The following is a 57,671-nucleotide window of genomic DNA, read 5'->3' on the forward strand; positions in this document are numbered from 1 at the left end:
TGACCGCGTTCTTGAACCCGGCGTCAACCGCCCCTTCGTCACGGACGGGTGTCCGCGGCGACCTGGTCCACCAGCGCGATCCCGATGTGTCGTCGCGCGGCTCGCGGCGACCGCGATCACCGCGATGAGCAGGCAGGGGATGTCGGTGGCGATGCCCGCTTGCGCCCCGGCTCTTGTTGCCTGGACTCGCCCGGTCGTCGTCTTCGGCGCGTTGTCCGAGGCATGCAGGGTCTGGCTGTCCATCACGATCGCGGACGGGCCTCACGGCGGCCGCGGCTCTCGCGCACCTGCTGGTGCAGCAGGTCGTGGCCGGCACACCTGGTCAGTGCGGTCGTCGCGCCACGGCCGGACCAACTCTCATGCCTCATCCGACAGATCGCTCGGGTACGGCTGCCGCCTGACCACGTCTCCAGCACACGGCAAAAGCGGTCAACCACGGTCCCTCAAACCGGACAAACGGCAACGACGACTCGCAGAGCACCCCACTGAGAGCACTCTGCCTCGTCACTTGGGGATCGGTGAGGGAAGGGAAGGTGGGGGCCCGGCACGGGCGGCTTCCCGCATCGAGGCTCGGGCGCTCTGCTGTCCAGTTGGCTGCCAGCGTGTGCGGCTTGGGGTAGTTGGGGCTTCCCCCCCCGCGCACATAGCGCGGTAGTTGGTCCTGACGGCAGCCGAGTTGCAGTGCAGCCGCCGCTTGGTTGTCGTCGGGTGGGAGTGGTGTGGCGTCGCGCGGGTCTACGAGGCGGTGCCGCAGTGGAGGGGCCGCCAGGTAGTCGGTCCGGGCGCTCCACAACTGTGCGCATGGCCGTGCAGGGGTGTTCGCTGTGGTTCGCACGGCAGGTCAGGCGGGGGCGCGGGTCCCCTGGTGGACAGTGGCGTTCGCTGGGTGTACTGGGCCAAGACCAGGGCAACAGGCGCGGCTCGTTTGGTACTGGTCGATGGCTTCAGTCGTGCGCTGTCCGATGCCGCGTACGGGCGGAATGGGGCTGCGGCCTACGGTGCCGGGCCACTTGGCGGGCGGCGCCGGGAAGTTGGACTTCCGGTCAGTGTGTCCGTAGGCCTGTCCGGAGTGGTTGAGGAGGGCGATGTACTCGCCCAGCTTCTCCAGGGCGGAGCCGACCTGGAGGAGGGCGCGTTCCTGGGCCGGGTTGATGTCCGCGGCGAACTTCTCGGCGGACTCGGCGAACGGGTTCGGGCGGGTGTGCTTCCCGGCGCTCGGGTCGTACCCGGACGCGAGGGAGGTGTGCATCTCCCCCTTCGTCACCTTGGTCTGGGCGCCCTGCCCGAAGACGGTGCCCTTGACGGCCATGACCTTCTTGCGGACCTCTTCGTACTTCTCGACGCCGCCCTTGGCCTCCGTGAGCATGGACTTCTCCGCGGTGCGCAGCGAGGAGGGGTCGATCTTGAAGTCGCCGGAGGGCGTGTAGTTGTTCGAGGAAAGCGACCTGAGGCCTCGTCGGGGCGGGTCCGCCGTCACCGGTGATGATCGTTTTCGGTCGTCGCTGGCCGCCCTCGTACGTCCCGCGGGCGGCCCACCGCCCTGGCGCCAGGAACTCTCCGGCCGTCCCGGCCGGGCCCGGCGGAACGACTGTTTTCGAGTTCGCTCGGGAGCGGTTGACGAGATCCCGCCGATCTTCATGATCGGTCGGGATCTCTGTCGTTTCCGGGGGCTGTTCGAGGGGGTTCGGCGTGGGAGATGGGTTCTGCGGCAGGCGCGGTCGGTGCGACTGGGGCTGTGGTGGGTTATGTGCTCATACGGGGCTGTCGCCACCACGACGTCCCACCCACCGCTGAGCTCGCACAACCGCAGACGATCACCATCAGCCCCGGCACCCTGGGGCACCCAGCCCTGCAGAGCAAAGTCATCGACCGCGCAGAAGGGAACCTGATCACACCGGGGCGGACGTCGGGCTGGTATGCCTTCGGGCAGTTCCGCGGCCGCCTGCCCGGCTCCTCTCGCAGGCCCCTCTTCGGTTGGTCAGGCGACTGCCATCGCGTCCAAGCCGTACGGAACTATGAGCGTCGGCCCTCGATGTGGTGCGCCCAGCCCTGGTCGAGGAACCGGAAACCGGCGGCCACGGACGATTCCGGGTCCGCCTCACGCGTAGCCATGAGCTGGATCTGCAGCGCGAAGCGTACGTAGAAGCGGATCTCGTCACTCGGCTCGTCGAGTCCGAACTCCTCGGTGAGCGTGGCGACCAGCGCGTCCTCGTGGCGTAGCCACATCTTCTCCGCGTAGTCGATCAGGGACGGCGTGCCGTTCATCAGCGCAAGGATCTGGCTCTGCGGCTCGGTCGTCAGCGCGGCGATCTCGGCGAGGTAATGAGCCTTCAGCGCATCGGAGACCGAGGTCCCCGGCGCGCGGTCCCGCACCGCGGCGATGAGCCGCTCGTGCCGTTCGTCCTCGTCACTGAAGACGAGCGCTTCCTTGTGCGGGAAGTGCGTGAAGACCGTCTTGGGTGTCACATCCGCCTTGTCCGCGATCTCGCGCACCGTCACGGCATCGAAGCCGCGGTCGAGGAAGAGTGCCGTCGCCGCGTCCAGGATCGCCGCCCTCGTAGCGGCCTTCTTGCGCTCACGACGCCCCACGGGCACTGAATCCACCATGTCCCCACTCTACCCTCGGGCACTCTCTCCATCGGTTGTAAAACTATATTCGATGTAGTTAGAGTTCGAGTGAAGCGAAAGTGCCCGGCAGTGGGCGCTCCGACGGCAGACCTTTGCGCCGCCGCTCCTCGCCCCCGAGGCCGGAGCGTCCGCCTGCCGCCTGTTGTCTGCCGCCTGCCACCAGTCGCCTGCCGCCCGCCGCCCGCCGGCACGAACGCCGCGCGTCAGCGCCCGGCCCTGCACCAGAAAGACGACGCCGATGACCAAAGACACGACCGTGCGCTCCACCGCACGCCGCACGAAGCCACCGACGAACGCGCAGGAGCACAGCGACGCGGGCGGACCCCAGCCTCAGCGCCGCGTGGCGGGAGCGCTGCTGATCGCCGGACCGGTGATCTTCCTGCTGGGGGAGTTCATCTCCGCCGCGGCGTGGACCGATCCCGCCTACAGCTACACCCACCACTTCATCAGCGACCTGGGCGTCCACGGGCCGTCGACCCTGTTCGGCCAGTACATGTACTCGCCGCTGGCCTGGGTGATGAACGCCGGATTCCTTCTCTTCGGGATCGCCATCCTGGCCGGAGTGGCCACTTTGCGGGACCTGGCACACGGGCGCCGGTGGGCCGTGCTCGTCCCCGCCGCGCTGCTGGCTGTCGGCGGCGTGCTGCTCGCGCTGTATCCCGGATCGGGCGAGGCCCTTGAAGACGGCACCGGCCAGTACCACAGCATGGGCGCCTTCGCCGGGTTCACCGGCGGCAACGTGCTGGCCATCGTCCTCGGAGGCCGCTGGCAGCGCATCGGCGTCCCCGCCCGCATGGGCCGAGCGTTGATCACCGTCGGCGTGATCGGTCTGATCTCGATGCTGCTCTACCTCGCCATGATCATGACTTCCGGCGACAACGCCATCGGGATCATCGGCCTCATCGAACGCGGCGCCGTCCACCCGTTCCTCATCGGCCTCGCGTGCGCCGGAGCAGCGATCTGCAAGCGCGACAACATCTGCGCCGAACCGCCGTCCATCACCGCAGGCACGGCGAGCTGACCTCGCCCCCGGCGAACACCACCGACGCACAGCACCAGCCGTGAACTCCGCACCCCAAGGACCACGACCATGAACAGCACCCTCACCACCCCCGCGAGCCTGAACCATCCCGCCCCCGCCGCAGCCGCGTGGGTGCGCACCTGGGGCGCGGCCCCGCAGGCCCCGGACAACTCCGTCAGCTCCCTCGAACCCTTCGAGAACGCGACCCTGCGGCAAGTCGTCCGCATCAGCGGCGGCGGACACCACGTGCGTATCCGCATCAGCAACGAGTACGCCACCGCGCCACTGACCGTCGGCGCCGCCAGCGTCGCCCTCGCGGACGCCGACGGCGCGATCCAGGACAGCAGCATTCGCGCGATCACGTTCGGCCGCCAGTCGACCGTCACCGTACCGGCGGGCGCACCAGCCCTCAGCGACCCCGTCGACCTGTCCGTCCCCGCACTGTCACGGCTGGCCATCGGCCTCTACCTGCCCGGCCGCGTGGACACCGCCACGTGCCACGGCACCTTCCACACGTTCGGCCGGCTCATACCCGGCGACGCGACCACGCGCGCCGCGCTGCCCACGGAAGCCGCTCCGCTGCCGGCGCAAGCCCTGATCACCGCGGTGGAAGTACAGCCCGACACCCCTACCCGGGCCATCGCCGTGCTCGGCGACTCCCGCGTCGACGGCATCGGATCCACCCCCGGCGCCGACCGGCGCTGGACCGACCGGCTCGCCGAACGCCTGCACGCGCACGACAGCCCAACCCGCTGCGTGGTCAACCAGGGAATCGGCGGCAACCGCCTGCTCACCGACGGCATCGGCACCGCCGCCCTCGCACGCTTCGACCGCGACATCCTCGCCACCCCCGGCCTGGGGCATGTGGTGATCGCCGTGGGCAACGACCTCGTCTTCTCCTTCGCCCCGCGCAACGAGGAGACCGCAGCCTTCCTCGCGATGTTCCCCGGCGAGCCCGTCGGCGTGGACGACATCATCGCCGCCCACCTCCAGGCCGCCGCTCGCGCCCGCGCCCACGGCGCGAAGGTCTACGCCGCGACCATCGCACCCTACGGCGGCTCGGACCTGTACACCCCCGAGGGCGACAAGGCGCGCGAACAGATCAACGACTGGATCCGCACGAGCGGAGCCTTCGACGCGGTCCTCGACTTCGACGCCGTCTGGCGCGACCCCGCCGACCCCAGTCGCATCCACGACGACCTGCACATGGGAGACCACCTCCACGGCAACGACGCCGGCTACGCCGCCCTCGCGGAATCCATCGACCTCTCCCTGTTCGACTGACCCCCCGTTTCGTTTCGAGCCGTTGCCCCTGTCCCCGGACGTGCAGCCGGCTGTAAGCCGTCAGCCCGTCCTGTCGCAGAAGGAGCCCGGGAGCGGAGTACCAGCGGACCGGCCCGGGACCGGGCTTGGGTGGTGGGTCGGCGGGGCCAAATGAGGGCTTGGGGGCGGGTGTTAGGGTGCGCGGATGTCGGAATTGGGATCTGTCGCCTGGCCGCCTGAGCCGATCAAGACCGCGAGGCTTGTGCTGCGGGGGCCGGAGGCTCGGGACCGGGCGGCGTTCGTCGAGCTGCTGGCGTCGCCGGAGGCGCATGTCTACCTCGGTGGCGCGCGCCCGCGCGATGAGCTTGAGCGGGAGTTGCCGGCGGTGCCCGAGCGGTGGCCCGGGAGCTTCGTCGTCGAGCTGGACGGGGCGATGATCGGGCAGATCCTGCTCCGAAGGGCGACGGAGCACCGTCGCCCGGCTGCCGTGGGCAAGGTGGACCTCGGCTATCTGTTCCTGCCGCGGGCCTGGGGGCTCGGGTACGCCGCCGAGGCGTGTGCGGCGGCGCTCGACTGGCTCGACGGGGTCCTGCCCGGCGAACCCGTGGTGCTCACCACCCAGTCCGCCAACGTCAGCTCGATGCGCCTCGCCGCCAAGCTCGGATTCACCGAAGTGGAACGGTTCCAGGCCTGGGACGCCGAGCAGTGGCTCGGCCTGCGTCCCCCGCCCACGCCGCCCGCTTGAGCCGCGGGCCCTCGGCCGCGCCGCCCGTTTTAGCCACAGGCCCCCGCCCCCGCCGCCCGCTTGAGCCGCGGGCCCTCGGCCCCGCCGCCCGTTTGAGCCGCAGGCCGTCGGGCCCGCCACGCCCGCGGGCCGGCGCAGTTCGCCAGGTCGGTCGGCCTTCCCGAAGCCCCGCACCCCCGCACCCCCGCGCCCTCCAGCCCGTACCCCTCGCCCCTACGCCCGTACGCGCTCCCGCCCGCATCCCCGCGCCCTCACGCCCGTACGCACCCCCGTACCCCCGCCCGTACGCCCCCTCCCGCACTCCCGTACGCACCCCCGCCCGTACAAGGGCCTACTCCGAAGTCCTGGCCACCCTCCGCCCCGCGCCGTCCCCCTCAGGCCCGGCGGCCGTCGCGGCCGCGCCCGCAGCCCCGGTCCCACCCCCGCCCCCATCCCCGTCCCCGTCGGTGTTGATCTTGGCGATGATGGCGTCGCGCTCCGGGGTGGCTTCCGGCCGGATGAAGCCGATGAGGATGAAGAGGACCAGGGAGGTGGCGACGGGGGTCACGATCTGGACCTGGAGGGAGAGGCCGTCGATGCCGTAGTTGGTGAGCCAGAAGCCGAAGAGGCCGATGGCCCAGCTCACGAGGGCGGCGGTGGGGCCGGATTTACGGAAGGGGCGCAGGAGGCCGAGCATGAAGGGGATGGCGATGGGGCCCATGAGGCCGGCCACCCACTTGATGACGACGGTGATGATGTCCTTGAAGGCGGGGGAGTTGACCTGGGTCGCGATGGCCATGGACAGGGCCAGGAACGACACCGTGGTCACGCGCGCCGCGATCAGACCGCTCCGCGACGTCCACTGCCGGGCGCGGCGGGAGATGACGGGCGCGATGTCGCGGGTGAAGACGGCCGCGATGGCGTTGGCGTCGGAGGAGCACATCGCCATCGTGTGGGAGAAGAAGCCGACGACCACGAGGCCGAGCAGTCCGTGCGGCAGCAGTTGCTCGGTGAGCAGCGCGTAGGAGTCCGAGGCGTCCGGCTTCTTGGCGTGGACGAGGAGCGGCGCGACCCACATCGGGAAGAAGAGCACCACCGGCCACACGAGCCACAGCACCGACGACAGCCAGGCGGAGCGCCTGGCCGCGTGGGCGCTGGAAGTGGCCATGTAGCGCTGCGCCTGGTTCCACATGCCGCCGTTGTACTCGAAGGTCTTGATGAAGAGGTACGCGAGGAGGAACGTCACCGTGTACGGGCCCGCCGTCGGGTGGGTGTGGCCGGCCGGGAGCCTGTCCCATACGGTCCACAGCCCGCTGAACCCGCCGATCTTCGTCAGCACGGTGACGAGCATCGCGACCCCGGCCAGCAACTGGATGATGAACTGCCCCAGTTCCGTCAGCGCGTCCGCCCACAGGCCGCCGACCGTGCAGTAGACGGCCGTGATGACGCCGGTGATGAGGATTCCCTGGTTGAGGGAGGCCCCGGTGAAGACGGACAGCAGCGTCGCGATGGCGGCCCACTTGGCGCCCACGTCCACGATCTTCAGCAGCACGCCCGACCAGGCGAGCGCCTGCTGGGTGGGCAGGTTGTAGCGGTTCTTGAGGTATTCGAGCGGCGAGGCGACGCGCAGCCGCGAGCGCAGCCGGTTGAGGCGGGGCGCGAAGAGGTTGGCGCCGATGGCGATGCCGACGGCGATCGGGAGCGACCAGGTGACGAAGGACGTGATGCCGTACGTATAGGAGATGCCGGCGTAGCCGGTGAACATCACGGCGCTGTAGCCGGACATGTGGTGCGAGATGCCGGACAGCCACCACGGCATCTTGCCGCCGGCGGTGAAGAAGTCGCTGACGTCGCCCACGCGCTTGTGGGACCAGACGCCGATCGCGACCATCACACCGAAGTAGCCGATGAGCACGGCCCAGTCGAGACTGTTCATGCCCCCTCCAGGGGTCCGCCTTGTGAACGGGAACGCGCTTCGTCAGTACGTCCGTTACGTCCGTAGAGGCGGCGCCCCCGTGTGGGACCGGGGACTTCCGGGATTGAACCGCCTGTCCTGGCGGCCGGTCAAGGGTGCTCACGGTCAGGAATGTGAACGCAGATCAGCAAGCAGAACGATTTTGCTCGCTCTTGACCTTCTGGGGCGTTGTCCCGAACGTGACCCCGGCCACACGATGGGCGGGCACTTCGTCAGTGGGCATCCGTCAACCGGCCGACCGCGCGGCGGCGTTACGACCGTCGCACGCAACGAACTCGCGCAACGAACCTCGTGAAAGGGGTCTCGCGCAACGAATCTCGTGAAGGGGGACTCGGGAAGGGGAAGTGGAACTCGTGAAGTGAAAGGGGCTGCCGATCGGCAGGTGTCAGCGCATCAGTTCGCCGGCGTTGACCAGCAGCGACTGGCCGGTGATCGCGCGCGCCCGGTCCGAGGCCAGGAACGCCGCGGCCTCCGCCACGTCCCCGTCCGTCGCCAGCTCCGGCAGCGCCATACGGCTGGCCAGCCGCCGCAGCACCTCGGCCTCCGGGACGCCCTCGGTGAGCGCCGCGTGCCGTACGTACGCGCGTACCGGCGGGCCCCACATCCAGCCGGGCTGCACGGTGTTCACCCGAATACGGTGCGGCCCCAGCTCGCGGGCGAGCGAGTACATGGCCGAGACGAGCGCGCCCTTCGAGGCGGCGTACGCGGCCTGCCGCACCTCGCTGGGGGCCGCGACCGACGACTGGGTGCCGATGAGTACGACCGAGCCGCCGTGCTCCTTGAGCGCGGGCAGGCAGGCGCGGGTCATGCGCAGCGCGCCGAGCAGGTTCACGTCGAGCACGCGCTGCCAGGCGTCGAAGTCGGCGTCCTCCAGGCCGCCGAAGTGGCTGTCGAGGGCCGCGACATGGACGACGGCGTCTATGGAGCCGAACCGCTCCACGGCCAGCGCCGCGAGCGCCGCGCACTGCTCCTCGTCCGCCACGTCCGTCGCCCGCCAGGCGCTGCGCGCGCCGTCCGGGTCCACCTCGTCCGCGCATTTGGCCAGTTGGGACTCCGTGCGCGCGCCGAGCGTGACGGTGGCCCCGTCGCGCACGCAGGCCGCCGCCACCTGGTGGCCGAGGCCGGCGCCGACGCCGCAGATCACGACGGACTTCCCGCTCAGCGGCATGACTGCCTCCCGACTCGTCGGCTCACGACGTGCGATGTGACGGGTAGTCAGGCTAGCGGGGCCGAGCCGGGAATGGCAGGGGGCGAAGCGCCCTCCAGTCAGCCGCGCCCATCCACAACTGACGGCCCATCAGCTATAGCTGAGCCATGACAGATGACACCAGTGACGCCCAGGAAGCCGACGGCACCAACACCAGCACCAGCACCAGCGGGGAGCTCTACGGACAGCTCGCCTCCACCGGCCCGTACGGCGTACGCCCCGGCCACGCCCTGATCACCATGGTCGAGCCCCACCCGGGCCACGAGCACGCCTACAACCGCTGGTACGAGGACGACCACTACATCGCCGGGGCGATGGCGATGCCCTGGATCTACGCGGGCCGCCGCTGGGTCGCCACCCGCGATCTCCAGCTCCTGCGCTACCCGAGCCAATCGGCCGTCGCCAGTCCCGTCACCGCCGGCTGCTACCTCTCCACCTACTGGATCACCGAGGGCCGCTACGCCGACCACATGCGGTGGACCGTCGGCATCAACAAACGGCTGAATCGCGACGGCCGGGTGTACCAGGACCGTACGCACGTCTTCACGGCCTTCCAGGACCACGAGGCGACCGTGTACCGGGACGGCGCCGAGGGGCCGCGGGACTTCCACGCGCTCGACCACCCGTACGCCGGGCTCGTCATGGAGGTCGTCGATGCGGCCGAGGCCGGGCAGCGGGCCGGGCTCCTGCGCTGGCTGACCGCCGACCATCTGCCGAAGCGGCTGGCCGGGTCCCCGGCCGCGATGGCGACCGTCTTCCGGCCGACGCCGCTGCCCGGCGACCGGATGTCGTACGTGAAGCAGGTCGAGGGCGTCGACACCCGGCTCACCGTGCTGTGGTTCCTGGAGCGCGACCCGCGCGAGTGCTGGGCCGGGCACTTCGACGGGCTGGGCGCCGAGGTGGCCGCGGCCGGGCTCGGCGCGCGGGTGGAACTCGTCGCGCCCTTCATACCCACGGTCCCCGGCACGGACCGGTACGTGGACCGGCTCCGGTAGCGACGGCGGGTTCGGACAGCCAGGAGGGGCGGCGCCCCCGCGCGGCCGTGCCCCGCCGGGTGGTGCGATGCGGGCACGGCCGAGCCCCCTCGGCCGGGACGGCGGACCAGTCGAGAGGGCTCTCTGCGGTGGTGCGGATCGCTGCCGCGCGATGTTCGATCGTGCGGCCTTGATGGTGCGGATTACTGATATGCGAGTTGCTGTTGCGCGTTATCGCGGAATCGTGCTGCCGCGGTGGTGCTGGAGGACGGAACCCGTACTCAGAGGTCGTACGCGCCTTCGTCGACGGTGCCGAGGAAGGCGGACCAGGCCTCGGAGGTGAAGGTGAGAACGGGGCCCTGCGGGTCCTTGGAGTCGCGGACGTCGATGGACCGGGGCAGGGGGGTCGCCACCTCCACGCAGTTTCCGTTCACACCGGAGTAGGACGACTTCCGCCACATGGGCTGGGCGTTGTGCGACTGCTTCATGTTCACTCCGCGAAATTGCAGTTCAATGAGAAGCTGTCGCTTCTCGACGTGCAGATGACGCTACGCCGCAACATCGCTGGAGTGCAGAGGAGTTCACCCGACCGGATGGCATATGTCAGCCGGGTCTTCCATGCCCCGGAGGCAAGGGTGTACCGTACGGCCCTTCGCCCGCCGGGCCCCTCCGGAGCCCCTCAGAGCGCGTATTCCTTGATCACGTCCTGGATGAATTTCCGCGTCTCGTCCGCGTTCAGCGCCTGCGCCCGCAGGTGCTCGTACATCACGCCGTATTTCTGTACGTCCGAGTGCTTCTCCAGATAGAGGTCGCTCGTCACGCCCTCGATATAGACGGTGGTCGAGTCCGAGGGATCGTCGAATTCGAGGACGGAGAACGTGCCCGTCATGCCGGGGTGCGAGCCGACGGAGTACGGGAGGATCTGGAGCGTCACATGCGGCATGTGGCTCAATTCGATGAGCCGCTCCAACTGCTCGCGCATCGTCTGCCGGTCGCCGACGACGCGCCGCAGCGCCGACTCGTCCAGGACGGCCCAGAAGCGCAGCGGCTTCTCCTTCGCGTGCAGCCGGTCCTGGCGGCGCAGCCGCACGCCGACCCGGTTCTCGACGTCGTCCATCGATGCTTCGGGCCACATGCCGCGGATCACCGACTCCGCGTACTGCGGGGTCTGGAGCAGGCCGGGCACGATGAGCGACTCGTAGTTGCGCACCGAGATCGCGTCCGCCTCCAGGCCGATGTAGACGCTGTACGTGGGGGAGAGCGTGCCGAACGCGTGCCACCAGCCCTGCTGCCGGGACTCCTTGGCCATTTGCATCAGCGACTCGACCAGATGCTGGTCCTGGACCTCGTAGACCCCGCAGAGGTCCCGCACATCGCGCTGGCTGATGCTGCGGCGGCCGTTCTCCAGGCGGCTGATCTTCGACTGGGAGACCAGCAGACGGTCGGCGACCTCCTCCGCCGTCATGCCCTTCTCCTCGCGCAGCCTGCGCAGCTCCTGGCCCAACCGGCGTCGGCGGACGGTGGGATTGACACTGGACGCCACGGGGACGCACCTCCGGCTCCGTACTGCTGATATCTCCTGCTGCTGTTATCTCCTGCTCGGCAGCCTGCCACCATTCCCGGCCGCCGCGCTGGGAAATGGCCACACGGAGTGCGGATGCGGTATCCGCGCGTACGCATCCGTGCAGACGCGCGCGGGGTGGCGGGCGGCCGTCGTCCGGGGCGGCCGGCCCACCACCCCGCGCGCTGGATGAGGCTCCCGAACCGGGTCCCGGGGGACTGCGGTGCGGTCGGTGGAACGGATACTGCTGGATGCTGTCGGTCGTATCGGGTGCGGTCGTGTCAGACGCGGTCGTGTCAGACGCGGTCCTGTCAGATGTGGTCGTGACGGTGCTGTCTGTCGGGCTGTCAGTGCTGTCAGGTGCTGTCGGTACGGCTGTTATGGCTGTTACGGCTGGTGCGACTGATGCGGCCACTGTGGGCCTCTGCGGACCCAGCGGGACCTCAGGGACCTCAGCGGGCCCCGACGCGGGCCATGGCCCCGCGGTGCGCCGTCTGGAGGCCGACCCCGGCGGGTTCCGCCGCGGCCCGGCCGGCCGGCTGGCGCCCGGAGGCGCCGGGTGCGCCGCCGCCCGCGCCGCTCGTGGCCGGTGCGCGCCGCGGCTGGGCGGCGACCCCGTTCTGCACATCCATGACGGCGTGCGCCACGAGCCCGCCCATCGGGTCGTGCCGGATGAGGTCCCGGAGCCGGGAGCGCGACGAACGCCCCTCGTTCCCGGGGTAGAGGTGCTTGCCGAGACCGACCGCGTGGGCCAGCGCGGCGAGCGCCGCGGTCCGCGGGTCCGGCGGCACGCCGGTGCGGATCGCGCTGTCCAGCCGGGCCCTGATTTCCCGGCTTATGGCCGTCTCCGTCGCCTGATAGCGCGTCGTCGGCAGCACCCCGCACATCTGGCCCGCGACGGCATGGACCATGCCGCACCGCTCCAGATGCGTGAGATACGTCTGGCGGAGCCCCAGCCTGGGCCCGCCGATCCAGTGGACCGCGCGCACCGGGCTGCCGCGTCGGCGCAGCAGTTCGAGCGCGGAGTCCAAAGTCGGATCTCCTGTCGGCCGCGGCATCACCACGGCGATACGATCCCCGTCTGGGGCTATCCGTCCTGCCAGAGCCAGCTCTACTAGCTGGGCCCCGGCGAGGCCGAGGTCGAGCGACTGCGGCTGCGCCGTGGTACCCGTGGCCGGGTCCAAGGCGAGCAGCAGAAGCTCCTCCGGAATTGTTCTGCGGCTCCTGCCCATCCATGCCTCCCCGCGTGGATGAATGACAGGGTGACCCCTCTCACATTCATCTGTCGAGAGCGCGTGGTTGCTTCGGGAGGGAACCGGTAGGTATGTCGTTCTCGTCTAGCAGGGGGGCGACGCCCTCCGGCGGTGCGGCTGCACGAAGCTGCGGCGGCGACACAGGACACTGGTAGACATTCAACACGGTTGGCCCGCGGGACGTGGACGCGATCGGGCGTCGGGCGTCCCGCGAGGCATATCGCGAGGTACTTCGAGGAGGCATCGGTGGCGGGCGAGTCCCCCGACAGGTCGGAGCAGCGGAAGTCGTCGGGGGAGACCGATCCGGGCGCACGCGACCCGAGGGTCGCGGTGTTCCGGGCGTCGGACTCCGAGTCGGGTTCCGGGGCGGATTCCGGGATGGATTCCGGGACGGGGGCGAAAGCGGGGTCCACGGCTGACGCCGGGCCCGCGGCGGCCCAGGGGCCGGCCGGGGCGGGCGCGGACGAGGAGCACGGCACGGCTCCCGAGGAGCCGGGCGGGGCGCGCCCGGCGGCCGGGCGGGACGACGCGGCTGGAACCGGGCCCGCGTCCGAGGAGGCCGAGGGCGTTACGGGTGCAAAGCCCGCGGCGGCGGACGGTCCGTCGGGCCCGTCCCCGGATGCGGGCGCGTCCTCGGGTACGGGCGCGTTCTCGGGTACGGGCGCGTCCTCGGGCTCGTCGTCCGGCTCGGCCTCGGGCGGTTCCGCCGGGGCGGCATCCGGCGACGAGGCGGGCACAGCGGCTGACGCTGCGCCAGGCCGGGGCGAGGGCGCTCCGCCCCGTGACGCGCGGCTGCGCGCCGCCGTCGCGGCCTGGGTCGCCAGCGCGGGCGCCGAGGGCGAGGACCCCGAGCACCCCGAGCACCCCGAGCGGGCCGAGGGGCAGAAGGAAGAGGCCGGCAAGGGAGCGGCGGGCAAGGAAGAGGAAGGTTCCGCCGCCGACAAGGCCGAGAAGAAGGCCGAGAAGCAGGCTGAGCAGCAGACCGAGGGCTTCGACCGGCCGACGGCCGTGTTCAACACCCTGCGGTCCGACGAACCGGGCCGGCCGGACAAGCCGAAGGGCGACTCAGAAGGCTCTGAAGACCCCGAAGGCCCCAAGGGCGCCAAGGGCTCCGAGGAGACCGCGCCCAAGGACCGGCCGACGGCGACGCTGAGGCGGCCCCTCGACCGTACGACGACCACCCTCAAGACACTGGGCCCCGTGGGCGGCGCCAAGACCGACGCCCCCGAAGGCGGCGCCGGTACCAAAGACAATAAGGACAAGGGCAAGGGGAAGGACCAGGACAGCGCCGCGCCGGCCGCGTCCGGAACCGCGCCCACGCCCGCGGCCGAGTCCGACTCCGAGCGCACGAGCCAGTTCGTACCGCTGAGGTCCGCGGACGCGCCGCCCGTGAAGCCCGCGCAGGCCAAGCCCGTACCGCCCGTGCCCGCGTCCGTACCGCCGCAGCCCGCCGCGGCCCAGGCCGCCCCCGCCCAGCCGCAGGCCGGAGCCGGTCAGGCCGGTGCCGCCCAGGCCGGGGCGGGGCAGACGATGCCGCCGTCCGAGCGGACGACGCAGCAGCCGCTGCCGCCCGGCGAGGCCCCGGGCGGCGGTCAGCAGATGCCGCTGGACCTGCTGGCGCAGCTCACGAACACGCCGCCGCCGCCGGAGACGCCGGTGCGCACCGTGGTGCGGCGGTTCAAGATCTGGACGCCGCTGGTCATCCTGCTGCTCATCGTCTTCTGCGTGGTCCAGGAGGTGCGCCCGCTGCCGGACCCGACGCTGAGCCTCGGGGCGAAGAAGGCGTATACGTTCGGCGGCGAGAAGTTCCAGATGCCGTGGCCCGACCAGGGGCAGGCCGCCGCGAAGGTGGTGGGCGTGGGCGACATCGGCACGTTCGGCCCGCAGAAGCCGGTGCCGACGGCGAGCGTCGCCAAGGCCATGACGGCGCATCTGATCCTCCGGGACCACCCCCTCAAGAAGGGGGCGAAGGGCCCGAAGATCACGATCGACGCGCAGGCGGAGAAGGAGGGCAAGTCCCAGGACGAGTCCGTGGAGCCGGTGAAGCAGGGCGAGCAGTACACCGAGTACCAGATGCTCCAGATGCTGCTGATCCCCTCGGCCAACAACGTCGCCCGGAAGCTGGCCCGCTGGGACGCGCAGTCGGAGGAGGCGTTCGTCAAGAAGATGAACGACGAGGCCAAGCGCCTCGGCATGACGAACACGACGTACACCGACCCGAGCGGTTTCAACTCCTCGACCAAGAGCACCGCGGTCGACCAGACGAAGCTGGCCGAGGAGGCCATGAAGGCCCCGATCTTCCGTGAGATCGTCGGCACGCCCAACGTCCAGAACGACCCCCAGTTGCCGCGCAAGCTCTACAACAACAACCAGTTGCTGATGGACTACGGCACGCTGGGCATCAAGACCGGCTCCAGCTCCCCGGCCGGCGGCGCGCTGATGTGGGCGGCCAAGCGGACGATCGACGGCAAGGAGCGGCTGATCGTCGGGGCCACGATGGACCAGCACGCGCCGGGCAAGCTCCAGAACAGCCTGGACCTCGTGCTGGCCAGGACCAAGCCGATGATCAAGGCGGTGCAGGACGCGCTGACCTCGACCGTCATGGTCAAGAAGGGCGATGTCGTCGGCACCGTTGACGACGGCCTCGGCGGCAAGACGCCCGTCGTGGCGACCAAGGACCTGAAGGGTGTCGGCTGGCCCGGCCTCGACGCCAAGCTCGCGCTGGACAACGGCGGCAAGGCCGTGCCGCACTCGGCGAAGGCCGGGACGGTCGTCGGCGAGCTGACGGTCGGTACGGGCCCCAGCGAGCAGAAGGTGCCGGTGGCCCTCCAGAAGGACCTGGCGGAGCCGTCGTTCGGCGCGAAGCTGACGCGGTTCTCCTGAGCGGACGGTCCGGCCGGGCCCGCGGCTCCGCCGGGCGGGGGCGGGCCGCGCCGGTCGGATCGCGCGGGTCCGGGCACGCGGCGCGGCGGCGGCCCTGCTCCTGGGAGCGGGGCCGCGGTCCTGTACGGTCGCGACGGCTGTACGGTGCCACCCGCCGTACCGCCTACTACCGCTGCGAACCGGGACAGCGTGAAGATGGGGGAGACCTCCGGGGAGACGGGAAGTGCAGCAGTGACCACCGTGGGGCCGAGGCGGCCGGACAGCGCCGGCGATCCGCACGACGACCCGCACGACGACGCGCAGGGCCGGCCGGACCCGGCCGAGCGGCCGGGCAGCGCGGAGCGGCCGGGCAGCGCGGAGCGGCCAGAGCGGCTGGAACGGGCGGACCAGCGACAGCAACCTGACCAGGCGGACCGGTCAGAGCAGCCACGCCAGCCTGACCAGGCGGACCGGTCGGACCAGCCGGACGGCGCCCCGTCGGCCCCGTCCGCGGCCGCGGCGGGTGGCCGCTGGGCCGCCGTGGGGCGGTTCGTGGTACGTCCCGTCCCCGCTTCCCTGATCGCCGCCGGGCTGCTGCACCTGCTGTGGGTGTGGCTCTTCGCGAACAGCGGCGGCGACCTGGCCGCGCAGGACGCGTGGGCGGAGTTCGTCGGGCGGTATCCGGCGTCCGCGTACAACCTCGCCTGGTACGGGGGCATGCACCCCGTCTCGTACAGCGTGATCTCGCCGTACTTGATGCACATGCTCGGCGTGCGCACCACGATCATGATCGCGGGCACGGTCTCGGCCGGGCTGATGGCGCTGCTGCTGGTGCGCAGCCGCGCGGTGCGCCGGCCGCTGTGGCCCGCCCTGTACGGGACGTTCGCGCTGATCTGCAACGCGATCTCGGGCCGGGTCACATACGGGCTCGGCGTGATGTTCGGGCTGGCGGCGGTCGCGGTGATCTTCGCGTGGCCGACGCGGTGGCGCTCCGAGCAGTGGGAGCACAAGTGGGCGCGGGCCGCGCTCGCGGGCCTGCTGGCGGCGCTGGCCACGGCGTCGAGCCCGGTGGCCGGGCTGTACGTCGGGATCGTGGCGGCGGCGCTGTGGCTCGGCAAGCGCCGGCCGGCGGCGTACGCGCTGGGGCTGCCCCCGGTGGCGGTGGTCGCGCTGTCCGCGTGGCTGTTCCCGTTCTCCGGGCAGCAGCCGATGTCGTTCGGGTCGGCGGTCCTGCCGCTGCTGACCGGCGTCTTCGGGTTCGTCTTCGTGCCGAGGCAGTGGCGCACGGTGCGCATGACGTCGGCGCTGTACGTCCTCGGGGTGCTGCTGGTCTGGCTGATCCCCTCGCAGATCGGCACCAACATCTCCCGGCTCGGGATGATCTTCAGCGGGGTGCTGCTGGTCGCGGTGTGGACCGGGACCGAGCGGCCGCCCGCTCGCGAGCTGGTGCGCACGGGCCGGGGCCGCAAGTGGACGGCGATGATCCTGGCGCTGGTGACGGTGACGTCCTGGCAGCTCTCCAACTCGATCAGCGACGCGATCCACACGACGCCCGCCGCGTCCTGGGCGCGTGCGCTGGCGCCGCTGGTGGACCGGTTGCAGAAGGTCGACGCCGCGCGCGGCCGGGTCGAGGTCGTGCCCGCCCGCAGCCACCGGGAGGCGTCCGCGCTCGCCCCGTACGTGAATCTGGCGCGCGGCTGGAACCGGCAGGCGGACCGCAAGCGCAACCCCCTCTTCTACGAGGAGGACATGCTGAACTCGGCCAGCTACCGCGAGTGGCTGCGCCGCTGGGCGGTGCACTACGTGGTGCTGCCGACCGGCGAGCCGGACAACGCGGCCGAGGACGAGGCGAAGCTCGTCGCCGAGGGCCAGCCGTATCTGCGCCAGGTGTGGTCGAACCCCGACTGGAGGCTGTACGAGGTGAAGGAGCCGACGCCGCTCGCCGATCCGCCGGCGGTCGTGCGGCGCGCCGACGCGGGCGAGCTGACGATCACGGTGCGGGCCGCGGGGCCGGTGCGCATCCGCATCCCGTACTCGCCGTGGCTGGGCCTCGTCGACGAGGACGGCAAGGCCGTCGAGCCGCCGGAGGAGGGCAAGGATCACGAGCCGCCCGTCAACGTCAACGGCTGTCTGACGAAACAGGTTCAGATCCCCACGGACAAGCGGGAGCCGAAGGACGCGTGGACGGTGCTGCACGCGCCGCACGCCGGTACGTACCGCATCGCCGCCCCGTACAAGTTCCCGCGCGGGACGATGTGCCCGGAGAACATGCCGCTTCCGTAGCCGGTGGCCCGTAGCCGCCCGGCGCGGCCCGCCCCGGCTCCGGCAGCGGTGGCCGCCCGGCGCGGCCCGCCCCTGCTCGCGCAACCCTGCCCCCGTCGCCCCGTCGCCCCGTCGCCCCCGTCGTCGCCGGGTCATCCGCAGACGCGCGGCGGCCAGGGCGCGCCGCGCACCCGCTCCCGCACCTGGTCGACCTCGCGGAGCAGGGCGTCCAGGTCCTGCCCCGGGTCGCTGAGGAATTTCAGGACCGCCCGCTGGAAGGCGGTGCGCAGCGGCGGCGGCATGGAGTCGGAGGCGTCCAGGCAGCGGGCGCCGGGGGTGTGCAGCGCCGCGGCGGCGCGCCGGGAGACCGCGTCGGGGTAGCGCGCGGAGCGCGGCGGCGCCTTGTCGACGAAGAACGGCGGCAGGGCGCCCTCGGGCGGGTCGGCCGTCCACGCCGTACGGGCCCGGTCGGACGCGAGGTAGCGCATCAGCCGCTCGGCCTGCGCGGTGGCGTGGAACATCGCGGCGAAGTCGGCGGAGACCTCGTGCGCGGTGGAGCGGCGGTCCGCGCCCGGCAGGACCCGGGCGGAGTCGGCGAAGTCCGCCTTCAGGCCGGGCGGGTAGGAGCCGCGGGCGAAGGTGCCCTGGTGCTCCATGGCGCACTGCGGGGAGGGCCCGGCCATGCGGGCCCCCGCGCCGGCGAAGCCGCGGTTCAGCGCGGATTTCGCGGGCCCGGCGCCGAAGATGCCGCCGAACGCCTTCCACGCGCCGGCGACCTCGGGCGAGGTCCACGGCAGCTCGCCGGCCGCCCACTTCTCGTACACGCCCCGGCCGCGCCGCTGGAGCAGGAGGTCCTCGATCCAGTCGGTGCCGGGCCAGCCGGACGCCGCGCCGTCGCCCATGCCCGCGCACCACTGACGGCCGTCGCGGGCGAGGGCGGCCAGTTCGCCGGGCCGGTGGCGCGCGGGGTCGTACCAGACGACGCTCTTGAGGTCGGCCTTCACCGGGAACGCGTAGGTGTGGCCGTCGAACGCCGGGGTCCACAGCGGGTCGAAGGCGTCCCACTGCGCGCGGCCCAGCACGCCGTCGAGGCTTTTCAGGGCCTTCTTGCGGACGGCGTAGTCGGCGACCTCGCCGGCGCTCGGCAGGATCGCGATGTCGGGCGAGGTGCCCGCGCCGACCTCGGAGAGCAGCACCTCGCGCAGGGCCGTGGTGCCCTGGTAGTCGACGTTGATGCCGGTCGCGGCGGTGAAGTCGGCCAGTACCCGCCGGAACGCCTCGCCCTCGGCGCCGGTCCAGGTGGCGAGGACGGTGACGCCGCCCGCGGCGCGGGAGCGCGCGTCGCCCGCGCCGACGGCGCACACGATCAGCAGCCACAGGGCGAGTACGGCGGCGGTGACCGTACGGGGCCGGGGCGCGGCGGTCATCGGGGCTGGAACCGGTACTCGTCGATGCGGGGCTGGAGCCCGGCGAGTACCAGCGCCGCCAGCACCGTGCCGCCCAGCGGGATCAGGCCGACGACGCCCGCGCGCCAGTGGGTGTCCTGCATGGTGTCGCGCACCTCCGGGAGGACTTGAGGGGTCGCGGGGCCCGATGCCCCGGCGGCCAGGAGCGTGCGGGCCGACTCCAGCCGATCCTGGATCTGGCCGGTGAACACCGCCAGCGGCAGCAGGAGGGCCAGGAGCGCCGTCGCGGCGGCGAGGAACGGGTTGACCAGCCGCCGGAAGCGCCTGCGCACGAAGCGCTGGGTGTCCACGAGCAGCCGGCCGAGGGCGGCGAAGAGCGCGCCGGCCACGATCCAGGCCAGCCACAGCACCCAGCCGAAGGACACCTGCCGGTCCAGCACGCCCGACTGCCGCCGCTGGAGCTGGTCGAGGCGGTCGAGGATGCCGCTGTCGCCGCCGGACCGCAGCATGGCGCCCGCGTAGCCGAGGTAGGCGTCGCGCAGCGTCGGATTGCCGCGGTTGACGTACGCCTGCTGGACGAGGTCGGCGTAGGAGGAGACCAGGCCGGTGGCGGTGCGCAGGTTCTGGCGGCCGGAGTCGCCGGCGACGGTGCCCTTGACGGCCTGGGCGAGGTTCTGGTTGGCGGTGGACAGCGCGCTGCGGTAGTCCTCGCCGGGGCCCTCGATGTCGGCGGTGCCGTGGCCGAGGCCCTGCCGGGCGCTGTCGTAGGACTGGGCGAGGGCGTCCCGTACCGAGGCGATCTGCACGATGGCGGGGGCGGTGGCGCCGGTCACGGCGCCGGCGTTGCGGCTGACGCCGTAGTAGGCGGCGAGCAGCGCGGCGAAGGCGAACGCGGTCAGCGCCAGCAGGGCGGTCAGCCGGCGGACGAGGAAGGCGCGGGTGCCGCTCACGCGGGCGGCCCGGCGCGCAGCGGGCTGTTGCACTCCTCGCAGTACGCCGCGTCGCCGGGGTTGACGCGCCCGCACGCGGCGCAGACGAGGTCCGGCGGCGGGTCCGCGGGCCGCTCCTGGGCCGGCTCGTCCTCGCCGCCGGGCGGGCGGCGGCTCTCGTCGTTGATGACGAGGATGGAGCTGAGGTCGATGGCCTGGAAGTCGTCGCGCAGCTCCACGACGCCGGCGGGCGCGTCGACGATCCGTACGAGCCGGGCCAGCCGCGCCAGCACCCGCCCGTCGCCGGTGGTGTGGGCGAGCCCGGCCGCCCGGCCCCACAGCCGCCGGGCCTTCTCGCGGTCGCCCCGGTCGTACGCCGCGCACCCCTCGGCGACCGCGTCGGCCAGCTCGGCCTGGGCGTCGTAGTGCGCGAGGCTGGGGTCGGCGGAGAGGAAGGGCGGCGGGTCCTTCGTCCAGCGGACCAGGACGGAGGCGGGTTCGGGCGCCGGGGGCGCGGCCTCTCCGGTGGGCTCCAGCTCGACGGCGGCGAGCTCCACGTCCTGGTCCACCGGGTCGCCGTCCGGGTCCGCGGTCAGGCACACGTGGTACTCGCGGACCTCGTCGCCCCAGGCGGCGGCGGAGTACGACCAGGTCCGCCCGTCCCCGACCCCGTCTCCGTACCCGCCCTGCCCGGTGAGGTCGGCGCGGGTGGGGTGGACCTGCCGGACGAACCGCAGCTCGCTGCCGGCCCGGTGCCGGACGACGAGCCGCACCTGGGCGAGGGACTTGGCCATCGCGCTGCTCACCAGCGCCCGGAACTCCGCCTCCAGGTCGGAGTCGTCGCGCACCGCGTCGGCCCGGCCGTGCAGCCCGGCGGCGATCCGCCGCAGCTCGGCCTGGTCCCAGTCCTCGCCGATGCCGCGCGCGTCGCAGATGAAGCGGCCGGCGCAGTCGGCCAGCACCTCGTCCAGCCGGCCGGGCGGGTCGTGCTCGTTCTTGCCGTCGGTCAGCAGCAGGGTGTGCCGGATCGGGACGCGGTGCGCGGCGTGCAGCTCGCCCGCGCGCGCCAGCCAGGTGGCCATCGCGGTGCCGCCGGTGGCGTCGAGCCGGTACGCGGCCCGGACCGCCCGCTCCTTGGAGTCGGGCCCGGCGACGGCGAGTTCACCGCCGGAGGGGAACGCGACGCGGGCCTGCTCGGTGCCCTCGACGATGGCGAAGCGGGTGCCGTCGCGGAGCAGGCGGACGGCCGCGGCGGTGGCCCGCCGGGCGGCGGCGATCTTCGTCGGGGGCCAGCTCATGGACGACGAGCAGTCGATGACGATGACCTCGCTGGCCTCGGTGTGCGCCGCCGCCGGGCCCAGCCCCCGGGCGGCGACCGTCACGATGGCGTGCATCTCGCCGCGGCCCGCCGCGGCCGGCAGGTACTTGTTCTGGTGCACCCGCACCGTGATCTCGCTCATCTGGTCCCCGTGTCGTGCGGTCAGGCCCTCGTCAGCGGGCGGATGGAGTTGGCACGGTCCACGAGGGCCCCGTGCTCGTCGGCGGTACGGGCCTGCCGCTGGGCGATGCGCCGCAGCGAGGCTTCGAGCAGGGCGCGCAGCGCCGCCTCCGGGTCCGGGCGGGCCTGCGCCGTCCGGCGGCGGCCGCGCCGGGGGCGCCGGCGGGGGCGCGGCGGCGCGAAGCGCGGGGCGGCGAACAGCGGCGCGGCGAAGCCCCGGGCGGCGGCCCGCACCTCGTCGGCGGAGTGCGTACGGGCCCAGTCCAGCGCGGTCTGGAGCACCTCCGCGTTGAGCCGGTCGCGGGCCTCCCCGGAGGGCTGCCCGTCGTCGAGGTCGAGGCGCGGCAGCCGGCGCACCGCGTCCTGGAAGTCCTCGACGGACGGCAGCCGGTACGGGGCCGGGCCCAGCCGCCCGGCACGGATGCGTACCGCCGCGAGCTGCGCGGCGTCGTAGTGGCGCGAGACCATCGGCACCCCGTCCAGGACCCGCACGGCCGCGTCCCGGTCGCCGGCCGCCAGCCGCAGCCGCGCCAGCCCGAACGCGGCGCTGCCCTGCGACCGGTTGCGCTGCCACACGGCCTGGTAGAACCACTCGGCCGAGGCCAGGTTCCCCAGCCGCTCCGAGCAGTAGCCGAGCGCGAGCTTCGGCGCGTACTCGCCCGGCAGTACCCGGTAGACGCGTCCGAACTGCCGCGCCGCGACCTCCACTTGGCCGCGCGCCAGCAGCAGCAGCGCGCGGTGCCAGCTCAGCCGCCAGTCGTAGGGGGCGTCGCCGGCGCCGATGACGCGGCGCGCCTTCGCCAGCCGCCGGGCCGCCAGGGGCAGCCGGCCGAGCGCCAGGTGCGCCCGGCACTGTCGGAACTGGATCTCGGGGGACTCCGGCTCGTACCGGGAGGCGTCGAGCTGCTCGATGAGGCGGCGCGGCCCCGCGTCCGTCGGGGTGATCAGCAGCGGGGTGCCGGGGTCCTTCGGGTCGGGGAACGGCACGGGCAGACCGGGCACCACCCGGTCGGGGTCCGGCAGCCCGTGTCCGAGCGGCCGCGGCGCGAGGGCGGCGGGGCCGCCGCCGGCGGGCGCGGCGTCGAGCCAGTGCTCCAGCGGCGGGATGCGGCCCAGCGAGGCGTCGAGGAGCGCGGCGGTGGGGGCGAACAGCGTGGACGGCTCGGGGTGCTCCTCCTCCAGCCGCAGCGAACGCGTCTCCCGCAGGATGCCGCGCAACTGCTCCGCCATCTCGCGGGCGGAGGCGAAGCGCTGCCGCGGGTCGGGGGCGGTGGCGCGGGCGATGGCGTGCTCGTAGGAGGTGGCGGCGAGGCCGGGCGGCTGCTGCTCGGGCCGCTCCGCCCGCAGCGAGAGGTCTTTGAGGGTGCGGCCGACGCTGTAGATGTCGGAGCGCGCGCCGAGCCCCGCGAAGCCGTGCCGCTCGACCTCGGGCGGCGCGTAATGGGGGGTGATGACGGGGCGGCCGCCCTCCTTCGGTTCGCCGAGCCGGTACATCGCCCCCAGATCGATGATCTTGATCTTCCCCTCGTGGTGCATCACGTTGCCCGGCTTCATGTCGCAGTACACGAGCCGCTCGCCGTGCAGATACTCCAGGGCGTCCAGGATCAGGCAGCCGTACGTGAGGATGTGCTCGTACAGCCGGGGCCCGTCGTACGGCGGCTCGGCGTGCGCGATGAACTCCTTGATCTGGGCGAGCGTCGTGCCGCCCACGAACTCCATGACGATGTAGCCCGTCACCTGGCGGCTGTTGCGGGCCGGGTGCGTCACGTAGTTGATGATGCGGACGATGTTGGGGTGGTCGAGCGTGCGCAGATGGCGCCGCTCCTCCAGCGCCATCTCCAGCGACGCCCGGTCCTCCGTGTTGATCAGACCCTTGATCGCCACGGGCCGGTCGTCGAGCTTGGTGTCCTCGGCGAGATACACCCAGCCCATCCCGCCGAACGCGATACAGCCCACCACGCGGTACTGGTCGCCCAGCAGATCGCCGGGGCCGAGCTGCGGGGCGAAGTCGAAGGGATGGCGGCAGTTGCGGCAGAACCCCGAGGTCAGCGCGGGCTGCCCGGCGTACGGCGCGCCGACCACGTGGCCGCAGCCCTCGTTCGCGCAGACCTGGCCCCGCGAGGGCGGCCGGGGATCGTCGAGGACGAGGCTGTCGCGGGAGAGCAGATCGACGTACGGCAGCTCCAGCAGCCCCCCGCCCGCCTCCCGCACCGCGAAGAGCCGCGCCGTACGCTGCCGGGCCCGCGCGGCCGTACGGGTGGTCGCCGTCTCGATGAGGTCGGCGGTGGCGCCGCCCCCGGGGCCGGTCCCGGGGACGGCGGGAGGGGACGGCTGCGACGGGGCGAGAGGGGTGTGAGGGACGGTGGGGGGCTGCAGGGGCTGCCGCCCGCAGTCGGAGCAGAACCCGTTGGGCTTGATACGGCCGGGGCAGGGGGGCCGGTCGCAAGGGGGGCCGGCGGGGGAGGGGGCGGCGGGCGTCATGAGGTGCCTTCTCGGGGCGTGTCGGGGGGCTGGGCAGGGGCCTCCGCCTCCGCTTCCGCCTCCGGCGGCCGGCCGTGTTCGCCGTACGCGTCGTACTCGCCGTGCTCGCCGTACGCGTCGTACTCGCCGTACTCGCCGTGCTCGGCGCGGCTGACGGCTCGCGCGAAGGCGTATACGGCCTCCTCGGCGGCGCCCAGGCCGAACGGCCTGGCGTCGAGGGCCTGCCGGGCCGCGCGCCGCAGCCGCACCATGTCCTCCCGCTCGGCGGGCCCCAGCGCCCCCAGCTTCGCGACGGCGGCGCTGAGCAGCCCCTCCAGGTCGCCGCGCGCGAGCTCCAGCTCCGTCGCGGCCCGTACCCGCTCCGCCGCCGCCCGCCGCTCCGCCTCGGCCCGCGCCAGCACGGCGGTCACCGCGCGCTCGAAGGCGGCGAGCTTCGGCAGCACGCGGTAGCTGCGCAGCTCGGGGTCGGCGCGCAGCAGACTCCGGGTGAGGTGCAGATCGCCCGCGTGGCTCCGGGCCTCCTCACCGGCCGACCGCACCCGCTCGACCTGCTCGCCCAACCGCGTCAGCCAGGCGTCCACGCGCTCCGGGTCGGGCCGGAACAGCTCCTCGGCGAGGGCCAGTCCGGGGGCGCGGGGGTCGTGGAAGACGAGCAGTAGTTTCCCGCCGCGGGAGGCGAGGAGGTCGAGGGTGCGCAGCAGCCCGTCCGGGTCCGGCGCCCGGTCGACGCCGACGGCCACGATGGTGAGGGGGACCGTGCCCGTACGGATGAGGTCGGCGGGCGACGCGCCGTCGTGCGTCCTCAGCTCCATGCGGTCCGCGACCAGCCGGGCGAGTTCGGGCGCGGTCCAGTCCTGCGCGACGATGGCCAGGTCCACGCTGCCGACCGGCGGCACGGTGCCCCGCGGATGCCGGGTCACGCGCGGCAGCGAATGCCCCCCGGACAGCTCGCGGCCGGCGAGGGTCACGGCGCGGCGGAGCGTCTCGTACTTCTCCGGCTCCTCGTCGGTGATGACTAGGGACTCGACGTCCTTGAAGAAGCCGTCACCGCCGACGCCGCCGGTGCGGGCGCCGTGGCCGGTGGCGTCGAAGCCGTTTTGTACGGGCGCGTGGTCGCCGTCGCGTACGGGCGCGCGCCCACCGTCCCGTACGGGCGCGTGGCCGCCGTTCCGTACGGGCGCGGCCCCGCCGCCCGGCAGCCCGAGGCTGCCGCGCCGGAGCCAGCGGGTGAGGCGGCGGGCGAGCCGCACGTCCTGCGCGCCGTTGGCCAGTTCGGAGACCAGCCGCCGGTCGATGCTCTGCCTGCCGTGCACCCACTGGGCGACGACGGGGAGGTGGTACAGGATCGTCTCGGTCGGGATCATGTACGAGAGGGAGCGGCGCTGCCCGGTGGGCACGGCGTCCGCCGGATCGTCGTAGCGGCTCACCACCATGCCGATGACGTGCCCGGTGTCGCTCACCTCCACCGCCGCGCCGCTGAACCCGCGCCGGACCGTGTCCGCCGGGGTGTCCGGCGTCATCTGCACCCACTCGGACCGCGGCCCCGCCGGCCCGTCGAGGGTGGCGCGGAAGAGCATGCCGTTCTCGTTCGAGCCGGGGAAGCCGTACATGTTGACGGGCCGCCGCCAGGTCGGCGGCAGCCGGTGCAGGGAGGTGGCGTACTCGGGCGGCTGCGGGACGTCGAGCTTCAGCAGCGCCACATCGGCGCAGAGATCGGCCTGTTGCGGCTTCCAGCCGTCCTCGGCCACCCGGGCGGACACCGGCCGCGCGTCGCGCGCCGCCGCCAGTTCGACGGCCACCTCGGCGCTCGGGTCCGGCCGCCCGTGCTGGTCGGCGATGACGTGCGCGCAGGTCAGCACGGTGTCGGTGTCCAGCAGAATCCCCGCGCCCAGGACGGCGCCGGATCTTCGACCACGGATGCGTACCCGCCAAAGACCGCTGTGCGGAAGGAGGTTGGCGGGGTGTCCCAAGTCCGCCCCCATGTGACGACAGCATACGCGCGCCGGTGCCCCACAGGCGCGGTCCGACTCGTGGGGAGCTTGACGGGGCGTCGGGACGCGGGGGCGGCGGGGGCGTCGCGCGGGCCAGCGGGCCTCAGGCGTGCGGGCCGAGGACGACCCCTCGCCCGGCGTAGAAGCGGCCGAGCGCGTCCCATGGGACGCGGGCGAACTCCTGCGAAGCGCCCGGGAATCCGGACGGATTGTGGATGAGCAGATGGCCGTCGTCCGCCCCCACCGCGAGCACCAGATGCCCGCCGCGCGTCGCCGGCGGCGCGCCGCCCGGCGTCCGGATGGAGGGGTGCACGGAGAGCATGGCGAGCCGCCCCGCCGCCAGCTCGGCGCGGACCTCCGCCGCGGTCAGCTCCGGGCGCGACTCGGCGAACAGCCCCCAGCGCCGCCGGGCGTAGGCGGCGAACGGCGCGTAGATCAGCCCGTCCACCCGGTCCGCGTGCCGCACGTACGCACCGGCCTCCCGGCACTCCTCGGCGAGCACGACGGACGGCGGCGCACCGCCGCGCCAGTGGTCGAGCGCCATCCGCAGACACGCCATCCCGCACATCCGCCAGGACCAGAACCCGTACTCCTCGGCGGTGACCGCCCCGGACTTCTGCCACAGCGGGTCCTCCGCGGCCCGCATGTCGCCCGCGATGATCGCCGGTACGAGACCGGGGGACTCCCACTGGGCGTAGTAGGGGACGGGGTGACGTATGGCGCGGGGCGCCTCGACGGCTGTCATGCCCCCAGTCTCGCCGACGCCGGCCCGGGCCGACGGGCGCCGGACACGACGGCCCGGCCGCCGAGCCGGTGTGCGGGGCCGGCCCGTTCCCACGGCGAACAGCCCGCGCTTCCGGCGCGGACGCCGGGGGGCTCGCGTTCTCGTGGTGGATGGCCGGGGTGTTCCCATGGTGAACATCTCGCGCTTCCGCTGCGGACGCCGGGGCGGCTCGCGTTCTCGTGGCGGGCGGCCGGGGTGTTCCCACGGTGAACAGCCCGCGCTCGCGCGGCGGACAACGGCGGCGGCTCGCGTCGCGCTCCCGGCGCGGGTGACGCGTGCGTGTGGGCTCGCAGTGGTGCGCCGGGCACCGGGCTCGGTCTCCCGCCGTAAAAAAGTGGTCGTCACACGTTCCGCGATCGGCCAGAATGTAGTGCTCTGCCGGACTTCGACGCGCGTGCCGCCGGCCCGGGCGGCCACTTCGGCCTGCCCCGCCGACAGCCGCGCGCAGCGCAGGTGGCGGCGCCCGGTGCCGTGGGTCGGCGCGGGGGTTCGGGGCTGTCCCCGGGAGCGTGGCGCATCCACGAGAGGCCCTTCGCTGAGCACGCACCAGAGCACGGACGACACGATCCACTGGACCGACCGGGACGAGACGCGGCGCGCGGCCCGCTGGCGTTCCGAGAGCGCCGCGCCGCCGCCCGCCCGGATACGGCTCGCGGACGACCGTATGACGGCCGACGAGGCGTACCGGCTCGCCTGCGAGGGCACCGCGCTCCTGTGGCACGGCGACTTCCAGGGCGCCCGGCAACTGCTGTCCGCGATGGCCCGGCGCGTCGACCGCGGCCCGCGCCGCAGGCGCTCGGCGCGCCCGCCCGCCGCCACCCCCGCCGAGGCGTTCCACCGGCACCGCCAGGCACAGCAGCGGCGCGCCCGCGTCCTCGGCATGCTGCTCGTGCCGATCGACGCCGACCACACGATCGCGCTGCGGCGCGCGCCGGACGTACGGGAGGCGTGCGCGCAGGCGTACGGCCCGCCGGACGGGCCCAGCGTCGCGTCGCTGCGGGAGGTGCTGGGGCTGATCGGCGCGTACGAGTGGCGGCGCGGCGGCGTCCCCGTACCGGCGCTGGGCGGCGACCGCGTGCATCCGCACTACGGGGTGTTCTCGCCGGTCAGGGGCGAGTACGTGGACCTGGTCGCCGACGCCGCGCTGCCCGGGGACACCGCCCTCGCGTACGACATCGGCACGGGTACGGGCGTGCTCGCCGCGCTGCTGGCCCGGCGGGGCGTACGGCGCGTGGTGGCCACCGACCTCGATCCGCGGGCGCTGGCCTGCGCGCGCGAGAACGCCGAGCGGCTGCGGGTCGCCGACCGCGTCGAGGTCATACGCGCCGACCTGTTCCCGCCGGGCCCGGCCCAACTGATCGTCTGCAACCCGCCCTGGGTCCCGGCCCGCCCCACCTCGCCCGTGGAGCACGCCGTCTACGACCCGGACAGCCGCATGCTCCGGGGCTTCCTCGACGGCCTCGCCGCCCACCTCTCGCCCGGCGGCGAAGGCTGGCTCATCCTCTCCGACCTGGCCGAACACCTCGGCCTGCGCACCCGCGCGGAACTGCTGGCCGCCATCGAGGGCGCGGGCCTGCGCGTGGTCGACCGTACGGGCGTGAAGCCCCGCCACCACCGCGCCACGGACCCCGACGACCCCCTCCACGAGGCGCGCGCGGCGGAGGTCACGTCCTTGTGGCGCCTGGCGGCCCGGGAGAGCTGACACCGGGCCCGGCCCCCGGCCCCGGCAGGCAGGCGGAGGGCCCGGGGCCCGGCCCGTAAGAAGCCCCGACAGGCTTCGAGCCCGGCCAGTGACGCCCAGCCCGGCTCAGAAGCCCGGGTCGTACGGCTCGTCGAAGTCCGGTTCGTCGGCGTCGGTGGGCCAGCCCGGCTCGACGGGCTGGTCGCGGCGGGCGGCTGGGACCGCCCCCGCGGCCGGGACGGCGGGCCGGGCGGCCGCGGCGGGGGGAGCGTCGCCGGCGGGCACCGCGGCGGCGCCGGGCTCCGCGGGGGCGCCGGGCTCCGCGGGAGCCGTCTCGGGCGGCTCCGCCCCGCCCGCCCTCTCGGCCAGCAGGTCCAGGATCTGCTGCCCGTACTTGGCGAGCTTGTTCTCGCCGACGCCGTTGACCGAGCCGAGCGCGGCCAGCGAGGCCGGGGCGGCGGTGGCGATCTCGCGGAGCGTGGCGTCGTGGAAGATCACATACGCGGGGACGCCCTGTTCCTTGGCGGTGGCGCCGCGCCAGGCGCGCAGGGCCTCGAAGACCGGGACGGCGGCCTCCGGCAGGTCGACGGGGGCGCGCTTGGCGGAGGCCGCGCCCTTGGCGGCCTTGGCGGCCTTGCCGGGCTTGGCTGCGGGCTTGGGCTCGCGCCGCAGCATCACCTGACGCCGGCCGCCGAGGACCTCGGAGCTGTCGGGGGTGAGCACGAGGGTGCCGTAGTCGCCCTCGACGGTGAGCAGGCCCTGCGCCAGCAACTGGCGCACCACGCCGTGCCACTCGGGCCCGCTCAGCTCGGAGCCGATGCCGAAGACGGACAGCGCGTCATGGTCGTGCTGGATGACCTTGGCGGTCTTCTTGCCGGTCAGGATGTCCACGATGTGGCCGGCGCCGAATTTCTGGCGGCGCTCGCGGTCCAGCCGGACGACCGCGGAGAGCACCTTCTGGGCGGGCACGGTCCCGTCCCAGGACTCGGGCGGCGACAGACACGTGTCGCAGTTGCCGCACGCGGTGCTCTGCTGCCCGAAGTAGGCCAGGAGCTGGACCCGGCGGCACTCGACCGTCTCGCAGAGCGCGAGCATGGCGTCGAGGTGGGCGGCGAGCCGGCGGCGGTGGGCCTGGTCGCCCTCGGAGGTGTCGATCATCCGGCGCTGCTGCACGACGTCCTGGAGCCCGTAGGCGAGCCAGGCGGTGGAGGGCAGGCCGTCGCGCCCGGCGCGGCCGGTCTCCTGGTAGTAGCCCTCGACGGACTTGGGCAGGTCGAGGTGGGCGACGAAGCGGACGTCCGGCTTGTCGATGCCCATGCCGAAGGCGATCGTGGCGACCATGACCACGCCGTCCTCGCGCAGGAAGCGGGACTGGTGCTCGGCGCGCACCCGGGCGTCGAGCCCCGCGTGGTACGGCAGGGCCTGGATGCCCTCCTCGACGAGGAAGGCGGCGGTCTTCTCCACGGAGGACCGCGACAGGCAGTAGACGATGCCGGCCTCGCCGGGGTGCTCGGTGCGCAGGAGGTCGAGCAACTGGCGCTTGGGGGCGTTCTTCGGCGCGACGCGGTACTGGATGTTGGGGCGGTCGAAGCTGGCCACGAAGTGCCGCGCGCCGTCCAGCTTCAGCCGGGCGGCGATCTCGCGGTGGGTGGCCTCGGTCGCCGTGGCGGTCAGCGCGATGCGCGGCACCTCGGGCCAGCGCTCGTGCAGCGCGGACAGGGCCAGGTAGTCGGGCCGGAAGTCGTGGCCCCACTGGGCGACGCAGTGCGCCTCGTCGATGGCGAAGAGCGAGATCGTGCCCCGGTCGAGGAGCCGCAGCGTCGACTCGACGCGCAGCCGCTCGGGCGCGAGGTAGAGCAGATCGATCTCCCCGGCCAGGAACTCGGCCTCGACCAGCCGCCGCTCGTCGAGGTCCTGCGTGGAGTTCAGGAACCCGGCCCGCACGCCGAGCGCGCGCAACGCGTCGACCTGGTCCTGCATGAGCGCGATGAGGGGCGAGACGACGACGCCGACGCCCTTCCGTACGAGCGCGGGGATCTGGTAGCAGAGCGACTTCCCGCCGCCGGTCGGCATGAGCACGAGGGCGTCGCCGCCGCCCGCGACATGTTCGATGATCTCCTGCTGACTGCCCCGGAACGAGTCGTAGCCGAAGACGCGGTGCAGCACCCGCAGGGCTTCGCCGTCCTCGGGCGGGTGGGGGGCGTCGGTGCCGATTTCCAGGGCCGTCATGCAGGCCATCGTAGGAGAGACCGCTGACACTCAGGTGGCCGAACGGGATGCCGGGACGGGCCCGCCCGCCGCCACCGGCGTTTTGGGCTCTGATGCTGGAAAATAGAGGAAAATAGAGGGATAGGCGCGGGATAGGCACGGGATAGACGCTAAAAGCACGGCTACGCGATGTTATGTCTGGAAGGTGTGTGCGATGGAGTGGACGACGTGGACCACGACGGGCGTCATCGCGGGACCTGGCGGCGTCTCGACGGACGAGGCGGGCACGCTGACCGGGGACATCACGGTGCACACGACCTGGCGCGACGGGGTGGCCTATCTGGCGGTGCAGCACAGCACGGCGCTGGACTGGTACACCATGACCGGCAGCCCCGCGTCCGTACCCGATGAGAAGGCCAGCCGCGCGCTGCACCAGGCGGCGGTGGAGGCGGTACGGGAAGGGGGCGGCGCGGTGGCACCGACACTCGACGGCGGCGCGGAGGAAGCGGAGCCGCCGGCCCCGGGCCCGGGCCCGGGGCCGGAATCGGAAAAGGATTCGAAGAGGAGCCGCGGCGCGGGCACGGCGCAGTGGGCTTGATCGTTGACCGTCCGGAGGCCCGGCGCGGACACAGCTCGGCTCGTGCGCCGAGCCGAACCGAACCGACCGAGCCGAGCCGACCGCACCGGCCGAGACGGCCGGGCCGAGCCGAACAGAAGGGACGGGGCATGCCCATGCCACCCACCGAGGACGTGCGCGTACGCCCCGCGACGGCCGACGACCTGCCCGCCGCCGTACGGACGCTGACCAGCGCGTTCGCCGACTACCCCTTTACCCGCCACGTGGTCGCGGCCGACGACCACGAGAGTCGGCTGGGCCGCTTCCAGGAACTCTTCCTCTCCCGCATCGGCCTCGCGTACGGGCGCGTGTGGGTCGCCGACGAGGGCCGCGCCGTCGCCGCCTGGACCACCCCGGACCAGGACCCGAGCCCAGGCTTCGCGGAGATCGGCCCGCTCATCGGCGAGCTGGCGGGAGACCGCGCCGCCGCCTTCGAGGCGGTCGAGGCCGTACTGGCGCCGCACCGCCCCAGCGAGCCCGTGTGGTTCCTCGCCACCGTGGGCGTCGACCCCCGCTCCCAGCGCCGCGGCCTCGGCAGCGCCGTCCTCCGCCCCGGCCTGCGAGCCGCTGCCGACGCCGGCCGCCCCGCCTTCCTGGAGACCTCCAGCGAGCAGAACGTCCGCTTCTACGAACGCCTCGGCTTCGCCGTCACCGCCGACGTACGCCTCCCCGACGGAGGCCCCCGCACCTGGTGCATGCTCCGCGAGGCGCCGGACCGGGAGCGTTAGGCCGTACCCGCTGCCCCTGGCGCTCCTGGCGGCGGCGAGCTGATGTCGTGGCGGCTCATCCGGGTTCAGCGGGCCGGTTCGTCCTCGGCGACCTCGATGCCGTACTCCTGGACCAGCTCCTCCAGGCCGCCCTTGTACCCCTTCCCGCCGATGACGAAGTCCCAGTCGCCACCGGCGCGGCGCCGGAAGGAGCCCAGGACCAGGGCGGTTTCGCCGGGGCGGCCGTCGGAGACCTCCAGTTGGTCCAGCGGGGCCCCGGCGGGGTCCAGCAGCCGGATGCCGGCCGCGGTGAAGCCGGACAGGTCGGCCGCGGGGTTGGCCACGGGGTCGACCGCGGCGACGATGACGAGGCGGTCCGCCCGCGCGGGCAGCGCGTCGAAGGCGACGCGGACGGCGGCCTTGTCCGGGGCGACGGGCGTCAGCGCGCGGACCGTGCCGTCGGGCGTGCGGGGGTTGTTGAAGAAGACGAAGTGGTCGTCGTCCAGGACGCGGTCACCGCGGCAGACCAGCGCGCAGACGTCCAGGGCGACAGCGCCGGACCAGAACATGCCCAGGATGTTGTGTTCGTCCTCGCCCGCCTCGCCGCGGCGGTCAGAACCGTTCTCATCCGGGCTGTTCCCGTCCGGGCCGTTCTCGCCCTGGCCGTGCTCGGCTTCGGGTACGGGCCGCTGCCCCGGCACCGCGCGCCCGCCGGGGCCCAGCCGTCCGCGCAGCCCGTGGCGGTGCAGCAGGTCGACCAATTCGGCGCCGGACACCAATTCCAGCGGCTTTCCATTGGCGAAGGTATGCGAGCCTGGCCCGAAACCGGACGTGGTGACCAGCACGCCTTTGTTGGCGCCGGCGTCCTGGACGGTGCCGTACAGATCGCGGACGGCGGTCGGGGGCACGGTATTGCGGTAGCGCTTGACCTGGACGACGATTTTCCCGCCGCGAATCGGGGCCGGGTCCAGCGCGTCGACGTCGACACCGCCGTCATTGGAGCGCCGCGTCGTCACGGCCCGCATTCCCATGGCGCGGAACAGTTCCGCGACCAGCGACTCGAAGGCGATGGGGTCCATCTCGTACAGATCCGGTTCCCCGTCTCCGCCGTGGGTGACGACACCGGCGCCGATGTCCTCGGGCAGCCGGCCGGGCCGTACGCCCGCACCCTGGTCGGGGCGGGCCGAGAGCTGCCCGCGGAGCCCGTCCACCAGGCAGTCGACGGGCTGTACCTGCGCGAGCCGCAGGTCGGCGAAGGTCGCGCGGGACACCATGACCGTGGCGAGGAAGATCCGGGCCTGCCGGCCGGTGGCCGGGTCGTGGTCGTCCACGAAGCCGTTCAGCGCGACCGATTCCAGCGCGCCGAACCCCTCCGCCTCGTCCGCCGCGAAAAGGTCGTGCAACACCAGCAGCATGCATTGCGCGAGCACGTCCCGGTACAGCGCCCGCCGCTGGATGACGGGCCGGGCCACTTCCTTCTCCTGGTCGGCGTTGATCATGTAGCGCACCGACTTCGCCGCCGGCACGACGTCGAACGCGGGCAGCTCCCAATTGAGCACCAATTGGCGCGCGTTCGAGTCGTACGCGGCGGATACCTGGCGCGGCAATTCCTCCGGCCAGCCCGTCGAGGCGTACAGAGCGGCGGAGAAATACTCCACCGCGGCCTCGGCGTCGCCATCGCGAAGGGCGACCATCATCTCGGCGACATCGGCGTTGTGCCGGCGGACCTCCTCCGCCTGGGCGCGGGCACGCACCTCGTACTGCTCCCGATAGACCGCCAACTGCTCCTGCCGCCGGGCCTCCGCGTCCCGCGCGGCCCGCAGGTCCAGCTCGTACCGGGCGCGCGCCTCCGCCTCGGCCTGGGCGCGCCGGGCGGCGGTCCATCCGCCGGCCGCCGGGTAGTGGGCGGGGTCCGGCAGCGGAACGGGGTGGGCGAGCGGCCCGGGGGAGAAGTCCTCGACCCGCTCGGACCGGGTCAGCGAACGCGAACTGAACGCCGGAGCCAGGCAGCCCGCGGCCAGCAGCCCCTGCAACTGGGCGACCCGCGCCTCCAGTTCCTCGGTCCGCCGCCAGGCTTCGGCCTCGCGCTGCTGCCGATAGGCCGCCCGCTGCTCGCGGTAGCCACGCGCCAGCTCCCGCTCATGGGCGCGCCGCGACCGCTCCTGCTCCCGCTCGAACCGGGCCTGCGCCTCCACCCGCCGCTGCTGCTGGCGCTGCGCCTCAGCCCATATCCCGACCAACCCACTGGACCGTCGACTCATGCTCTACAGGCCCTCCCCTAGTGCCCCTCCCGGCAAGCGTTGCCCCCGGCGGCAGACGTTGCCTCGTCGCGGCAATTATCGCCGGTCACGGCACCAACCCCAAGTCTCCGCCCACCGCCCCCGCCGCCACAACCGGCGGTAGCGCACCTGCCCTACGAAACCAGCGACACGGCGGAGCCGGAGTCCGCGCTTCTGGCGGCTGCGTCGCGACAGCTATGGCGGCGGTCGTACTCCGCCTGGTGCGCGCGTATTTCGTCGGCGTTGGCGTTCACCCACGCGTAGACCTGGCCGAAGACCTCCCGGACGGACTCGCCGAGGGAGGTGAGGGAGTACTCGACCCCGACTGGGGAGGTCGGCAGGACGCGTCGTCTGATCATGCCGTTGCGTTCCAGGCGGCGCAGGGTCTGGGTGAGGACGCGCTGGGTCACGCCGTCGAGGTGGCGTTTGATCTCGTTGAACCTTCTGGGTTCGTCCAGGACGGCCAGTACCGTCATCGACCACTTGTCGGCGATCTGGTCGAGGATCGGGCGGCTGGGGCCGTCGGAGCGGCGGGCGATGTCGAGGGCGTTACGGGCCTCCAGAGTGGACATGTCAGTACCCTTCGCGATCCGTGAGTTGCTGTAAGTGCCGTATTTCAGTTGCGTGTTCATGGCGCGGGCCCCGCACCGGGGCGCACTCGTGATCTTTCTCAGCGCCGCCGCCCCGAAACTCCCGATCCGCCCGGCCCAGCCCCTCTCCCCGGGCCCTCGACCCTCCCCTGATCCGCCGCCGCCCGGCATTCGACCGTACGGCGAGGGCGCGGGATGCACGATGCGGAGGGGACGTGTGCGGCGGATTTATGCCGTTGATTTTGCGTGGCCTTGGTGTGGGGATTGTGGTGACGGGGTGTCGGCCCGGATACGGCCGACGGCTTTACGGGCGGGTGCCGGCACCGGCGCCCGGGCCGGCCGCGGGCGCGGCCGGCGTCGGGCAGGCGGGTGCCGGCCGGAGCCTACAAGCGGCCGCCGTTGTCGACGAAGCCGATGAGGTCCTGGATGCGGTCCATCGCGGTCACCCCGTGTACGTCCTCGACGGCGCGGGAGACCACATGGCAGATCAGGTTGCGCTCCAGTTCGCCGATGCCGAGCCGGTACATGTTCAGGTACAGCCAGTTGAGCACGACCCGGTACTGCTGGAAGGTGTTCCAGCCGCCCAGTTGGTCGGCGGCGGGCCGGTGGCCTCCCAGCGCCCGGTGGAACGGGCTGCGGTCCGACCACGCGGCCCACGTCGACCCCCACGCCTCCGGGGCCCCGCTCTCATCCACGTTCAGCGCCAACTCGCCCGCCTCGATCAGCTTGTTCGCCCGGTCGCGGTAGCCGAGCAGGACGTCCAGGAGGGCGGGGTACGGCAGGGCGTCGTGGTAGTCCGCGGCGGCCGTGATCTCGGCGACCCGCCCCCGGAACCGCTCCGCGTTGGCGTCGTAGACCTGGTCGAACCGCTCGCGCAGAGCGTCCGGCATCTTCGCCAGATAGGCGTCGGCGTGGCCGCGGAAGGACAGGTAGCCGTAGGTCACGGGTGGCAGGAAACGGTGCGCCGCCGCGATGAACAGATCGACCGCCGGCGCCATCTTCGAGCCGCCGCCCCGGGCCCGGTCGAGCATGGCGAACACCACGTCGTTGGTGTCCACGTAGTAGTCGGCCAGCAGGTCCGCCGCGGCCTGCCCGCCCAGCACGCGCACCCGCTGCTCGTACGGCTGCGTCTCGACCGTGTTGTTGCCCGCCCACGGCGTCAACGGCCCCTCCTCGCGCTCCTGCCGCGCGAGGCGTATGTGCTGGTCCCGCGCCGCCGCCTCGTCCAAGGTCACGGTGGACGGGTGCGTACGCACGTACTCCCGGAGCACCCCGTCGACGGCCGGCGCGACGACGGCGTCGAAGGTCTCGGGGTCCGCTTGGACCAGGACGCGGACGTGCGGCCCGCGCCGCCAGTGCGGCTGGAAGTACGCGCGGTCCACGGAAGGGGCGACGGCGGCGAGGAACGGGCGTACCGCGCCGAGCAGCAGGGCGGTCCGGTCCCTGTCGTGGTGGAAGACGTTCACGCTGCGCCACGAGGACTCCGTCGTCATTTTCCCTCTCCCTTTCGACGGCCTGGGCCGCCTTGGCCGTTCCGGCCGTCTTCTCCGTGCGGGCCCTGCCGGCCCCGGCAGTTCAGCTCGATCACGTACTCGGTCACCCGCGGCAGCCCCTTGTGGTCGGTGATCGCCGTCTCGGGCCCCGGCGCCACCTCGTAGAACACCGCCGCGCTGCCGGGGTCCCGCGCCAGGCGCTCGAAGGCCAGCATCAGCGGCGGCGAGCCCACGTCGACGTACAGCGGCTTACGGGCGCGGTCGTTGGCCGCCGAGCCCGCCGCGACGGCGTCCATCCGCAGTACGGACACGAAGAACCGCGGCGGGATCTCGTGCTCGGCCAGCCAGGCCACCACCGTCAGCAGGAAATCCGCGTCGGGCTGGCCGGGCGCGCGGCTCGGCAGCGTCCCCGCCTGGGCCACCCAGGTCGCGCGCCGCAGCACCACGCGGCCGAGCGTGAGCCGCGGCGCGTGCAGCACGCGCCCCTCCCCGCGCCCGGCGCTCGCGTCATGGCGCAGCGGCTGATCCGGCCGCAACAGGATCGGGTTCTCGCCGAACGCCTCGACCAGCAGCCCCATGACCGGCGGTAACTGCCGCTCATACGACAGCCCGCCATGCACGGGCCGCACGGCCGCACCCCCGTCGAACAGAACAGGAAGCCCGTCCCCGCCCACGCCGACCGTCAGCCGCGCGGGCGGCGGGTAGTCGAGCCGGTCGTCCAAGGCCGGCTCGCGCTGATTGAGGGAGGTGGCGAGGGACTGGTCGAACTCCGCGTAGGTCGGGGGCGCCGGGTCGGTCGGTCGCGGTCCGCGGCCGCCCGGCAGCGGCAGTGGCGCATCGGCCGACAGCGGCACATCGACCGGCAGCGGCTCGTCCTCCGATACGTGCCGCAGCAGTCGGCGCACCTGGGAGCGGCCGCGGCCGAAGCCGGAGTTCACCGCGTTGACGATCAAGTGGTCATCGGCGGCGTCGTATTGGGCGTACACGGCGACGGGCCCGGGCGGCCGTACCCAGGGCGGTGCCGCGTCGAGTATCCGTGCCAGCCGGGACCGGTCCGGCAGGGCGTGGCGGATGGTGGCGATGAGGCCGGCGAGGTGGCGGACCTCGGGGACGGGGCTGGCGGCGAGGGTGGCCGTGAGGCCGTTCATGTCGAAGGCGACGGCGGCCGGGTGGAGCCGCGTAACCTCGTGGCCGTCGCGTACCAGCTCGGCGTAGAAGCGGTCGAACGGCACCGGCGCGTCTGCGCCGAAGCGGTCCCGTACGAACGCGGCGACGGCCAGTTTGAAGGGCAGCGTGTGGTCGAAGACGGCGAGCAGCCGGCAGGCGGCGGCCAGCTCGTCGAGGGTGTTCCGCCAGGCCGGGAGGCCCGCTTCGGCCACCGTGCCGGGGATGACGGACTGCTCGGTCACGACGTCCCGCGGCCTGCCGTCGATGCCGAGGTCCGTCAGGCGCTCGCGCAGTACGGGCCCGAGCGCGAGCCGGCCCGCGCCGTTCGCGCTCTCGTACGCGCGCAGCGTCTCCCGGAGCGGGCGCAGGGCGGGGGCCCGCTCCGCCAGCCGCCCCAGCGGGTCGATGCCGTGCTCGTCGAAGTCCGGGCCGGGCCGCGTCAGGAGCACCCCTGCCGCCAGCAGCGAACGCACATAGCCCGCCGCCTTCTCCGGTGGCACGGGCAGGCTCGCCGTCAGCGCGGCGAGCGTCGGCCGGGCGGCCGCGGCGCGCAGGCAGTGCCGCAGCGGCGGGGTCAGCGGCAGGCTGAGCAGTTCTTCCGACGGCGCGGGTCCGAGGAACCGTACGGAGCCGTCCACCAGCCGCGCGCTGGGGTTGACCCGGACCGTCGCCTCGGCCGGCTCCGTCAACGCGGCGGCGAGTGGCGTGAGGGCCGACAGGTCGAGTTCGACGACCGAGCGCGCGTCGTCGGTCGCGGTCCACCGCAGCGCCGGCCCGTCCGGTACGTACCGGCCGAGGCCGCTGGCGGTGAAGGTGCTGAACGGGCTGGTCTTGACGGCGGCCCGCGCCGCGTACACGGCCAGCCGGATCAGTTCCTTCCGCCCCGGCGCGCGTCTGCGCGCGACCGCGTACAGGGTCGGGCTGGCATGGGCGAGCCCCTGGCCGAAGCGCGGCTCGGCGCTGATCTCCCGCAGCCGTTCGCCGACGGCCCGCTCGGCGTCGGCCAGTACGGCCGGCAACCGTGCCCGTTCGGCGCGGAGCCTTACCGTCGCCGGGCCGAAGTCGCCTATCTCACGGACCAGTTCAGGGCTTAGGGCGGCGGTGACCAGCGGATCGGCCAGCAGCCGCGCCGGATCGCGCAATTGGTGTACGGCCCGGCGCAGCGCGACCAGCTTCGGTTTGACGGCCGGGTCGCTCAGGCCGGCGTCCGGGCGGCTCGGCTTGGCGGCCGGTTCGCTCTGCTCGGCGGCCGGGCCGCTGAGGCCAGCGGCCGGGTCGCTCGGCTTGGCGGCCGGTTCGCTCAACTTGGCGCCCGGGCCGCTCAGCGCCCCGATCGCCTCATGGCAGCGGTCGGACAGCTCCGCCGCGCGGGCCGTCAGCTCTGCGGCCGTACCCGCCGTAGCCAGCAGCGCGTGCCGCAGCCGCTGGTCCGCGAGCTGGTCGAGCACGGTCGCGGGCAGCCCGGCGACGCGTACCCCGAACGTGGTGGCGCACTGGGCGGCGTACTGGGAAGTCACGGGAAGGGGTGGGGGTAGGGGCTGAGGTCGGCGTCCGTCAGCGGGCGCGGCGCGAACCCGAGCCGGTACGGGACCTCCCGCAGCCGGGGCAGCCCGGTGGTCCGCCGGTTGCGGTGGCCGAACGTCATGGGCAGCGCGCCGGGCGCGATCACCTTCACGCAGCGCAGCCCGGCCGCCTCGTGCAACGGCGAGGTCTGGTCGACCACCACGACATCCATTCCACCCGCCAGCATCCGGCCGACGGCCTCGGTCAGGTCGTCGCGCAGATCGGCATGGAGCGGCCAGGGGTCGCGGCGGCCCGCACCCGGCCCCCGCCCCAACTCGCCCCACTCCACCGCTCGGCCGCTGTCGAGCAAGAACGAGAAGCGGCCGAAGGCCCCCGGCGTCGCGGCGCACAGCGCGTGGTCGGGCATGACGCGCACGAGGTCGGGGTCGGCGGCCATGCGGCGGGCGCGTTCGGCCTCGGCCGGGTAGCGGCGGAGTTCCTGTTCGACGATAGGGGCGAGCTCGCCCAGGGCGGTGAGCACGGCGGCGGCCGGGTCGAGGGCGGAGCCGCTGGTGCAGATCACCTTCGGCCGGCGGTCGTCGCCGGTGGTGTCCTGGGCCAGGACCCAGGCCGCCGGGATGCCCTCGGCCAGCGTCATGTCGAAGGCCCGGACGCGGTAGCCGGTGGTGCGCTTCAGGCGTTCGGCCACGAGCCGCACGCGCGGGTCGGGCGCGCGGGCGAGGTCGACTTCCGGCAGCGGCAGCCGGGCGTACCAGGTCATCAGGAACGCGTCGCGCTCGACGACCTCCAGCACGCCGTGCAGGATCGCCTCCTCCAGGCAGCCGCCGAGCGCGCAGCCGTTGGAGATCTCGAAGGTGAAGGGCTTGTCGGAGGGGGCCTTCCCCACCCGGGCCGCCTGGGCCGTACCGCCCATCCGGGCCGCCTGGGCCGTACCGCCCGCCCGATCCGCCTGGGCCGTACCGCCCGCCTGAGCCGCCTGGGCCGTACCGCCCGCCCGGGCCGCCTGGCCCGCCCGTGCCGACCAGGCGGTGTCCGCGCCGGGCCGCAACGCCATCCGGTAGTACGCGTAGTTCTCCGGTACGAGCACGGGCCGCCCCTGACCGAAGGAGTACGCCCACACCCACGACACCACCGCGTCCTCGGTGAACGGCTGGTAGGCGCAGTCCGGCTCCTCGTAGCGCTCCGCCGGGAACAGGCCGAGCGTCCGTGGGTCCAGGGCGTCCTCGGCGAGCTCCGCGTAGCTGCCGCGTACGGCCGTCCGCTTGCCCCAGGGCCACTGGCCGCCGAGCCGTTCCAGCGCCTCGGCGATGGCCGTGGTCCGGCAGGACGCGAAGTCGCGGCCGCGCCCGAACCCCGCCTCGCCGCGGTAGCCGTACTCCGTCAGCACCGCTTCGGCCAGCGGGAACAGCGCGTCGCGCAGCCCGGTCGGCGGGGCGACCACGCCGGTCTCGACGTCCACGTAGAGCCCGGTCAACCGGGCCTCGGACAGTTCGCCGACGCGGGTGGCCCCCGGCCGGGGCTTCGGCCGGGGCTGGGGCGCGATGACGGCTCGTACGGCCGTGTCGTCGGGCAGCGCGCCGCAGACCGGACACAGCGGGTCCGGCAGGAACGCGTGCGGGGTCAGGGACAGGTCGCGCAGGCCGACGTACCAGCAGCGGTCCCTGGCGGCGCCCGAGTGCGCCAGTTCGCGCACGGCGTCGGCGGCGAACCCCGAGAGCCAGTCCGAGGGCCGTTCCGCGACCCCTGCGACCTCGCTCAATTCGGCCTCGTGCGGGTCGCGTCGGGGCGCGGCGGCCCGCCAGGTCTGTACGCACCGGACGCAGCCGGGCTCGCCGGGGTGGACGACGGGCCCGACCACGACGCGGTCGAGTTCGGTCCACACCGGCAGCCAGGGCTCGCCCCGGCCGTGCGCCGCCGCCCAGCCGCCGGCGTCCCAGCCGTCGCGCGCCACCACCAGCAGCGGCGGCGGGCGCAGGGCGATGGCCTCGGCGAGCAGGCCGTCGCCGATTACCGTCTCGCTCACGTGCGGTTCTCCCTCACCAGGTCAGCCGGAACTCGGGGCGCGGCCCGGCCGGGTGCTCCGTGCCGAATTGGGCCATCAGCAGGCTCCGCCTGCGGCCCTCCAGGCCGAACCAGGCGTCCAGCAGATGCGTGAGCACGTCGTTCTGGATCCGGCTCGCCACGCCGATGGCCGCGGCCGCGAGGCACGCGCGGTGCAGCGCCGCGCCCGCCGCCGCCTGCTGCACGCGGTACCAGCGGGCGCCGAACCGTTCCTCCGCCGCCTCCGCGTCCCCCACCGGCAGCAGCCACAGGTTCCCCGTGCGCGCCCCTTGCTGGGTCAGCGCCGCCAGCGCCGCCTCCCGCAGCCGCTGCCGCGGGTCGCCCTCGCTCACCAGCTCAAGCTGGTGCTCCTCGGGGTGGTAGCGGTACGCGCCGGACGGCACACCCGTCACGTCGGCGACGACGCAGTAGAACTCCACCAGATCCGCCGGGAGATCCCAGCGCGCCCGCTGGCCGTACGCGGCGAGGACGGTGGCCAGCGCGCCGGCCGACATCTTCGCCCCGCTGAAGCCCCGCATGGCCGCGTGCCGCGTACGGGCGCCGGCCGCCAGGTCGGGTACGGCGTGCGGCAGATCGACCCGCGGGCGGGCTCCGTGGGAAGCGGACGCGGAGGAGGCCCCAGCCTCGGCTTCGCCCTCAACCTCGCCCTCACCCCCTCGTACGGTCGCGTCACCACCACCGTCATCGGCCCCCGCCCGCAGCGGCTCCGCCCCCGGCCGGCTCTGCGCGAGCACCGCCGCGTGGGCGCGGGCCGCGAGCGGGAAGGCGGCGAGCGACGGGCCGCCGAAGGCGGAGGGGACCGGCGGCGGCAGGAGCTCCACGACGGCGTGGACGCCCTCTTCCCGCGCGTCGAGGCCGAGCAGTTCGGTGACGTCGGCGTCGGGGAAGCACAGCCGAGCTGCGGCCGTGTGATCCTCCGCCCCCGGCCCCTCCGCCACGGCCAGCGCCTGCGCCACCTGGATGCCGGACTCCAGGCAGGCGAGGCGGTAGTACATCTCGCCGTACTTGGCGGCGAGCCGCCAGAACACGTTGGTCTGCACGAGGACGGTGGCGGCGGGCCGGGTGGCGACCCAGCTCCGGTAGTCGCCGGAGCGCAGCCGCACCAGGTCGTGGCGGGCCGGGTCGTAGTAGTGGACGCCGGTGGGCACGCCCGAGTCGGGGCCGGCGAGCACGTACCACTCGGCGCTGTACCGGGCGCCCCCGGACGGCGTCGGCCGCCGGGTCACCAGCCACTGCAGCGGGTCGTCGTCCGGGATGGCCTCGAAGCTGTCGGTGAAGGGCAGCATGTCCAGCGGGGTCAGCCACTGCGCCCGGGTGATGCCGCCGAGGTCGGCGAGGAGCCGGCCTAGCCGGTGCCCGGCCCGCTCCGGGGGCCAGGGCAGCGGGTGCCGGGGCGCGCCGGGGTAGCTCTTGACCAGCCGGGGCGGGTACGCCTCCGGGTTCGCCACCTCGGTCGGCGTGTGGACGTCCTCCTGGTAGCGCGTCGCCTCATCGCTCACGGGTCACACCGCGCACAGGTCGAACGCGGTCCTGGTCAGCAGCAGCCGCAGGTGCGTCTCCTGGGCCAGGCTGATGCCGAGGCGGTTGCACATGAGGTGCGCGCACCGCTCCACGATGAGCTGCGGCACCAGGTGGTTGATGTGCTCCAGCACATCGGCCGGGGCGTCGAAGACGGGGTACGCGTCCAGTTGGGCGTCCAGCTTCCCCAGCAGCTCCAGTTCGACCAGGGTGTCGTTGAGGTTCCGTACGGTCGTGAGCCAGGTGCTGGCCACGGACGCGGCCGGCAGCGCGACGCCCCGCGTCGACGCCCACACCGTCTCCAGCCCGGCGCGCAGGTGGGCCTTGTTCGCCTCGAAGTGCCGCTCGAACTCCTCCGAGCCGAGCAGCTTCGCGGCCGCGCCGCCGCTCTCCACCATGAACCGCGTCTGGTAGGCGAGTTCGGGCAGGATGCCGGTGAACAGCGTGCGGTTGCCGCACAGCATGGCGTACGCGTCCATGGCGCGCTGCCCCGGCGTGCGCCCGCGCGCGATCAGTTCGAGCGCCACCGCGCTGGCCGCCATGAGCTGCCGTTCCACGGCTTCCAGCGCGCGGCCCGTGCCGAACACCGCGGTCTCCGGCGCGTAGTCGATGAAGGCGACGGAGTTGTCCGGGTGCAGCTCCGTGTCGTACGCGGTCATGCGTTCCACCGCGGCGAGCGCGGGCGCGGACTCGGCGTAGTCCGCGGCCGTCATCGAGGACCGGGACGGCGACGCCCGGTAGAACGCGGCGGACGTCTCCTCGATGGCCGTACGGACCTGCGCGGCGTGCTCCGGATCGGCGAGCACACGCAGCCGGACGTGCGGGCCGCCCTCCCAGTAGCGGAGGAAGAAGAAGCCGTGCGCCTGCCCGGCCCGGCGCAGCCGCTCGACGGCGGGCTTGACGGCGCCGGTGATCAGGGCGTCCTGATCGCCGTGGTAGAAGAGGTGGGCGCTGACCCAGCGGCGCTCATGGTGTTCACGGCGCTCACAGTGCTCCTGACGCTCACCGTGTTCACCGCGCTCACGGTGCTGCTCACAGCGCTCATGGTGCTCAGACATATCTGACTCCGGGCTCGTTGAGTTCCACGATGTACTCGGCGACGCGCTCGCCGCGGACCTGGCCGGGATCCGGCACCATCTCGCTGATCTGCACCATCGCGGTCGGCTCGGTGAGCCGACGTTCCAGTCCGAGCAGCAGCAGCATGCTCGCGAAGTCCACGTAGTTCGGCTTGACGCCGTTGTTCGGCCCCGGGCCGTTCTCGCTCGGGCCGCCCGCTCCCTGGCCCAGCGTCGCCGGGTCGAGGACGGTGACGAAGCACCGCTCGGGGATGCCGTGTTCGGCCAGCCACCCGGCGATCTTCAGCAGCCAGGCCGCGTCGGTCGGGGCGTCCGCGCGCCGGGGCAGCCGGTCCGCGCGGGTCAGCCACATCGCGCGGCGCAGCACGACGTTGCCCACCATCAGCCGGGGCAGGTGGCGCACGCCGCTGTCGGCGCGCGGGTCGGAGTCCATCCGCAGCTCGGTGTGGGCGCCGAACCACGTGGTGGACTCCCCGAACGCCTCGACCATGAACCGCGCGGCGGGCGGCAGCAGCCGGTCGCCGAGGCCCGGATGCACCGGGCAGATCCGCCGGCCGAGCCGCCGCGACACCAGCGCGAGCCGCCCGTCGTCGCCGCGCCGCACGTACAGGTCGTTGACGGGCAGCAGGTCCGCGCGCTCGCGCACGCTGCGCACGCCGGGGTAGTCGACGGCCAGCCGGACGCCCGGCCTGCGCACGTTGACCGCGGACCGGGCCACGGCCTCGAACTCCGCGAAGAGCACGTCGTCGCGGCCCGCGGCCAGCCCCGGCTCGGCCGGCGCGCCGGCGTGCAGGTCGAGCCCGTCCAAGATCTGCCGGACCCGGTTGCGGCCGCGCCCGAAGCCGCAGTTGATGTTGTTGACGACCAGCTCCGGGCCGCGCGCGGCGTCGGCGAGCTGGCAGTAGACCGCCACGGACGTCGGCGTACGGACCCACGCCGGCCACTCCTGCGCCAGCGCGCGCACGTCCTCGGGGGCGACGCGGACCACGCCATCCGGATCGGGCGCCCGCCCGCCCAGCAGCCGCTTCCCGGCGGCGCGCAGCCGGTGCAGCTCCCGTACGGCCTCGACGGGGCTGTCCGCGCCGGCGAACCGGCTGAGCGGCGCCGGGCGCGCCCCGCCCGCGGCGGCCGACTGCTCGGCCAGCACGTCCCGGTAGAACACCACCAGCGGAACCTCGGCCCCGGCCGCGTACCGCCTTCGGAACAGCGAGTCGAGCGCCAGCTTGAACGGCAGATCGGGGCCGATCAGCCCGAGCAGGCCGCGCACCGCGTCGAGGTCGTCCAGCAGCGGCCGCCAGCGCCGCTCGTCCAGCACGGCCGCCGTGCCGGGGTGCACCGCGTTCTCGTAGAAGCTGTACCGGCCGAACTCCTGGGCCAGCTTCGGACTGTCCAGATGCGCGTGGTCGCCCACCTCGCGCAGCGCCGTGTCCAGCCCGCGGATCACGGCGTCCCGCACCGGGACCCGGTCGCCGGGCGAGGCGATCGCCGGGTAGCTCGTCAGCGCCTCGTGCATCCCGTGCAGCGTGCGGTCCAGCCGCGCCAGGCCCGGCTGCCCGAGCCGCCGCAGCCAGGCCCGCAGCTCGGCCACCGGGTCCGGGGCCTGGTCGGCGAGCGGCGGTACGAGTTCCAGTACGCCCAGCGACACCAGGCGCCGCAGGAACACGTCGACCTGCCGCCCGTCGGCCGCCCGCGCCAGCAGCCGCTCCCGCAGCCCGTCCAGCGTGCTCGTGCTGTCTCCCATGTCGCCCGTGACGTCCGTGGCACCAGTTACGTCTGTGTCGCCTCTGGCGCCCGTGGCCAGCTCCATCACCCGGCGCAGGGTCGGGGTGAGGGCGAGGCTGTGCACATGCTCGACCGGGCGGCGGCCCAGGAACACCAGCACGTCCTCGCCGTCGGTGACCGTGGCGCTGGGGTTGATCCGAACGCGGCACTCGCCGACGACCTCGGGGCGCTCGTACACGGCGCGCGCGATCCGGTGCAGCGACCCGATGCTGACCTCGGTGGCGGTCGCCGCGGCGGTGCCCGCGGGGGCCTGCTCTTCCCCGGCCTGCCTTGCCACGGAAGGGTGCGACAGGGCGACGATGTCGTCGCACCGGCTCCAAGCGGCCAGGCCACTGCTGGTGAACGTGGAGTACGGGCTGGTCTTCGCGGCGGAACGGGCGAGGTACTGCGCGAGCCGCAGCACGCTCTGGCGCTGCGGCGCGCGCCCCGTGTCCGACCACTTGCGCAGCGCCAGGAACAGATCCGGATTGGCGTGCACGAGCCCCAGTTGGAACGCGGGCAGGGCGGCGGCGGTGCGCAGCGCCTCGTAGCTCGCGGCCTGGTCCTCGGCCAGCCGCTCCGTCAACTCCCCGAGCAGCCGGTCGCGTTCGGCGAGCCGCGCCAGCCACTCCTGGACCGGCGCGACGAGGCCGGCCGGCAGGTCGGCCAGGCGCGCGGGGTCGACGCGCCGGCCGCGGTGCACGGCCCTGCGCACCGCGACGAGCCGCGCCTTGCGCTCCCCGCCCCCGGCGGCGCCGACCGCCGCGTGCAGCAGGTCCGACAGCTCGCCCTTCGCGCCGTCGATCTCGGCGCGCAGCCGCACCAGCTCCTGGGCGGCGCGCCAGCTCCGGTCACACCGCAGGCCGTCCAGGGCGGCGACCGGGCTGCCGGCGAAACGCACGACGGCGGCCGGGCCGAGCCGGTAGCGCGCGGCAGCGGGGCGGCCCGCGTGCCCTTCCGCCGCCCCTTCTTCCGCCTCTGCCGTTTCCTTCGGCCTTGCCGACTCCTCCGGCCTTGCCGACTCCTCCGCTCTCGTCGGCTGCTCCAGTTTCGTCGGCTGCGCCAGCCCCTCTCGCAGGCTGTCCATCAGTCCACCGCCTCGGGCTCGACAGGAACGATGACCCGTCCGCCGGGCCCGGTCCGGGCCAGCAGGATCTGGAAGACGGGGGTGTGGCGCCGCTCGGTGAGCCCGAGGGCCGCCCGGACCCCGTCGGCGTGGTACGCGTTGACGATCCGCCCGGACAGCCCCTGCGCCGCCGCCGCGACGCACACCCGGTGAGCGAGCAGCCCGCCCTCCTGGTTCAGCACCCGGTAGCCGCGGTCCCCGAAGGTGTCGAACGCCCAGTCGCGATCGCCCACGAGGTGCACGACGGCGTTCATGTCCCGGAAGACGGGGCCGGGGATGGTGACGCGCTCGATGGCGGTGAGGGCATCGGGGGCGGCGAGTGACGACCCGTCCGTGCCGGTACCTGTGCGTGTTCCCGTACGAGCGTCCGGGACCGTACGGGCACCAGCGGCCGTACGGGCACCAGCGGCCGTACGGGCGCCCGTGACCGTACGGGCGGTGCCGTCCGTACGAGGGCCGCCGACCGTACGGGCGACCGGGATCAGGGCGCCCGTGGCCGGGTCGAGGCGGTAGGCGCCCGGTGGGATGCCGACGAGGTCGCCGACGGTCAGGTAGATCTCCAGCGGGGCGGGCGTGCCGGGCGGGACGGTGTCGGTGGCGACATCGGCGCGGACGCGGGCGAGCCGGGTCCACAGGTCGACGCCGTCGACCCATGAGGCGACCGGCCGGAAGATGCCGGGGCCGGAGTCGCGGGACCGCAGCACGCCCGCCAGGTTCGGCTCGGGGACGTCGGCCTCGGGCAGCGGCAGGGGCTCGGTGCCGGACCCGTCGGGCCCGTCGGGCCCGACGGGCGTAAAGGGCACGGCCGTGGTGAAGGACGCCGTGTCCGTGCGCCGGGAGGCGCGGTTGACCTCGGTCAGCGTGGGACAGGCCCGCGCGACCGTCAGCCCCCCGCGCACCACGGCCGGTGCGATGGGGTCGATGGCGGCGGCCAGTGCCGCGGCCGTCTCGGCGGTCGGCCCGCCCCGGACGCCCCGGACACCCGGAACGGGCCGGGCGTCCGATCCGGCGGTGTGGAGGGGCAGGACCAGCAGCGACGACTCCTCGTCGCCGTCGAGCCCGAGCAGCTTGTCCACCGGCGCGTCGAGGAACTGGTGGTGCACCCGCGTCCGTAGCCCCATGGCCCGCGCGACCAGATCGAGGTTGCCGGCGAGCAGCCCGGCCTCTTGGGTGCACAGGCGGTAGGCGTACTCGCGGTAGATGTACGCGACCTTGTTGAACAGCGCGGACGCGACGAACACGGCCTCGGGCAACGCCCCGTCGGCCTCGCCCCCGGCCTCGGCGCCCGCCGCCCTGGTCAGCAGCCGCCGGTGGTCGCCGTCCCGCAGCCGTACGAGCGCGTGGTGCGGGGCGTCGTAGTGATAGGTCCCGTCGGCGAGGCACACGTAGAGCTGAATGCCGAACAGACAGCGTGCGGACGCGACCATCCGGTGGTAGGGCCACGTCCCATTGGTGTCGAACTCCTGCCGGGAGATGCCGTAGCCGTACCGCAGCAGCGTGGAGAGCGCCCGCTCGTCGAACGCGTCGACCTCGGTGAGTTCCGCGGGCGTCCTGGTCGTCAGGGGGCGGCGCGGCAGGCCGCGGTAGAGCTTGAACTTCAGCGGTTCGTCCGGGTTCCCGTACTCCGACCGCCGGTCCTCCATCGCCTCGGCGAGGTCTTCGAGGGTGACCCGCCAGAACTCCCGGCCGACGCCGCGCTCGGTCACGGATTCGCGTTCGGTCATGGGAACGGGTGCGGATGCGGGTTGCGCACCAGCGGCAGCCGGGGCAGCCCCGTCACCCGTCGTGCCAGGTGCCCGAAGGTCATCGGCACCGACCCCGGTGCTATCACCTTGACGCATGTGAAGCCTCCCGAGGCCTGTTCCGTGGAGGTGGTGTCGACGGCGACGACGTCCATGCCGGCCGCGGCGAACCGCCGCACGGCCTCGTCCAGATCCGCGCCGATATCGGTGGTGCCGGGCCACTGCCAGCGGTCGAGCCCTTGCTGCCAGGTCGACTCCGGCGGGGCGTCGAGCAGGAAGGAGTACCGGTCGAAGGTGGCCGGGTTCGCCGCGCACAGCAGGTGGTCGGCCATCGAGCGGACCTCGTCCGGGTGGTCGGCCAGGTGCTGGGCGCGGTCGCGCCAGTCCGGATCGAGCGCGAGGAGGGTCACGTACTCGACGGTCTGGCTGAGTTCGTGCAGGGCGGCCAGGATCGCCTCGGCCGGGGCCAGCCCGCTGCCGCCGGTGGAGACGGCCCTGGGCCGCCCGCTGCCGGTGACATCCTCGGCGAACGTCCAGAAGGACGGAATCCCGTGGTCCCGCGTGGTGTCGAAGACGCGCACCCGGTAGCCCTGCCGCTCGATGCGCTCGGCGACCAGCGGAATCCGGCGGTCGGGCACGCCGGCCGGGGCGATCTCGGGCAGCGGGGTCCGCCCGTACCAGGCCGTCAGGAACGCGTCGCGTTCGGCGACTTCGAGGACGCCGTGCAGCACCGCCTCCTCGTAACAGCCGCCCAGCGCGCAGCCGCTGGAGATCTCGCACGCGAACGCGGGCTCACGGCACGGCTCTTCGCCGTCGTCATGGTGGCCACTGGGATCGCCGCCGCCGGGATCGCCGCCGCCGGGATCGCCGCCGGGCCTCGGCAGCCGGTAGTAGACGAAGTCCTCCGGTACGAGCACGGGCCGGGCCTGCCCGAACGACCAGCCCCACACCCAGTTCGCCACCGCGTCCTCGGTGAACTCCCGGTACGGGAAGCCGGGGGCGCGGTACCGGTCGGGCGGGTACAGCCCGAGCGAGCGCGGGTCGACCGCGTCCCCGGCCACCTGCGCGTAACCGGCCCTGACGCTCGTACGCCTGCTCGTCGCGTACGCCGCGAGCCGTTCCAGCGACTCCGCCACCGCGACCGCCCGAGCCGACGCGAAGTCGCGCGTACGCCCGTAACCGGCGGCCTCCACGGCGACGCCCGGCACCGCCATGACGGCCTCGGTGAACGGGAACGCGTGCTGGGTGTAGGAGGTGACCGAGGGAATCAGCCCGCTCTGCGCGTCCACATAGGCCGCGTCCAGCGCCTCCGGCTCCAGCCGCCGTACCCGGCTCGCCCGCGGCGACAGCTTCGTCCGCGCCACCCGGGCGATCCGCGCGCCCTCCGCGGTGTCGACGGGTAGCGCGGAACACTCGGGGCAGCGCGGATCGGGCAGGAACCTGTGCCGCGAGAGCGCCAGCGTGCCGCTGTCCACGATCCAGAAGCGGTGAGCTTCGGGGGGTGAGGGCGGGGGCGTGCCCTCCGAGTCGGCCGAGGGGCCGTAGGACGCCGTGGTCTCCGCCCCCGCCGCCACTGTCAGCTCGGCGACGGTGTCGGCCAGGAAGGTCGGGAGCTCCCGGCTCCGTGGCCCGGCGACCGTCGCGGCGGCCAGCTCGGCGGTGCGTTCGGCCGAGGCGGCGGCAGCGGCGGCGCGGCGGGTGCGCAGGCAGCGCGGGCAGCCCGGCGGCCAGGGGCCGACGACGACGCGCCGCGGTTCGAGCAGTACCTGGGGCCGATCAGCCATGGACGACCACGGCTCGCGCCACGAACGGACACATCCGGGCGACGAGCGGATCGTGGTCGAGCGGCACCGCGACCACGCGTCCGCCGTCGCGCGTCAGGCCCGCCACCGCCGCTTCGAGCGTCACGGAGTCCGGGCGCCGCCCGCCGTTCTTCCCGCGTAGACGCGCGGGAAGAATGGGCACGGGCGGCGGCGCGTACCCGGGCTGGTCGGCGGCGCGGGACTGGTAGGCGAGGAGTACGCGCTCCAGCCCCTCCTCCAGCGCGGCGTCGACGTCCAGGTCGCTCACGTAGCCGACGGTGGCCTCCGGAGTGGAGAACGCGAACGTCGGCAGCCCGAGCAGCGCGGTCAGGTCGTGGACCTCGACGGGCTGGTCCACGATCTCCAGCAGCTTCACATAGCGCGCGGCGCGCGGCGTCAGCTCCGCGTCGGCCAGGTCCAGCCGGGGGAAGGGGACGGTCGCGGCCGAAAGCGCCGTGACAACGGTGTCATTCGCTGCCGCGACCACCGCGGCGCGTACGGCTTCGGGCCAGTCGCCACCGGAGGCCGCGGTCCGGGCGGGGGAGACTTCCCGCCGGGGGGCGTCCGTGGGGGAGGGGCCGGAGGGGGTGACCTCGGCGGGGGAGGCCCCGGCGGCGGTGACCTCCGTGGGGTGGCCCTCCGTGGGGTGGCCCTCCGTGGGGTGGCCCTCCGTGGGGTGGCCCTCCGTGGGGTGGCCCTCGGTGGGGAAGTCCTCTGCCGGGGAGTCCTCTGCCGGGAAGACCTCCGCGGCGGGGACGGCGACCGGTTCGCCGGTGAGTACGTCCACCCCGTACAGCCGCTCGCCCTTGCGGGGGTCGCGCATGACCGCCGCGTACCGCTCGAACGCGCGCCGGACGGCGCGCCGACGGGACTCGACCACGTTCTCGCCGCAGCCGAACACCGGGAACGGGCCGCCGGCCAGGCCGATGGGGTCGGAGACCACGACCTCGCTGACAAACAGCGGCAGTTGCTCGTAGTCGCGCTCGGTGATCTCGGCGAACACGCCGGTCCGCGCGTCGACGCAGTCCACCGCGCGCCGGGCCAGCTCCTCGTCGTCGACGCGCGCGGCGGCCGGCAGCGCGGCCAGCCGCGCCGGGTCGTCGGGGACGACGGGTCGGGCGAGGGGGTGCGGCAGGAAGGCGTGGTTCGCGGTCTCCAGCGTCTCCAGATCGAACCGGACTACGTGACCGGGCTCGACGACGCCCCGACCCTGGGCGTTCTGGGGCTGGGCGTCCCGGTCACCGCCGCTCCCGTCGATCCCCGTCAGGTGCCGGAACGCCGCGAAGCACAGTTGGTTGGCGACCAGCGCGACTGTGGGGCCGCGCAGGAACTCGCTCACCGCGGCCTCCGGGCGGTCGCCGAGATCCGCGCCGCCGAGATCGGTGCCGACAAGGCCCCTGCTGACGAGGTCCGTGCCGCCGAGATCGGTGCCGACAAGGCCCCTGCTGACGAGGTCCGTGCCGCCGAGATCGGTGCCGACGAGGTCCATGCCGACGAGGTCCGGTGCGAGCGCGCCCAGTCTCCGCCAGGCCGATTCCCACCCGGTGGCGTCACCGTCCGCGCCGGTCACCGGGCCGATCCACGCCTCGTCGCGCACCACGACGGCCTGCGCGGACGCGGCCCCCGCGGCGGCCGCGGCGCGGGCCAGCCGCCGGGCGCGTCCGAGCATGGGCCGGTCCGCCACGTGCAACACCATGGCGGCGCCGGCCGCGAGCTGATCGAGATCTCCGCTGCCAACGCCTGCGGTGTCGGCACCCGGCAGGTAATCGACGTGGGCGGCGTAGCCAGCGTGGGCAGCGTGGTCAACGTATTCAATCTGCTGTTCCGGGTCCCGTTCCCGTGCCGCGGCGAGGTGTTCGGCGACGCGCTCGCGGTCGAACGGCGACTCGGGGAATGGTACGAGCGTCAAGGACCGTACGCCGGAACGGAGTTCGGAGTTGGCGAGGGCCTGCAACAGCGGGCCCGAGCCGGCCAGTACGATCCTCGCCCCGCGGTATTCCTCGAAGCGGAGTTCCGGTGACTCGACGAAATACTCGATGAAGGCGATATTGGCCGCGTAGTTCTTCGCCACGTCGGCCGGCAGCGTGTGCGGGCGGTCTTCGAGTACGTTCTTGACGTACCCCTTGCCGAGCAGCAGCATCGTCAGCTTGGCGAGGCCCGTACGGCTGGACTCGGGCACGGAGGCGCACAGTTCGCCGAGCGTCCTGGTGCCGTCCAGCATCGGGGCGATCCGCTGGATCCACTCATAGGTCGACGCGCCCTTGAGTATCGACCCGCCCAGGTTGCTGCGGATGTAAGCGCCTTCCGGTACGCGCATGACGTAGACGTCGCCACGCAGTCGCGGCCGTATTCGCTCGGCATTGGCTTCCATGAACACCGCTTCTTCACGCATTCTCGATGTCTGGTCAGGAGGGAGACCGAGAGCCACCCGGTCCCCGTTCACAACGCGCACCGGCTAGAGCACATGTGCCCGGAACATCAGCACCCGGATCAGGTGCAGGAGCAGCACGGGCAGCAGCAGCAACAGCTACTCGCACCGCCGGAAGCGGACAGCTCGGTCAGGCCGTAGCCGGCCGTCACCGACTCGGGCACCACCTCGCCCAGATCCACCAACTCGAAGGCGCTGTCGTCCAGCACCAGGTCGTCGAATCCCTCCATGTCTTTCACCTCTTCTCTTCTTCAGAGTGCTTTTACTTCGGGCAGCACCTTGTCGCAGAAGAGCTCCAGGGTCTGCCCAGCCTCGGCGAGCGGCATCGCGCCGAAATCGATCTGCCAAAGGATCTCGTCGACGCCGCCGATGTCGTCGTTGAAGGCTCGGATACGGTCGATGACGGTGGCCGGCGAACCTGCGATCACCCCGCCCTCGGTGAAGAGCTTCCTGGGCTGCAGGCCGCGCAGCATCCAGCCGAACCCGGAGTAGCCGCGGTAGGCCGAGGACTCCCGGCGGTCCCAGGGGGTCACGGCCTCGGCCCATACGTCCAGGTAGCGGCGGAGGTAGGTCTCGGCGATCCGCTCGGCGCGCTCGTCGGTCTCCGCCACGACCAGCGGCAGGCTGGCCGCGACACGGGGCCGGAGTCCGGACGCGCCGTGCGCGGCCTCGAACGCGTTGCGGTAGAGGTCCAGATGGCCGCGGAACTCGTGCGGCGAGATCATCGGCGTGATCAGCAGCCCCAGCCCTTCCGTGCCCAGCCAGGTGAAGCTCTCCGGCGTGCGCACCGCGGCGCCCCAGACCGGCGGATGCGGGCGCTGGGTGGGCCGCGGCAGCCCGGTCACGTTGTCGTAGGAGAAGAACGGCGTCTGCTCGCTGACCTTTTCCTCGGTCCATATCCGTAGCACCGCGCGGATGGTCTCGCGGAATCGGTCGACGCTCTCGTCCATATCCAGACCCAGCGCGTCGAACTCGTCCGGAAGATAGGCCCGTGCGAATCCCACATCGAGCCGGCCGCCGCTGATCGCGTCCACCTGTGCGGCTTCCGCCGCCAATTGAATCGGGTGGTGGAAGACCGGCAGAACGCACCCTGTCATCAGCCTGACCGAATGGGTGCGGGCGGCCACGGCGGACAGGAATCCGAAGGGGCTCGGGCAGTACCCGCCGTAGTGGTGGAGGTAGTGCTCGGTCATCTTCACCGAGTTCAGGCCGCCCTGTTCGCCCCGGACCGACAGCTCCAGCGCGTCGCTGAAGTAGGACTGCGGAGATTTCGTCTCCGGAGTGCAGTCAGGAAGAAAGGAAAGCCCGAAGCGCACCGATATCACTCCCTAGCAACCGGGTATTCACCAGACCGACATCTGATTTATGCCCTTACGGTTCGGGGCCCCTCGGTGCCACCGATTCGCGGCTGACGCTACATCTGCCCCCCAAGGTCGTCAATATCCTTCGACGCCATGGTCTGAACCTGAAAATTTTTTAAGGTTCGCCCGGTATCCTCGGAGATACTTACGCTACAAAGCGTGCGTTATTGACAGCTCCGCCCAATACTGCAAGCGTGGCCGACCGGTGCATACTGCAAGCGTGTGCGTCCGATGTGTCTCGATGCTCGATGCGGTAATCCTCCGCGCCGCCACTGAATAACAGTCGACGGATGTTGGCCATGACCTCCACGCTGGAAACGCCCCGCCCCGCAAGTACAGCCCCCGCCGCCCGCGCCGCAAGCACGGCCGGCACCGGCGAGGGCGCCAAGAAGTCCGTACAGCTCGTCGAGTTCACCGCGATGCACGGTGTCCGGTACAGCGTCACCCTCGGCTATCTGAAGGCGACCGCCATCGCCGACCCCGCCCTCGACGCGTCCTGCGAGTTCACCATCTCCGTGCGCGAACAGGGCGGCGGGGAACGGGCGATGGCGGAGCTGCTCGACTCCTGGGACGAACCGTTCGTGGTCGCGCTGACCGTCTTCTTCTGGAACCGCGCCCAGTCCCTTGAGCTGGCCCGCCAGGTGAAGCAGCGCTGGCCGGACTGCACGGTCGTCGTCGGTGGCAACGATGTCAGCCACCAGCAGGAGCCGCTGTTCGCCGAGGCCCCCTGGGTGGACGTGCTGGTGCACGGCGAGGGCGAGCTGCGCTTCCGCGATCTGATGCACTGCCTGCTCGCCGGCGGCGACCTCGCCACGATCCCCGGCATCAGCCACTGGTCCGGCGGCGCCCTCGTCACCAACCCGGACGCCGACCGCATCACCGACCTCGACCAGGTCGTCTCGCCGATCCTCACCCCGGTCTACTCCGACGAGGAGATCACCGGCTCGTCGATGATCGTGTACGAGACCAACCGCGGCTGCCCGTACAAGTGCGCGTTCTGCTACTGGGGCGGCGCGACCAACTCCAAGGTCCGCCAGTTCGATCTGGAGCGGATCTTCGCCGAGCTGGGCCGGCTGATCCGGCTGATGCCGACGGACGCGACGCTGTTCATCGCGGACGCCAACTTCGGCATCCTCGGCCGCGACCGGCAGATCGCCGAGCACATCGTCGAACTCAGCAAGCGCTACGACAAGCGGCTGATCATCAGCACCAACTGGGCGAAGAACGGCAACGAGCGCATCGTGGAGATCGCGAGCATGCTGCACGCCGCCGACCTCACCGGTGCCATCACGCTCTCCGCGCAGTCCTTCGACGCGGACGTACTCAAGATCGCCAACCGCGCCAACATCCGTACGGACCACTACCGCCGGCTGCTGTCCCGCTTCCGCGAGCTCAACGTCCCCACCTACACCGACCTGATCTGGGGCCTGCCCGGCGAGTCGTACGAGACGTACCTCAAGGGCGTCGAGGAGGTGCTCACCGCGGGCGGCTCGCCGGTGATCTACCCCCTGCTGCTGCTCAACAACACCGAGTACTCCCGGGAGTCCTTCCAGGACAAGCACCGGCTCACGACGCGCTGGATGCCCGGCGATGTCACCAACCCCGAACTCGTCGCCGACGTCGTCGTCGCGCACGAGGCCATGACCGCCGAGGAGTGGGCGCGCGGCATGGAGTTCCGGGTCGCCATGACCCTCTTCCAGAAGATCCTGCTGCGCTGCGCGCTGCGCGTCCTCCACGCGACGACGGGCGTACGGCTCGTCGAACTCTGCCAACGCGCCTGGTCGTTCCTGCTCGACGACTGCGCCGACCCGTTCCTGCGCGCCGTCGCCCGCAATGTCGCCGTCGCCCACCAGGAACCGTCCGACCTCGACATGGAACTGCTCAAGACGGTCATCGGCGACCAGATCGTCGTACCCGAGGAGGTCCACTTCCAGGCCCTCCTCTGCCGCGCCGTCCGCACCGAGCGCGCGACGTCCGACCTGCTCACCGCGGCCGTCGACCGGCTGTGCGGCTGGCTGGCCGACGCCGGCCACGACATCGACCGCGAGCTGGTCGACGGGGCCCTGACCCTCGACATCGCGGCCACGACGATCCTGCGCGCGAGCCTGCGCGGCGAACTGGCCGAGGCGACCTTCGCCATGCCGCGCCCGGCCTGGAACCGCCTCGTCGCGGACGGCGACGTACCGTCCAACCTCGACGCGAGCGACCAGGGCAGCGTCGTGCACGGCACCCTCTGGGCCCCGCCGCGCTGGGTCCACTACCCGATCAGCGTGTACGCGCTCTCCATCTGGCACGGCACGGGCCGCCCCCTGCACGACGCGCTGTTCGCACTACCGGCCCGGCTGCCGACGGCGGCGTGAGACGCACTTAGGGGACAGGACAGGGGGCAGGGGACAGGAGACAGGGGACAGGGGGCGACAGGGCATAGGGGGCGGGCTTCGGGCCTCCCCGGCCCCCTGGCGTGCGTTCGCCTCCTACAGCCAGCCGCGGGCCAGGGCGGTGCGGGCGGCGTCCGTGCGGTTGCGGGCGCCGAGCTTGGCCATGGCGGTGGAGAGGTAGTTGCGTACGGTGCCCTCGGCCAGGAAGAGCCGCGCCGCGATCTCGGCGTTGCTCGCGCCCTCCGCGACGGCGCGCAGCAACTCGCGCTCCCGCTCGGTCAGCGGGTCGGCGGCGTCCCAGGCGGCCACCGCCAGCTCCGGCGCGACGACCCGCTCGCCCGCGTGCACCCGGCGCAGGGCTGACGCCAGCTCCCCGATCGGCGCGTCCTTGAGCACGTACCCGGCGACCCCGGCGTCGACCGCGCGCCGCAGATAGCCGCTGCGCGCGAACGTGGTGACGATCAGTACGCGCGTGGGGTCGCCCAGGCCGTTCAGCTCCGCGGCCAGGTCGAGGCCGGTACGGCCGGGCATCTCGATGTCCGTGACCAGGACGTTCGGCCGGTGCTCGCGCACGGCGGCCAGCGCGTCGTCGCCGTTGGTCGCGGTCGCTACGACCGTGATGTCGGGCTGGAGGTCCAGCAGGGAGGCGAAGGCCCCCAGCACCATGCCCTGGTCCTCGGCCAGGACGACGCGGATCACCGGGCCGCCTCGACCGGCACGGTGATGGTCAGGGTCGTGCCGGCGGAGCCGGTGCGCTGTACCACGCCGCCGAGCTTCGCGATCCGCTCGCGCAGCCCGTTCAGCCCGGTGCCCTCCGGGGCCGTACCGCCGATGCCGTCGTCCGCGATCACCAAGCGCACCCGTTCCTCGTCCGCGTCCAGTCCGATGTGGCACATGGAGGCACGTGCGTGCCGGGCCACGTTGGTCACCGCCTCGCGCAGGGCGAGCCCCAGCTCGTGCTCGGCGGCGGCGACCAGGATGAGATTGTCGTCGCACGCGACCCGCAGGGTCACGTCGGTCCCGGCCAACGCGCGCCGGGCCGCTTCCAGTTCCGCCCTGATGTTGGTCCGCCGCCATCCGCTGACCGTGCTGCGTATGGCGGCCAGCGCCTCCCTCGCGTTGCGTTCGATCTCCTCGGCCTCCGCGCGCGCCCGCTCCGGGTCGACCGGCACCAGCTCCTTGGTGAGCTGCGCGCGCATCACCACCGCGGTCAGCGAGTGGCCGAGCAGGTCGTGCAGGTCGCGCGCGATGCGCTCGCGCTCCCCGATGGCCGCGAGGAGTTCGGCCTGCGCGGCGCGCAACCGCTCGTTCTCCCGCTCCTGCCGCCGGCCCCG

At 73.1% G+C, this 57,671-nt stretch carries 39 protein-coding genes and 1 pseudogene (1 of these 40 running past the window's edge); 10 read left to right on the forward strand and 30 right to left on the reverse strand.

The annotated features are described in order from the left end of the window. From IF55_RS40155 to IF55_RS27875, 3 genes and pseudogenes are all read right to left on the reverse strand, one after another. Positions 1-243 (reverse strand): annotated as a pseudogene (locus tag IF55_RS40155) (IS5/IS1182 family transposase); the annotation flags it as partial. Between the two features lie 598 nt (positions 244-841). Then, complete coding sequence (locus IF55_RS27870) at positions 842-1,477, reverse strand: hypothetical protein (RefSeq protein ID WP_048832597.1); 636 nt, start codon at positions 1,475-1,477, stop codon at positions 842-844. A 536-nt stretch (positions 1,478-2,013) separates the two neighbouring features. Then, positions 2,014-2,607, reverse strand: a complete 594-nt coding sequence (locus IF55_RS27875) for a TetR/AcrR family transcriptional regulator (protein WP_030892921.1) — start codon at positions 2,605-2,607, stop codon at positions 2,014-2,016. Between the two features lie 259 nt (positions 2,608-2,866). Here IF55_RS27875 and IF55_RS27880 point away from each other — a divergent pair, with 259 nt between their 5' ends. The 3 genes from IF55_RS27880 (at position 2,867) to IF55_RS27890 (ending at position 5,657) form a co-directional block, all read left to right on the forward strand. Beyond that, on the forward strand, positions 2,867-3,649 hold the full coding sequence (locus IF55_RS27880) for a DUF998 domain-containing protein (RefSeq protein ID WP_030892919.1): 783 nt from the start codon (positions 2,867-2,869) through the stop codon (positions 3,647-3,649). 69 nt (positions 3,650-3,718) lie between these two features. Then, entirely contained in the window at positions 3,719-4,933 is a 1,215-nt protein-coding gene (locus tag IF55_RS27885) for a GDSL-type esterase/lipase family protein (protein ID WP_030892917.1), read from the forward strand. A gap of 184 nt (positions 4,934-5,117) precedes the next feature. Beyond that, positions 5,118-5,657 (forward strand): GNAT family N-acetyltransferase, encoded by a 540-nt coding sequence (locus tag IF55_RS27890; protein WP_030892914.1) that lies wholly within the window; start codon positions 5,118-5,120, stop codon positions 5,655-5,657. Between the two features lie 331 nt (positions 5,658-5,988). On the opposite strand, the gene IF55_RS27895 is transcribed toward IF55_RS27890, so the two are convergent. Continuing rightward, positions 5,989-7,572, reverse strand: a complete 1,584-nt coding sequence (locus IF55_RS27895) for a sodium:solute symporter family protein (protein ID WP_030892911.1) — start codon at positions 7,570-7,572, stop codon at positions 5,989-5,991. Between the two features lie 424 nt (positions 7,573-7,996). Then, a complete protein-coding gene (locus IF55_RS27900; protein ID WP_030892909.1) occupies positions 7,997-8,779 on the reverse strand; it encodes an SDR family oxidoreductase in 783 nt (260 codons plus the stop codon). Between the two features lie 146 nt (positions 8,780-8,925). Here IF55_RS27900 and IF55_RS27905 point away from each other — a divergent pair, with 146 nt between their 5' ends. Continuing rightward, entirely contained in the window at positions 8,926-9,813 is an 888-nt protein-coding gene (locus IF55_RS27905) for a hypothetical protein (protein ID WP_030892906.1), read from the forward strand. A 260-nt stretch (positions 9,814-10,073) separates the two neighbouring features. On the opposite strand, the gene IF55_RS27910 is transcribed toward IF55_RS27905, so the two are convergent. The 3 genes from IF55_RS27910 to IF55_RS27920 all read right to left on the reverse strand — a co-directional run bounded on the left by IF55_RS27910 (position 10,074) and on the right by IF55_RS27920 (position 12,585). Then, a complete protein-coding gene (locus IF55_RS27910) occupies positions 10,074-10,280 on the reverse strand; it encodes a DUF397 domain-containing protein (RefSeq protein WP_030892896.1) in 207 nt (68 codons plus the stop codon). A 191-nt stretch (positions 10,281-10,471) separates the two neighbouring features. Then, positions 10,472-11,335 carry a helix-turn-helix domain-containing protein gene (locus IF55_RS27915; protein ID WP_030892894.1) on the reverse strand — a complete coding sequence of 288 codons (864 nt, stop codon included), beginning with the start codon at positions 11,333-11,335 and terminating at the stop codon, positions 10,472-10,474. A gap of 470 nt (positions 11,336-11,805) precedes the next feature. Next, complete coding sequence (locus tag IF55_RS27920) at positions 11,806-12,585, reverse strand: GOLPH3/VPS74 family protein (RefSeq protein ID WP_030892892.1); 780 nt, start codon at positions 12,583-12,585, stop codon at positions 11,806-11,808. 267 nt (positions 12,586-12,852) lie between these two features. On the opposite strand from IF55_RS27920, the gene IF55_RS27925 reads away from it, so the two are divergent. Together IF55_RS27925 and IF55_RS27930 are read left to right on the forward strand one after the other, a co-directional pair. Beyond that, the gene (locus tag IF55_RS27925; RefSeq protein ID WP_030892890.1) at positions 12,853-15,489 is read left to right on the forward strand and encodes a hypothetical protein; all 2,637 of its coding nucleotides are present in this window, start codon (positions 12,853-12,855) and stop codon (positions 15,487-15,489) included. A gap of 231 nt (positions 15,490-15,720) precedes the next feature. Further along, positions 15,721-17,751: an MFS transporter gene (locus IF55_RS27930; RefSeq protein WP_398245660.1), complete on the forward strand. Its 2,031-nt coding sequence runs from the start codon at positions 15,721-15,723 to the stop codon at positions 17,749-17,751. A 131-nt stretch (positions 17,752-17,882) separates the two neighbouring features. On the opposite strand, the gene IF55_RS27935 is transcribed toward IF55_RS27930, so the two are convergent. The 6 genes from IF55_RS27935 to IF55_RS27960 all read right to left on the reverse strand — a co-directional run bounded on the left by IF55_RS27935 (position 17,883) and on the right by IF55_RS27960 (position 26,780). Next, positions 17,883-19,157 (reverse strand): ABC transporter substrate-binding protein, encoded by a 1,275-nt coding sequence (locus tag IF55_RS27935; protein WP_037967509.1) that lies wholly within the window; start codon positions 19,155-19,157, stop codon positions 17,883-17,885. Continuing rightward, positions 19,154-20,119 carry a hypothetical protein gene (locus tag IF55_RS40860; protein ID WP_245661463.1) on the reverse strand — a complete coding sequence of 322 codons (966 nt, stop codon included), beginning with the start codon at positions 20,117-20,119 and terminating at the stop codon, positions 19,154-19,156. Before IF55_RS40860 ends, IF55_RS27935 begins: the two co-directional genes overlap by 4 nt. Further along, positions 20,083-21,525, reverse strand: a complete 1,443-nt coding sequence (locus IF55_RS27945) for a VWA domain-containing protein (protein WP_037967508.1) — start codon at positions 21,523-21,525, stop codon at positions 20,083-20,085. The genes IF55_RS40860 and IF55_RS27945 overlap by 37 nt, the downstream gene beginning before the upstream one ends. Positions 21,526-21,545: 20 nt before the next feature. Beyond that, positions 21,546-24,044 (reverse strand): serine/threonine-protein kinase, encoded by a 2,499-nt coding sequence (locus IF55_RS27950; RefSeq protein ID WP_048832598.1) that lies wholly within the window; start codon positions 24,042-24,044, stop codon positions 21,546-21,548. Further along, positions 24,041-26,026, reverse strand: a complete 1,986-nt coding sequence (locus tag IF55_RS40865) for a S1 family peptidase (RefSeq protein WP_245661465.1) — start codon at positions 26,024-26,026, stop codon at positions 24,041-24,043. Before IF55_RS40865 ends, IF55_RS27950 begins: the two co-directional genes overlap by 4 nt. Positions 26,027-26,138: 112 nt before the next feature. Then, entirely contained in the window at positions 26,139-26,780 is a 642-nt protein-coding gene (locus tag IF55_RS27960; RefSeq protein ID WP_030891386.1) for a C39 family peptidase, read from the reverse strand. 703 nt (positions 26,781-27,483) lie between these two features. On the opposite strand from IF55_RS27960, the gene IF55_RS27965 reads away from it, so the two are divergent. After that, entirely contained in the window at positions 27,484-28,521 is a 1,038-nt protein-coding gene (locus IF55_RS27965; protein ID WP_245661466.1) for a methyltransferase, read from the forward strand. Between the two features lie 105 nt (positions 28,522-28,626). On the opposite strand, the gene recQ is transcribed toward IF55_RS27965, so the two are convergent. Further along, entirely contained in the window at positions 28,627-30,729 is a 2,103-nt protein-coding gene (recQ, locus tag IF55_RS27970; RefSeq protein WP_078645339.1) for a DNA helicase RecQ, read from the reverse strand. Positions 30,730-30,922: 193 nt separating this feature from the next. Here recQ and IF55_RS27975 point away from each other — a divergent pair, with 193 nt between their 5' ends. Then, on the forward strand, positions 30,923-31,306 hold the full coding sequence (locus IF55_RS27975) for a hypothetical protein (protein WP_063764053.1): 384 nt from the start codon (positions 30,923-30,925) through the stop codon (positions 31,304-31,306). 128 nt (positions 31,307-31,434) lie between these two features. Further along, complete coding sequence (locus tag IF55_RS27980) at positions 31,435-32,052, forward strand: GNAT family N-acetyltransferase (protein ID WP_030891375.1); 618 nt, start codon at positions 31,435-31,437, stop codon at positions 32,050-32,052. Between the two features lie 65 nt (positions 32,053-32,117). Here the strand turns inward: IF55_RS27980 and IF55_RS27985 are convergent, their stop codons facing one another. The 13 genes from IF55_RS27985 to IF55_RS28040 form a co-directional block, all read right to left on the reverse strand. Beyond that, complete coding sequence (locus IF55_RS27985; RefSeq protein WP_030891372.1) at positions 32,118-34,292, reverse strand: restriction endonuclease; 2,175 nt, start codon at positions 34,290-34,292, stop codon at positions 32,118-32,120. 152 nt (positions 34,293-34,444) lie between these two features. Beyond that, on the reverse strand, positions 34,445-34,882 hold the full coding sequence (locus IF55_RS27990) for a winged helix-turn-helix transcriptional regulator (RefSeq protein WP_048832602.1): 438 nt from the start codon (positions 34,880-34,882) through the stop codon (positions 34,445-34,447). A 401-nt stretch (positions 34,883-35,283) separates the two neighbouring features. Further along, the gene (locus IF55_RS27995) at positions 35,284-36,393 is read right to left on the reverse strand and encodes a thiopeptide maturation pyridine synthase (RefSeq protein WP_030891366.1); all 1,110 of its coding nucleotides are present in this window, start codon (positions 36,391-36,393) and stop codon (positions 35,284-35,286) included. After that, positions 36,390-39,077, reverse strand: coding sequence for a lantibiotic dehydratase (locus IF55_RS28000; protein ID WP_037967061.1), 2,688 nt, complete (start codon positions 39,075-39,077; stop codon positions 36,390-36,392). The genes IF55_RS27995 and IF55_RS28000 overlap by 4 nt, the downstream gene beginning before the upstream one ends. Continuing rightward, positions 39,074-41,107: a TOMM precursor leader peptide-binding protein gene (locus IF55_RS28005; protein ID WP_048832603.1), complete on the reverse strand. Its 2,034-nt coding sequence runs from the start codon at positions 41,105-41,107 to the stop codon at positions 39,074-39,076. Before IF55_RS28005 ends, IF55_RS28000 begins: the two co-directional genes overlap by 4 nt. 13 nt (positions 41,108-41,120) lie before the next feature. After that, the gene (locus tag IF55_RS28010) at positions 41,121-42,644 is read right to left on the reverse strand and encodes a nitroreductase family protein (protein ID WP_030891360.1); all 1,524 of its coding nucleotides are present in this window, start codon (positions 42,642-42,644) and stop codon (positions 41,121-41,123) included. Positions 42,645-42,647: 3 nt separating this feature from the next. Further along, entirely contained in the window at positions 42,648-43,721 is a 1,074-nt protein-coding gene (locus IF55_RS28015; protein ID WP_030891357.1) for a lantibiotic dehydratase C-terminal domain-containing protein, read from the reverse strand. Next, on the reverse strand, positions 43,714-46,587 hold the full coding sequence (locus IF55_RS28020) for a lantibiotic dehydratase (protein WP_030891355.1): 2,874 nt from the start codon (positions 46,585-46,587) through the stop codon (positions 43,714-43,716). The genes IF55_RS28015 and IF55_RS28020 overlap by 8 nt, the downstream gene beginning before the upstream one ends. Next, positions 46,587-48,350 carry a SagB family peptide dehydrogenase gene (locus IF55_RS28025; RefSeq protein WP_030891354.1) on the reverse strand — a complete coding sequence of 588 codons (1,764 nt, stop codon included), beginning with the start codon at positions 48,348-48,350 and terminating at the stop codon, positions 46,587-46,589. Before IF55_RS28025 ends, IF55_RS28020 begins: the two co-directional genes overlap by 1 nt. After that, positions 48,347-50,152 (reverse strand): TOMM precursor leader peptide-binding protein, encoded by a 1,806-nt coding sequence (locus IF55_RS28030; protein WP_048832604.1) that lies wholly within the window; start codon positions 50,150-50,152, stop codon positions 48,347-48,349. Before IF55_RS28030 ends, IF55_RS28025 begins: the two co-directional genes overlap by 4 nt. Beyond that, positions 50,145-52,541 carry a hypothetical protein gene (locus IF55_RS39555; protein WP_157854579.1) on the reverse strand — a complete coding sequence of 799 codons (2,397 nt, stop codon included), beginning with the start codon at positions 52,539-52,541 and terminating at the stop codon, positions 50,145-50,147. Before IF55_RS39555 ends, IF55_RS28030 begins: the two co-directional genes overlap by 8 nt. A gap of 119 nt (positions 52,542-52,660) precedes the next feature. Continuing rightward, the gene (locus IF55_RS38865; protein WP_106980492.1) at positions 52,661-52,828 is read right to left on the reverse strand and encodes a thiomuracin/GE37468 family thiazolyl RiPP peptide; all 168 of its coding nucleotides are present in this window, start codon (positions 52,826-52,828) and stop codon (positions 52,661-52,663) included. Positions 52,829-52,849: 21 nt separating this feature from the next. Continuing rightward, positions 52,850-53,914, reverse strand: coding sequence for an LLM class flavin-dependent oxidoreductase (locus IF55_RS28040; protein ID WP_030891345.1), 1,065 nt, complete (start codon positions 53,912-53,914; stop codon positions 52,850-52,852). Positions 53,915-54,258: 344 nt separating this feature from the next. Between IF55_RS28040 and IF55_RS28045 the strand changes: the two genes are divergently transcribed. Next, positions 54,259-56,319, forward strand: a complete 2,061-nt coding sequence (locus tag IF55_RS28045; RefSeq protein ID WP_030891342.1) for a radical SAM protein — start codon at positions 54,259-54,261, stop codon at positions 56,317-56,319. A gap of 114 nt (positions 56,320-56,433) precedes the next feature. Here IF55_RS28045 and IF55_RS28050 read toward each other — a convergent pair whose 3' ends face one another. Together IF55_RS28050 and IF55_RS28055 are read right to left on the reverse strand one after the other, a co-directional pair. Then, positions 56,434-57,036, reverse strand: coding sequence for a response regulator transcription factor (locus tag IF55_RS28050; RefSeq protein WP_030891339.1), 603 nt, complete (start codon positions 57,034-57,036; stop codon positions 56,434-56,436). After that, positions 57,033-57,671: the 3' portion of a sensor histidine kinase gene (locus IF55_RS28055; protein ID WP_048832607.1), read on the reverse strand. It continues 477 nt past the right edge of the window; the window shows 639 of its 1,116 coding nt (coding positions 478-1,116); its start codon lies off the right edge, out of view; it ends in the stop codon at positions 57,033-57,035. Before IF55_RS28055 ends, IF55_RS28050 begins: the two co-directional genes overlap by 4 nt.

This window comes from Streptomyces varsoviensis (genome assembly GCF_000718635.1).
GTDB lineage: Bacteria > Actinomycetota > Actinomycetes > Streptomycetales > Streptomycetaceae > Streptomyces > Streptomyces varsoviensis.

Bases quoted from the DNA above. Each gene is read 5' to 3' on its own strand.
- IF55_RS27905 (WP_030892906.1), top strand. From the start codon at position 8,926: ATGACAGATGACACCAGTGACGCCCAGGAAGCCGACGGCACCAACACC.
- IF55_RS27950 (WP_048832598.1), bottom strand. From the start codon at position 24,044: ATGACGCCCGCCGCCCCCTCCCCCGCCGGCCCCCCTTGCGACCGGCCC.
- IF55_RS28030 (WP_048832604.1), bottom strand. From the start codon at position 50,152: ATGGCTGATCGGCCCCAGGTACTGCTCGAACCGCGGCGCGTCGTCGTC.
- IF55_RS27895 (WP_030892911.1), bottom strand. From the start codon at position 7,572: ATGAACAGTCTCGACTGGGCCGTGCTCATCGGCTACTTCGGTGTGATG.
- IF55_RS39555 (WP_157854579.1), bottom strand. From the start codon at position 52,541: ATGGAAGCCAATGCCGAGCGAATACGGCCGCGACTGCGTGGCGACGTC.
- IF55_RS27945 (WP_037967508.1), bottom strand. From the start codon at position 21,525: ATGAGCGAGATCACGGTGCGGGTGCACCAGAACAAGTACCTGCCGGCC.
- IF55_RS38865 (WP_106980492.1), bottom strand. From the start codon at position 52,828: ATGGAGGGATTCGACGACCTGGTGCTGGACGACAGCGCCTTCGAGTTG.
- IF55_RS27995 (WP_030891366.1), bottom strand. From the start codon at position 36,393: ATGACGACGGAGTCCTCGTGGCGCAGCGTGAACGTCTTCCACCACGAC.
- IF55_RS27975 (WP_063764053.1), top strand. From the start codon at position 30,923: ATGGAGTGGACGACGTGGACCACGACGGGCGTCATCGCGGGACCTGGC.
- IF55_RS27980 (WP_030891375.1), top strand. From the start codon at position 31,435: ATGCCCATGCCACCCACCGAGGACGTGCGCGTACGCCCCGCGACGGCC.
- IF55_RS27900 (WP_030892909.1), bottom strand. From the start codon at position 8,779: ATGCCGCTGAGCGGGAAGTCCGTCGTGATCTGCGGCGTCGGCGCCGGC.
- IF55_RS28020 (WP_030891355.1), bottom strand. From the start codon at position 46,587: ATGGACAGCCTGCGAGAGGGGCTGGCGCAGCCGACGAAACTGGAGCAG.
- IF55_RS28015 (WP_030891357.1), bottom strand. From the start codon at position 43,721: ATGTCTGAGCACCATGAGCGCTGTGAGCAGCACCGTGAGCGCGGTGAA.
- IF55_RS27885 (WP_030892917.1), top strand. From the start codon at position 3,719: ATGAACAGCACCCTCACCACCCCCGCGAGCCTGAACCATCCCGCCCCC.
- IF55_RS27920 (WP_030892892.1), bottom strand. From the start codon at position 12,585: ATGGGCAGGAGCCGCAGAACAATTCCGGAGGAGCTTCTGCTGCTCGCC.
- IF55_RS27890 (WP_030892914.1), top strand. From the start codon at position 5,118: ATGTCGGAATTGGGATCTGTCGCCTGGCCGCCTGAGCCGATCAAGACC.
- IF55_RS27910 (WP_030892896.1), bottom strand. From the start codon at position 10,280: ATGAAGCAGTCGCACAACGCCCAGCCCATGTGGCGGAAGTCGTCCTAC.
- IF55_RS27985 (WP_030891372.1), bottom strand. From the start codon at position 34,292: ATGAGTCGACGGTCCAGTGGGTTGGTCGGGATATGGGCTGAGGCGCAG.
- IF55_RS27875 (WP_030892921.1), bottom strand. From the start codon at position 2,607: ATGGTGGATTCAGTGCCCGTGGGGCGTCGTGAGCGCAAGAAGGCCGCT.
- recQ (WP_078645339.1), bottom strand. From the start codon at position 30,729: ATGACGGCCCTGGAAATCGGCACCGACGCCCCCCACCCGCCCGAGGAC.
- IF55_RS27960 (WP_030891386.1), bottom strand. From the start codon at position 26,780: ATGACAGCCGTCGAGGCGCCCCGCGCCATACGTCACCCCGTCCCCTAC.
- IF55_RS28045 (WP_030891342.1), top strand. From the start codon at position 54,259: ATGACCTCCACGCTGGAAACGCCCCGCCCCGCAAGTACAGCCCCCGCC.
- IF55_RS28025 (WP_030891354.1), bottom strand. From the start codon at position 48,350: ATGACCGAACGCGAATCCGTGACCGAGCGCGGCGTCGGCCGGGAGTTC.
- IF55_RS27935 (WP_037967509.1), bottom strand. From the start codon at position 19,157: ATGACCGCCGCGCCCCGGCCCCGTACGGTCACCGCCGCCGTACTCGCC.
- IF55_RS27880 (WP_030892919.1), top strand. From the start codon at position 2,867: ATGACCAAAGACACGACCGTGCGCTCCACCGCACGCCGCACGAAGCCA.
- IF55_RS27965 (WP_245661466.1), top strand. From the start codon at position 27,484: ATGACGGCCGACGAGGCGTACCGGCTCGCCTGCGAGGGCACCGCGCTC.
- IF55_RS40865 (WP_245661465.1), bottom strand. From the start codon at position 26,026: ATGGGGGCGGACTTGGGACACCCCGCCAACCTCCTTCCGCACAGCGGT.
- IF55_RS27990 (WP_048832602.1), bottom strand. From the start codon at position 34,882: ATGTCCACTCTGGAGGCCCGTAACGCCCTCGACATCGCCCGCCGCTCC.